Origin of the sequence: Anabaena sp. PCC 7938 (genome assembly GCF_049315035.1) — a bacterium.
Lineage (GTDB): Bacteria > Cyanobacteriota > Cyanobacteriia > Cyanobacteriales > Nostocaceae > Anabaena > Anabaena cylindrica.
Genome location: NZ_CP186034.1, coordinates 292,501 through 350,171, shown reverse-complemented (window position 1 = coordinate 350,171; position 57,671 = coordinate 292,501). Strand labels below are relative to the sequence as shown.

The window sequence follows — 57,671 nt, the reverse complement described above, 5'->3', positions numbered from 1 at the left end:
AAAAGTTGGATGCGAGTAACAGGTTGATTTGTACGACTGAGGTATTTAGCAATTCCTACTAAAGTGAACCAGATATCTTTGGGTTCAGAGTTTTGAGGTTTTGACCAAGCTAAGGCTAGTTGTTGCTGATTATAAAGTGACTTTCTAAACCATGCGCGTAAATCATCCCAACTTGTTGGAATATGTGGAATCTTCAGGACTGAGTTTTTCTCGGAATAGTCCTGATTTCGCCAGTCTAGAATCATCGCTAAGTTTTGAGTTTTTACTTCTGCTTCAACACTGGGACGGACAGCAACTAATCTAATTTCATAGCGTTTTTTATAGCTGTTGTAATCTATTTCGGCAATACAATCACATCTACCTAGAGGTAATTCATCTTTATAGTGTCCCCACCAAATACCAGGAAAAGGGTTGTGAGTAGAATCATCCCGAATATCAAACTCTGTTTTAATATACTGTATTTTTTTACCCTGTAAATCTTGCTGATTGCGATGCCAAGAATTTTCAAACCAACAATTTTTAATTAATAGTTTGGGAATTGGATTTCCCATTCCGCATGGTTCTAAAACTTTGAGTTCTAAAAATAATTCTTTTCCTAAATCTGCAACTTTTACTTCTAAATCTGCTGTTACTGTGGGTGCGAGATTCATTCCTCCTAAAGATTGCCGTAATTTTTGGTTAATTGCATCTGTAAATAAAGGAATATTTTCAACTAATAAACTTAAACCTGCTGCAAAGGGATGTCCACCAAAACGATGTAATAAATGTGCTTGTTCTTTAACTAGTTGATATAAATCTACGGCATTAATTGAACGAGCCGAACCCCGTGCAAAAATTGGCTGGGATTCTCCACTTTCTGTACTTAATAAAATCGTGGGACGACCAGTTTCTTGGGCAACTTGACCTGCAACTAAACCTAAAACACCACTAGGCCATTGAGGGTCTTCTAAAACAATTACACTAGTAGTTGATAAATCTAATTGTGAGAGTTTTTTAAATACTTGATTCTGTACATCTTTCTGTAATGACTTGCGTCGGCTGTTAGCTAATTCTGTTTCTTCTGCCAGTTGCTGGCAACGTTGAATATCCCGACTTGTTAGTAATTCTACGCAGAATGTAGCATCACCATGAATGCGACTAACGGCGTTAATACGGGGGCCAAGACCGAAAGAAATATCTGTGGGGCGATCGCCATTTTTCTGGCATAATTCCAATAATCGCCCTACTCCTGGTCTTCTTCGTTCTGTAACTGGTTTTTTATAATCTGCTTGGAGTTGTTGAATCCCTAACTGGGCTAAATAACGACAATCACCACTTAACTGCACTAAATCGGCAATTAATCCGACTGCAACTAAATCTAATAAATCAGTTAATGGATGCTGCGGTATATCAGGTAAAGTTTCATACAGTGCTTCTACCAATTTATAAGCCACCGCAACCCCAGAAAGATGAAATAAAGGATGTTCTTTTGGTAAATAACGTGGGTTGATAATTGCACTGACTGGAGGACGTTCGAGGGGTAAGGTATGATGGTCTGTAACGATGACATCTATACCTAATTGTTGAGCATAAATAATTTCATCAATATTTGTGCTGCCAGTATCACAAGTTACGATTAATTTGCAACCTTGTTCAGCTAAATTATCAATTCCTGCTTGATTCAGTCCGTGAGATTCTTTTAAGCGATTAGGAATGTAATAAGTTAATTGCTTATTTTGAATAAAAAATTGTCCTAAACCATCCCACAATACAGAAGTCGAAGTAATACCGTCTGCGTCAAAGTCTCCCCAAATAGCAACTTTTTCACCTTTTTCTCCTGCATCTTTAAGGCGTTTTACTGCCAAATGCATTTCTGTTCCAAATTCAAAGGGACTAGCTGGTTGATATTTTTGAAAATTAGCAAATGCGGCTAATTGTAATTCATTTTTTATCCCTCTTTGCCAAAGCAATTGGGCGGCAAAAACTCCACTTGACAGAGGTGTGTATTGTTTCACTGCTTGAATGAAGCACGAAGGGGGTTGTTCAGTTGCTGTTAAAATCCACTGCATTTAATTAAAAAAATTAAAAGGTAATATAGCAATCTTATTTGAGTTGTGTTCACGTAGTGTGCCGGAGGCATCACGGTATTTGTTAACAAACCGCAGAGACGCAGAGAACGCAGAGGAAGACAAAAAAGGGGTGTTCACATCTTAATTTATGATCATTCTAGGTAATTGGTAATAGGTAATTAGTGATTCTCCACATTTGCTTTCTCACTCCTAACCAAAAATCATTCATCATTAATGATTAAATCTGTTGGTAATTCATTCACCAAGGGATTGATAGCTACTTCACCAGGTATTCCTTCTGATTTACGAGAACGAACAGTAGGACGTGTGCGCCTATAACCGGCTCTTTCTGCTTTTTGATGTTCATAATCTATCAGTCTGCCATAATATGGATGCTTACTCAAATTCATTGATAAGAATATATGTTGGCGGATGTTACCAAAGCCTTTACGGTTGAAAAATTTCACTGCTGGTATATTCGTAGGATCTGTATCTACTAACATAAACCGCGCTCCATCTTCAATCATTCGTGCTACAACTTTATCAACTAATTTATCTGCTACTCCCTGACGTTGAAATTTGGGATTTACTCCTAACCACAAAATGTAGCCATAAGTCCAAGATGATTTACTAATAATTGTTCCTAAAATAAATCCTGCTAGTTCGCTATCTGTTTCTGCAATGATGCAATATTCTGGATCTGTGTTATAAAGTCCAATCACTTCCCATTCATCCCAGGTGCGGTATAAATAAGGATATAAATCACTGGTAAATAGCTCTTCACCTAAGTGATAAACTGGAGCTATATCATCAATTCCTATTTCACGGACATAAATTGTGTCAGTTTCATCAAAGGCTTTCATATTTATTGCTGATGTTGTAATTAATAATAATTTAAATGAAAATCTAAAGTTAGATGCAATATACAGAATACAGAATGTTTGATATATCAGGGAACAGAAGAGAAAAATATTCTTCTTATTTCTTCCTCCTTATTTCTTCTTTCTCCTGACTCCTGACTCCTGACTCCTGACACCTAAATTCTTACATTGATACTTCTTGGATCTGATCAATATTTGGTAAATTGTTAGAATTTATTGCTAATGGATTATTTGTTTGATTGTAACAAAGGAAAGCATATTGACAAGTTTCACAAGATTTTTTAGACGCTGGTTTGTGGGGAAATGGCTGATTTTGGTGATATTGTTCTAACCAATTGGTTAAATTATTCAATAGTTGATTTAATTCTTGTTGTGTTTGTTGGTGTTGTTGAGTGTCGTAGTTAAACTGAATACTTTTAGGTTTGCCCTGAGTTTGAACAAACCAATAAGTCATGGATATATTTTCGGGTAAATATTCACTAGTTTCTGCTAGAACATACATATAAAGACGTGTTTGCCAATTTTTAGCTAAGGAACTTTTATTTGGTGGTTGGGGATAGGTTTTCCAATCGAAAATTTGTGCTTTTTGATTATCTGCAATTAATAAATCATAGATAACTGTAAATAGGTAATCTTGAATTTGCAAAATCCGATAGTGTTCACTGTCGTGGAAAGTTTGGTTATCAATATCAGGTGTTAATATTTCTGGCGCAACTTTGGCAAAAGATGTCATCCATTTTTGCAGTTGAGTGTCTGTTTGGAGAAAGTTATTAATTGGTAAACCCATTTCTTGCTGCTGCATGAGTAAGTGAAAACGACTACCCAAAGTTTGATATTCTTCTTGTTGGGGGTCAGTGGGTGCGGTAATCTGTTCTAAATAGGTATGCTGGAATTTACGAGGACAAGCTGCGAGTAGGTTGAGATGTCCTTGAGAGAGTCTGAGTAGATGGGTAGAAGTCTGTTGCATTCTTCTATTGGGGAAATCGGGAAGCGATCGCAAAATTTTCAATCTATTTACAGCATAATTCAGGAATCAGCAGTAGTGAGAGCGTATTGCAATATACGTCTACCTTGTGTCTGGCGTTGAATTTAGATTATGTACGTCATTTATCCGCTATCTGCTGTGAATGAATTAATACAAAGGCAAAAAATAAAAGGTAAAAGGGTGAAGTGTAAATTTTTCTTTCATCCTCTTACCTTTTTTATGTACCTGATGCTTATTTAATGTTAGCTGTTCTACAGCAATTGCACAAAACTAAACAAGGTATAACATTGCTAGGATTTCTTTCTGCTTCATGCTGCTAGTGTGGATAACCACCAGTTTATCGTAATTGTACTGTTGAAATTGTGAGCAACTTGACTGCTCTATTCCATTATTTTCACCACACATGAAGGTGTTTTAAGTTCTCAACAGCCTGGAAATAGGTGGGCTACTCTGAAAAGTTTTGTACTGAATCTCAAGCTTTGATTTTGATTTGCTTGGTTTTTGCTTTAGGGAACACCAGAAAATAAATTATTCAATCTTGTGGGATGGGCATCCTGCCCGTCTTTGATAATTTGCGGGCTTTTCGGCCCGCACCACAAGAAATTTTTGTGCATTTTTTTATTTGGAAGTCCCTTATCAAAAGTATAACAACTTTGTGTTTGCCTAACTATTTAGTTGGAGTTGTTAGCCCGCGCATCCCTGACTGCGGCAATAAAAAATAATACGGTGAGAGGAATGCTCAAAGCTAAGATAATGGCTGTGGTTGGGACACCTAAATCTGGTTGTCCAGAACTGAGTTCAAATACAGAACCGACTGCTGCGATCGCAGTAAAACAAGAACCACCTAAAAATAAACCGCTTTTTGGAGTTAAATACACGCTCTAGATCACCCTATACGACTGGTTTTACCGTTTGATACGAGAAGCCATTTTTAGATAACTCCTGTGCCAAAGTCAAGGAATTTTCTACACGATCTACAAATACCACACCGTTGAGGTGATCCATTTCGTGTAAAATACATCTTCCGAGTAAGTCACCAGCTTTTAATGTTTTGGGACGACCATATTCGTCTTTATAGGCGATTTCTACTACTTGGGGGCGTTTCACATCTAAATAAACTTTAGGGATGCTTAAACACCCTTCTTGAGCTATGCAGAGTTCACTGCTAACCTGCTTAATAACGGGATTGATTAATACTAGTGGAGGTGTATTTGGTTTGTCTGGTTCACAATCAATGACAATGAGTTGTTTATTAATTCCCACTTGAGGGGCTGCCAAACCGATGCCATCTTCGCTGTACATAGTTTGCAGCATTTCCCGCACCAGTTGGCGAAGTTCATCATCTATTTTTGTCACACGCTTTGCGGGTTGACGCAAAACGCGATCGCCTAAATAATGAAGCTTCAAAGGTGGATTTTTTAACTTTTTCTTCTCTACAGCTATATCAGAGGGCATGATTCTCGTGGCTTAATAGTGAATGTCTTACTATTCAATTCTATCGTTAGGTGACAGGAAATAGGTGACAGGTGACAGTTAAGAGGAAATAGGTGACAGGTGACAGGTGACAGGTGACAGTTAAGAGGGAATAGGGAACAGGGAATAGGAAATAATGATTTAATTGTCAATTACCAATTACCAATCATCAATCATCAATCGCCAATCATCAACTACCAACTACCAATTACCAATTTTCGATGTTTAAATTTTTCACCAAACTAGACTATCTGCTGAAAGAAACTTTCCTGGGGTTGCTGCGCGGGGGATGGATGAATTGGGCAGCAGTGAGTACTGTGACAGTGTTACTATTTCTATTCGGCTTAAGTCTACAAACCTCTTGGCAAGTGGAAAGACTTCTCAATCAGTTCGGTAGTCAGTTGGAATTATCGGTTTATCTAGAATCTGGTATTCAAGCGGTTAATATTGAACCATTAATAGCGCAAATGCCGGAAGTAGCGACGGTGCAAGTAATTACCAAAGAACAAGCTTGGACGAAGCTAGTTAAGGATTTGGGAATTGCTGATATTGATGGTGCTACCCAGCAATTAGGAGATAATCCGCTAGTTGATGAAATGAAAGTAAAAGCTTTGAATCCGCAAGTTGTGCCGAGTTTAGCGACACAGTTAGCTAAGTTTCAGGGAGTTGATGTGGTGCAGTATGTAGACGAAGCCGTAAAACGCATTGCTCAGTTGCACCGGGGGCTAAATTGGATTACTTTAACAATTACTATAATTTTGACTTCAACTGCGATCGCTGTGACAACAACCACAATAGGCTTGATCGTCATGGCACGACGACGAGAAATTGAAATTATGCAACTAGTGGGTGCAACTTCGGCTTGGATTTACCTACCATTTATTTTACAGGGAATTTCCTTTGGTTTAGTTGGTGGTGCGATCGCTTGGAGTTTTATTTCCCTCACCCAACAATTTATTAATCGCTTACTAGCCAATCAACCTGAATTTATTCAATTTATTAGCAACGGTTTACAACTAACTGTTTCTCAAACCTTATTATTGCCTTTGATTCTCTTAGGATTTGGTGCAGCTGTCGGCTTAATAGGTAGCTTATTCGCTGTCCGCAGGTTTGCTAAGAGTTGAAATAATTCGTAATTCGTAATTCGTAATTCGTGATTCGTAATTCGTAATATTGCCTCTGGTCTGGTTAAATTATAGGACTTACTTTATGACATCACAATGGGAATGCTTGCTGCAAAATCTCGGTGAATGGCAAGGTTCATTTGCTCGTTATTCACCTCAAGGGGAACTATTAGCAAATATCCCTAGTGTAGTTTCCTTGGCAGGGTTAAACAATAATCAGACTATTCACCAGGTTGTCAGCCGTCAAGGACAAGAAGATTTAATTTTAGAATACAGTTCCCTGGCGCAGAGTACGTTGTTTTTTGAAAATGGCGCTTTTTCCCAAGGTTCGATTCAACTAGCGCCATTTACAGAATTTGGGGCTGAACTCGGTTTAATTTATGAAAATCGCCGTTTACGCCTGGTGCAATTATTTAATAAAAATGGCCAGTTAGATAAAATAACCTTGATTCGTGAATATCTAGGGGGAACTCAACCACCAGTAGAAAAACCCACCTTACAAATAGATGACTTGTTGGGAGAATGGCAAGGTGAAGCAGTAACTATTTATCCAGATTTGCAAAAGCCCAATACCTACTCTACAACCCTGCAACTACAATTGGATGCCGCAGGAAAATTAATTCAAAATACCAGTTTTAATGGTCGCACAATCACCTCCACCGCTACTATAAAAGATTCAATAATCATCTTTGATCAAAATCCCCAAAAGCAGGTACAAGTTTTACTCTTACCTGATGGCGCTTCTGCAACTTCCCCCTTACAAGTGCAGTTACGTCAACCGTTATTTTTAGAGGTAGGGTGGCTGATTAAACCAAATTTACGCCAACGCTTAATTCGTAGCTATGACGATAAAGGTGCATGGGTTAGCCTTACCCTAGTCACAGAAAATCGCTCAAACTTCTGAGTTGAGAATTAACACAATTCTCCCACCTCTTCATACTCACTTTAGGGAACAAGGAAGTTGTAAAGCTTGCTGAAGCAAAATATCATATTCTTTATTATTGATAGGATAAGCGCCAAATCTGGCTAAATGGGGATTCATCATTTGCGCGTCAAACAGCATAAATTTCCTTTGGCGCAACCTTTCTACCAATTTCACCATTGCTACTTTAGAACCTTCAGGAATGCGGTAGAACATTGATTCACCAATGAAAACACCACCAATCACAATTCCTAAAATTCCCCCCGCCAGTTGATCACCTTGCCAAGTTTCAAAACTATAAGCATAACCTGTCTGGTAAAGTAACCAGTAAATCTTTTGTAATTCTGGAGAAATCCAAGTTGTTTCACGGTTAGCACAACCAGCAACCACGCCAAGAAAGTCGCGGTTAATAGCTACTGTAAACCTGTTTTGGTTGAGAACACGCTGTAAGGACTTGGGGTAGCGAAATTTTTCATCCAAAGGAATTAAAGTTCTTTCCTTACTTCCATACCATCCCAGTCCATTGCTCTCGTCAGCCATGAGAAAATAACCTTGAGCATAACCTCGAATAATAGCGGCGACATCATATTGCATAGTTCAGCAAATCATCAAAAAAAGCCTCAGACGAAAGCACCTTGCTATTATCAGCAAGATTCTAAGTTCTTCTGAGATTACCTTGGTAAACAAAATCTATTTAAGATATACAAAGATGACTGAGCCAATTTCGTCCATTACTTTACCACCGTCTGAGAATCCCCAGATGGAAGGTGAATGGTTGCAAAAGCGACTGCTGCGGTGGCTAGATGCTGAATTTCTTCCTGAATTAATTAATCAAAAAATCGCTCAACGCGCAGCACAGATTTTTGTGCGACAACGTATGGAAGGAGAAAACGACTTGGGATCTCTGGTAATTGCTATTGTTACAGAGATGCAGGCATTCGATTTTTCCAAAAGCTTTTATGGAGAATTTGCGATCGCCAACGCCGTTAGCGATCTACTCTTAGAAAGCCTGGGAATTGATCGTTGTTGTGGTCAATGATTATCTTGGTCATTGGTCATTGGTCATTGGTTTAGAGTAAATGACTAATGACTACTGACCATTGATTACCAGCTAGACTTAACAACACCAGGTAAAAGCCCTTGGTGCGCCCATTCCCGCAGTACGTTCCGAGACAGCCCAAAATCACGATATACGGCTCTAGGACGACCTGTAACCCAGCAACGATTACGGCGACGGCTAGGCGCACTGTTACGAGGTAGTTGTTGAATTTTGCGGTGGATTTCCAGCTTATCTAGGGGAGATTCCGCACTTTTGAACTCGTCTAATAGTGCTTCCCGTTTGTCAGCATACTTTTCCACCATCTTGGCGCGTTTTTTCTCGCGCTCAATCATGCTCTTTTTTGCCATGAATTCCCTAATCTAGTTAAAGACACCATTCCCCATCATACAATGTCCATGACAATTATAGGGAAATTGCTCAGAAGGAGTCAGGAGTTCGGAGTTCGGAGACGCTACGCAGACCGGCGGTTTTGTATCCTGAATCCTTATGTGTATAAAATTATAACTTCCTAGCACATAAATCAGCCAATTCACAAACATTACAACCAGGAGAACGAGCCTTACACACAGCCCGTCCATGATAAATTAAACGAATTGACCAATTTTCCCAATCTGGTTGGGGTAATAACTTCATTAAATCTTTTTCAATACCAACAGGTTCAGTATTTGTAGTCAATCCTAAACGCTGGCTTAATCGCTTTACGTGTGTATCTACTGTCACCCCAGCATTGATGCCATAGGCATGAGCTAAGACTACATTTGCAGTTTTCCGTGCTACTCCTGGAAGTTTTAAAAGTTGTTCCATTTGATTAGGAACAATAGAGTTAAAATCATTCACAATCATCCGACAAGCGCCTTGAATATTCTTGGCTTTATTGTGATAAAATCCAGTCGAACGAACTAATTCTTCTAACTCTAATAAATCTGCTTTAGCTAAATTTTCCGCATCAGGAAATCTCCCAAATAATGCTGGCGTAACTTTATTTACGCGTTCATCTGTACATTGAGCGGAGAGAATAGTGGCGACTAATAATTGTACAGGAGTTGAATAGTCTAAAGAGCAAGTGGCATCTGGATAAAGATGCTGGAGACGAGAAAGAATTTCTAAAGCGCGTTGCTTTTTTGATAATGATTTACGAGTCAAGTAATTTTAGATTTTAAATTTACGATTTTGGATTTATTTTGTAGTTTTTCTCGTTCTCTTATTCTATAATCTGCCTGGTAGGATATAGCGGTATGCACTTGAATGAAATACATCATAGCCCCTCATCGCTTGCGGGGAGGGGGTTGGGGGTGGGGTTCTTGTATCTCACTCAACCGAGAACCGCTATAGTGGAGGCAGAGCCTCAATAATAGCATTCCCAGCCGGAGACTGGGAACGAGATAAACGAGAGGTTGAGAATTTCTGGAATCACAGTTACTGGAACAATTTTAGGATAGTTGAGGCAGAGCCTCAGTCATGGCATTCCCAGCCGGAGACTGGGAAACGAGATCTAATCACAGTTACTGGAACAATTTTTGTACCCAATCTAACTGGGATGTTAACTGAGTTGTTTCTTTAACAATTAGGAAAATACCTAATCCTAAGAGTAACACTAAACCAGTTTGCATCACACCTTCTTGAATTTTCATAGGTAAAGGCTTACCGCGTAAACCTTCAATGAGCAGAAAAGCCAGTTGTCCACCGTCTAAGGCTGGTAGAGGTAAAATATTGATAACTGCTAAGTTAATGCTGATAATTGCCGCAAAAGAAAACAAATTAGCAAGATTGTCAGCAGCTAATTTTGCGCCTATTTTGACAATATTCACTGGGCCGGAAACTTGCCCAACGGTTTGTTGAAAGTTGGTAGCTAATTGTCCAAAGCCTTTGAGTGTACCCACCAATAATTGTTGAAACCGATTAGCGGCAACGGTGAATATCTCCCCAGGATTTTGAGGACGACGATAAACTGCTTTGCCATTGGGGCCTAGTTCAATACCTACTAAGCCTTTACCGTCAGCACCTTCTTGAGGAGTTAATTTCAGGGGGATTTGTTGGTTTTTTTGCTGAACTTTCAGATCAATTTGCTGATTTGGATGGGTTTGAATTTCTTTGGTGAGCAACAGAGTTGAACTGCTATCAGCTGTGAGTTCCTGACCATTAACTGCCAGTATAATGTCTCCTTCTCTCAGACCGGCTTGGTAAGCGATAGATTGTTCATTGACTGGTTTGACAATTACACCTGGTTGATACTTAAATTCTTGTGGTATGCCAACGATACCCAATTGCAGAGCCAGCATTAAATAGGCAAATATGAGATTTGCTATTACTCCAGCACTAATGACGATTGCTCGGTCTAAAACTGGACGGTTCCGCAGCAGATTTGGGTCGTTGGGTGGAATTTGGCTATCAGGATCGTCATCAGGGAAGCCGACAAAGCCACCTAGAGGGAAAGCGCGGATAGTATATTCCGTTTGTGATCCTTGGTACTTTAAAAGAATCGGGCCAAAACCCAAGGAAAAGCGGTTGACGTAAATGCCTTGAGAACGGGCAGCTATAAAGTGTCCAAACTCATGTACCAAAATCAAAATAGCCAAAACTGCGATCGCTGCTAAAACTGACATAGAGCAAATTAATCAAAATACTGACATATATCTTCTTATTGTAGTTTGGGAATGGGCGTAGAGGGATGAACTATCCGACAATATCAGCGCTGTCTGGGGTGGTTTGGAGTCTACGACAACATCTGAACGCGAAATATATAATTTCTAGACTAGGCTTTTAGTGTACTTGCATGGGATGATCTCTATTTTGAGATTATTCAAACCAGACTATGACTGACAATACAGATTTTCGCATTGAACGGGACTCGATGGGCGATCGCTCTATCCCTCATCATGTTTATTACGGTATCCAAACCCAACGCGCTATCGAAAATTTCTCAATTAGCGGTTTAAAGCCTTTACCTACTTACGTTGATGCTTGTTTATATATTAAAAAAGCTACCGCAATTGTCAATGGTGAACTGGGTTGTATTCCCGCAGATATAAGTGAAGTTATTATCAAAGCTGTTGATGAAATTCTTGCAGGTAAGTTACGAGATCAGTTTGTAGTTGATATCTACCAAGCTGGTGCAGGAACTTCTCACCACATGAATGTTAATGAAGTTCTCGCAAATCGGGCTTTGGAAATTCTTGGGGATGAAAAAGGCAATTACAAACGGGTTAGTCCTAATGATCATGTGAACTATGGCCAGTCTACCAATGATGTTATCCCTACAGCTATTCGCATTGGTGGTTTATTGGCACTTACCCAAACTCTACACCCAGCTTTAGAAGAGGCAATTTCGGTTTTAGAAGCAAAAGCGGCCGAATTTCAAGATATCATCAAATCTGGGAGAACACACCTGCAAGACGCTGTACCTGTGCGTTTGGGTGAAAATTTCCGCGCTTGGGCTTATATTCTCGCAGAACACCAAAACCGTCTTTATGTTGCTTCTGGGGATTTGATGGTTTTGGGTTTAGGTGGTAGTGCTGCGGGAACGGGTATGAATACTCATCCTGAATATCGGCAACGGGTGGTAGAAGTTCTCTCACAATTATTAGAATTTCCCCTAGAACCTGCACCTCATTTAATGGCTGCTATGCAAAGTATGGGTGCGTTTGTGAATGTTTCCGGGGCGTTGCGGAATTTAGCCCAGGACTTGGTGAAAATCTCCCATGACCTACGTTTAATGGATTCTGGCCCCAAAACAGGGTTAAAGGAAATTCAATTGCCTCCAGTCCAACCTGGTTCTTCAATTATGCCGGGGAAATATAACCCGGTGATGGCAGAGATGACTTCAATGGTCTGTTTTCAGGTGATGGGGTATGATAGTGCGATCGCTCTTGCTGCCCAAGCTGGACAATTAGAATTAAATGTAATGATGCCCCTCATTGCCTATAATCTAATTCACAGCATTGAAATTTTAGGTAATACCATTTCTTCTCTCACTTCCAGCTGTATTCAAGGTATTACGGCTAATCAAGAACGTTGTTTAGCTTACGCCGAAGGTAGTTTAGCATTAGTCACCGCCTTAAATCCTCACATCGGTTATTTAAATGCTGCTGCTGTGGCTAAAGAGTCTTTGGAAACAGGTAAATCTCTGCGTCAGATAGTTATAGAAAAAGGCTTAATGACAGCAGTAGAATTAGCCACTGTCTTAGATTTAGACCAAATGAGTGCGATCCTTCCTTTATAAAGATGTAGGGGTTTAGCAATGCTAAACCCTCAAAAAATGTTTAATTCTTATAATTTATGGCAATCATCCCCACAAAAATTAATTCATATTACTATATAAATAGAATACTCTCAATAGGTCAGAGTTATGAAAACCATTACCGATTTAAAACAACTCTACGAAATTGATGATTCTCAATGGCTAGAAGAAACGATCAAATTGCTTAAAAATCACCAATTTCAAGAATTAGATTTAGATAATTTAATTGAGGAGTTAGAAGATTTGGGAAAAAGGGATAAAAATGCTGTAGCCAGTCTTCTAGAACAAATTATCCGTCATTTATTACTACTTCAATATTGGATCAGTGAGTACGAGCATAATTCAGTTCACTGGCAAGGAGAAATTTATACTTTTAGAACTCAATTAAAACGCAAAATTACTAATAATCTTCGTAATTATTTAGAAGCAGAATTAAATTCTATTTATAAGGATGCGTTAGGTTTTGTGAAAATTAAAACTCAAAATTCCGTTAAATTTCCACCAGAATGCCCTTACTCCCTTGATCAATTACTTGATATCAACAATACCTGTGCCAATTTTTAGAATACCCACTGAATGAGGGTCTTTGACTAGTTATTTAAACTGATCGTCATTTATCCTTCAATCCAATCACTCAAAAACTCAACTTGGTTTTCCATATCCTCGGCTGATTTAGCTGCAATCAGCCTTAAAATACCCCGTGCGATTTCTCCAATTGAGTAACGTTGCTGCTGCACTAATATCATGCCCGGATGAGATTGTTCTTGGTTTAAAAAAGCTGTATGTAAGCGATAGAAATCCCGAATATTAGAACTGTATAAAACACGATTTTGGGACTTTGCCCATACAAGTTGTTCTTCATCCGAATATTTGAGCCGATTTACTTCCAAAGTCGTGATTATATCTACACCCCGATTTCGCAAAGACAGCATTAGAGAACGTCCAGTGGAATCTTCATCCATATACAAGCAAATCTGGCTCATTGCAACTTTCTAGCCTTATGTAATGCTTCTATACGGTTAGCTTCTGCCTCTTCTGCTGCAATATCAGCATCAATTTCTTCTCGGTTTGTATGATAATAAGTTAAGGCTGCATAAACCTGTGATAGAGTTAAATGACTTATTTGGTCAGAAATTTCTTCCGCGCTGTAACCTTGTTTGTACCAAATAGCAATTCTTCTCACTGTTACGCCAGTACCAGCAATAATAGGGCAACCCCCGTGAATTTTGGGATTGCTATCAATTAGAGCGCCAATATCAGTAATTGTAGTTGACATAGTTCTATATATTATTTATCTCTTACCCTACTTACTTAATAAATCTTGTTTATATTGTTATAGTATAACGCAATTATTACCCATGCAAACACAAAAACCATCTGTCAGCCTGATTCGGGCTAAATCTTACGAACAAGACGCTTTAAAAGAATCCTTGGAAACCCTGCTAGAACCCTATGGGGGAATGGCTGCTTTTGTGAAAAAGGGCGATCGCGTTTTGCTCAAACCCAATCTACTCACCGGTTCTCGTCCTACTAAAGAGTGTACCACGCGCCCAGAATTAGTTCGCGCCGTTGCCGAAATGGTAATTGCCGTTGGTGGTAAGCCATTTTTAGGAGATAGTCCTGCTTTTGGTAGTGCTAAAGGTGTCGCTATCGCTAATGGTTTATTACCAATTTTAGAAGCATTAAATTTACCAATTGTGGAGTTTCACGGTAAACGTTATCAAACAGTCAACGACAATTTTAATCACCTGCTACTATCTAAAGAAGCAATGGAAGCAGATGTGATTATTAATTTACCTAAAGTTAAATCTCATATGCAATTGACATTAACTTTAGGAGTCAAAAATCTCTTTGGTTGTGTTCCTGGGAAAATGAAAGCCTGGTGGCACATGGAAGCAGGAAAAGATGCTGAAAGATTTGGCGAAATGTTGGTAGAAACTGCTAGGGCTATTAATCCCACTTTAACTATTTTAGATGGTATTATCGGTCATGAAGGCAATGGGCCAAGTGGCGGAGAACCTCGTAATTTAGAAGTTTTAGCAGCATCAGAGAATGTGTTTGCTTTAGATAGAGCAATGTTAGAAATTCTCAAAGTTTCACCTGCACAAGTTCCCACCGTTGCAGCTTCTCAAAGATTAGGAATTTGCCCAGAATTAAGCGATATTGAGTTTCCTAATTTATCACCAGATTTACTCCAAATCGCAGATTGGCAATTACCAGAAAAATTAATGCCCATTGATTTTGCCATGCCTCGTGTGATTAAGTCCACATTTAGACATCTTTATATCCGATTTATCAAAGAACCAATGAGTGCTTATGGCAAAGGTTAAGCTATTTAGGGGTAATTTATTTTTTGGTGTTTCCTTAACCTTTCAAAGCATTAACTAAAACTAACCTCCTTAGCCTCCTTCTTTGGGAATAAAGGGGGCTAACTTATTTATAGCCTTTCCCACTCTAGTTAGATACAAAATTACCCCTCCCCAACCCTCCCCTTGGTAAGGGGAGGGTGCGCGACAGCGCGGGTGGGGTGTATTTCATGAGCTTGGGAATTGCTATAATCTACTGATATATAGATTGATAAAAAATTAGTCATAAGTACTACGATATAAAATTTTCAGTTGTTCATATTTTTAGTGAAAATTACTGAAAATTAGTAGCAAATTTTTATCACAGTAACTTTATTCTCAGCGTAGAAATGTTTTGTAAAAAAAATCATGGCAGTGATTTCCGGAATGCTGGTAGCTTTGATTGTATCTACATCTGAGCGATCAAAAATACCAAATATGCTGTAAGTGGGTTTAGCTAAATTTTTGGTGTATCAAACTCCAAAAAATCGGCTCGATTAACCTAAATACAAGCATTTTCAGGTTTTAGACTGATAGAATATTCGAGTAATCTCCCTAGATTCTCAAATATCAATTCAAATACACAGGGTAATTAATAATGCTGTGATCATGATCACCAAGTCAAGTAATCCTGACATGAAGGAAGGAAGTTTATAAAAGAATTAGTCACCAAATAAAGCATCAAATCTTTGATCTTTGATTTGTAACAAAATAGCTATGTATAAAAACAGAGTGTGCCACTTTTGAAACTGGATGAAATTCTTTAAAGCTACAGATTTTACCGAAGAAAAATAGCTAAAATAGTATTGAGACTCTCTTTTTGGAGAGCAAAACTACAGTGATATGAAGAACCACAATTTTGTATGAATTCAAATAGCCCGTCTGCCAATTCTCACGACACATATTCCCAACGTTTGGCAGACATTGTGGGAACTGCGATCGCTCTCATTACCCTTATCCTACCTGTGTTTATAATTTCACACTATTCTTCCCCTGATGTCCAAAATAATCAGCAACAGCTAACCTATCATCTCGCCAGAGATAAAGAATAAACATAAACCCCAGAAAATATCACCAGCGAGAAATTAGCTGGTATTGACCAAAATTACCCCCAAAGGTAAATAAGTCCTAGCGAAATCTCAAATAATGACTGAAAAAGCGTTGCTAGAAATTGGCAGCGTTTTTTTATGGCAGGTTTTACGCAAAACATTACGAAAATAGGGTTAATACTGCAACGGGCAAGCTACATGAATTACCCCTACTTAATAATCAGGTTGTCAGCCACATCTTGCGTAAGTCCTCTCCCTATTTAAATAGTATTAAAGTACTATAAACTGGGGTTTATGATGAATAGCTTGGGAAGAGATCCACTATTGCCCTAAAATCTGATACGGGGAGCCGAACTGCGTGCTACCTTGATTCACTGTTAGCGAAGGAGTTTTGTTGTGGATTTATCTCTTATTCCTGCCCAACCGAAACCGGGTGTGATCAATGTTCTGATTGAAATTGCTGGCGGGAGTAAAAATAAATACGAATTTGATAAGGATTTGCAAGCTTTTGCCCTAGACCGGGTACTTTCTTCTTCCGTACAATATCCTTACGACTATGGTTTTATACCCAATACCTTAGCTGATGATGGCGATCCGCTAGATGGGATGGTCATCATGGATGAACCAACTTTTCCTGGTTGCGTCATTCCGGCAAGACCGATTGGTTATTTAGAAATGATTGATGGTGGCGATCGCGACGAAAAAATTCTTTGTGTTCCCGACAAAGATCCACGCTACGCCCATGTAAAATCTTTGAAAGATATAGCGCCCCACCGTCTGGACGAAATTGCCGAATTTTTCCGTAGTTATAAAAATTTGGAAAAAAAGGTGACAGAAATTCTTGGTTGGCAAGATGTAGACAGGGTTGCACCCTTAGTAGAGAAGTTCATCAAAGCTGCTAAAAAATAGATGGTGGGTAATGGGTAATGGGTGACAGTAAAAAGGAAACGAGGAATAAATACTATTCTGTGTTACCTATAACCTGCTGTTTACTTGTTACCAATTACCCTCCAGATTCGTCAGTCGCACCCAGGTGGAGAAACTAGCTATATGAGTAAACCCGCAAGATCCTTAAGGGTTTGGCAGTAGCTGTAAGCGGATTAACCAACTCAACCGCGCTGACTCACAAATTACTGATGTTACAATTTCAACAACCACCTATAAATCAACTAAAGAGACTTAAACTACTCGCGGTTGTTACGGAAAAACCCAAAACGAAATGCAGCGCACTCTCCTTTTGGCTAAGATTCATAACTGTACCCTCACGGGGGCAAATCTTCACTATGTGGGTAGTATCAGCATAGATGAAATTCTTTTAGATCAAGCTGGTATTTTACCTTACGAACAAGTACAAGTAGTAAATAATGCTAATGGTAAGCGTTTTATTACTTATGCTATTCCTGCCCCCGCTAACTCAGGAACAATTGAGTTAAATGGAGCGGCCTCACGTCTAGGCATTATTGGTGATCGTTTGATTATAATGACTTACGGGCAGTTTACTTTAGAAGAGTTAAAAAACTACTCTCCTACGGTCGTCATTGTGGATGAAATAAACAGGATGCTAGAAGTAAGAAACTACGATGATCTGCTCAGTAAGCTCTAATTTCAAAAAAAATGCCAAATTTTGAGCTATCTGATTCTCAAACCTATGTCGATCAAGAAGTAACTCCCATGCTAAATAACCTTGCTGGGGAGTTTTGGGTTAAATTCTGGGGGGTACGCGGTTTAATTCCTACCCCAAATAGCCATACCTGCGGCTATGGTAGTAATACTGCTTGTGTAGAAATATATGTAGCCGGACAACACTTGGTTTTTGATGGAGGTACTGGCTTACGCGTACTCGGTAAAACCTGGCAACAACAGCACAAACTACTAGAAGCGCATTTATTTTTTACTAACTGCCAGTCAAATCGTATCCAAGGATTTCCTTTTTTCTCTCCTGCATTTATTGCCGACAACAGCTTTCATATTTACGGTACTGCTGCCTCAAATGGTGCATCCATTAAACAATGTTTATGTGATCAGATGCTCCAACCTCACTTTCCTTATCCTTTGCAGGTGATGCAGTCGGAGTTGATTTTTTATAATTTGACTCCTGGTAATCCGGTAGAGTTGGGTGAGGTAACAATTACAACGGCATTAATCAATAAAAATCAGAGGTCTATTGGTTATCGTATAAGCTGGGGGGACTATAGTGTTGCTTACGCGACAGATTTACATCAAAGTCTGGATGTAGAAGAACAAAAACAAATTCTAGAAATTATCGACGGTGTTGATTTGCTGGTTACTAATGCCACTTACACTCCACCAACGGATAAAAACCATGAATATGCTGAATTACTCTGGAAAACGCCGGTGGATTTAGCACAAAGTGCTGGTGTTAAATGCTTGGTGATTTCACACCATCACCCAGATGATGATGATGTTTTTCTTGACCAAATTCAAAACCAGCTTAAATCTGTTTTTCCCAATGTGTTATTAGCTTGTGAAGGTATGGTATTGCCTGTAAATCAGTAATTTTAAATTACCTAAAACGGTAGGGTCAGCTTAAATAGTTATATTTAAGTAATTTTATCTATGTATTTCTAAATGGAGTTGGATGAAATTTAGAAATAAATTCAGGAGTTAACTTGACGTTAGATTCTGTGGCTTGCTTTGGCACTGCGACAGATTATAACTCCTGAATCGTTTTTTGATAGCTTTTAGGAATGAAGGTTCAAGTCATAATGTTGAGATAGGCTGATGAGTTTGGCTTTGATAAGCGATCGCACATTTTCCGGTGAGACTACAATACAATCAGCGGAATACTGCATGATTTCTCGGATAAACCAAAATGTATTTGATACTTTTCTAATTACTCGCTTCACTTTTGGTTTATCTGGTATCCATTCCACTCTGTTATCCTCTGGTTTAGTTTGATATGCAAATGCTAAGTTGTTCAATATGTGCATTTCCACTTCTATTTGATCTAAGTTATTAAGCCATTTACCAGTAATTTCCGTAACTGCCGCTTCATTAATTCTGTCTAAACGGAAACACCAGTTATGTTTTAATTCTGGTATGTCAAAATTTCCTTCTGTTTCTTCGCACCAACAATCAAGATATTGACGCTTTTCGTGAGGGGTAATTTTTGCATACCGGACGGTAAAATTAAATACTCGTTCTGCTGCATCTTGATAGGCAAGTTGAAAGGGTTGTTGACGCAAGATATAGTGATCAACTTGTAACCGCCATGATGGAAGGGAATTAATCAGGAAAGCCTCAATTTCTCTCCGCATGGGTACGGATAATTCGCTACGTTCGAGTAATAAATTGGCGATGATTTCCGCTTGTTCAATTTGTCCGATGTCGGTTAATGAAGCTATACAACGATGTAAGGCGCGGATACGGGAATCCTGCCAGTCATGATTTTTACCAACTATTAATTCACGTTGTGCGATCGCTTTGATGAGTTTGGAGATATTCGGATTATCTTCTCCCCACTTCATACCGAATTCGAGTGCGATCGCTTCTAGTTCAGATTTGTCTCTTTCTGATACCGACAGCGTTATAGACTGACCTTTACGACTCATTAAAGTGTCCGTGTACTTTATACTTGTATTCTCTTGCCAACTTTTATTTTCAGTGCCATTATAGGTTTTAGCAACGAGTTACGGACAGTTTTTAAGTAAAAATGAAAAACTGCAACCATTGGTTGCAGAAATTGAAATAAGTTATTAAGGGTATGTCAGAAAATTACAGTATTCAACTCAAACCTGTTTATTCGCAAACAGTTCCCACACCTGATGGGGTAAAATTGCCTAAAGATTGGTGTTTATCTTGGCATCAATTAGAGACTTTAAAAGCATTACGCGATCCAAATATTGACGTAGTTTTCAACACTGCAATGACAGGCGATGGTAAAAGTTTAGCTGCTTATTTAGAAGTTCTCCAAGGTGAATTTTCCGCTATTGGACTTTATCCAACCAATGAATTAGCCCGTGATCAAGAAGCCCAAATTCAGGGATATATTGATATATTTAAACCAGAAAATCAACCCCGTGTAGTTAGATTAAGTGGGGCTGATTTAGAAATATATGCAGAAAATGAAGGTTTAAAAAAAGGTGCAGCAATTTTAACTCTCTCTAGTCAAAGAGAAGTATTATTAACTAATCCTGATATTTTCCATTATTTACATCGCAGTAATTATTTAATTACTGGTGATAGTCCTGATAAATTATGGAATAAAATTGATAAAGACTTCGATTTATTTATTTTTGATGAATTTCATGTTTTTTCTGCTCCCCAAATCGCCAGCGTAATTAACACCATGCTGTTGATTCACTGTACAAACCGCAGGAAAAAGTTTCTCTTTCTTTCAGCTACACCAGATAAAGATTTAATCAGCAGATTAGAAACGGCAGGATTTCGATGTCAAGAAATAAATCCTCTGGAAAAAAATAAATATCAATTTCCTGAGCATACAGAACAAGAAGCGATACTTAAAAACAAAAATTGGCGACAAGTAGCACGAGGAATTGCACTCAATTTTATACCTTTAGAACCGAGTTTTAAAGCTTCGGAAACTTGGTTAAAAACTAATAGCGATTTAATTGTATCTCAGTTTCAAGAATATCCAGGAAGTAAAGGGGCAATTATTCTCAATTCAATTGCAGCAGTTAAGCGACTAACTCCATTTTTTCAGGAACTTTTAAAACCTTATAATTTAACAGTGGGAGAAAATACAGGTTTATCAAGTAAAGGAGAGAAAGAGTTAAGTTTATCGGCTGATTTAGTTTTAGGTACAAGTACAATTGATGTGGGAGTTGATTTTAAAATTAATTTTCTAATTTTTGAATCATCGGATTCTGGTAACTTTATTCAACGGTTAGGAAGATTAGGAAGACATGAGGGATATGAAAAAAATGGTCAGAAAATTAAATTTAACAATTTCACAGCTTATGCTTTAGTTCCTAACTTTTTAGTTGAGCGTTTATTTCAAACAGATTCACCACCATTACAAGTTGATAATATTTATGATCGTCCATTGTTACAACAAACCATAAAAGAGCAATATCGCAAAATTAATGATTTTCATGGTTATTACCGCCGATGGGGTGCTGTGCAGTCATTTTGGTTATGTTGTAAATTGAGCGATCGCACTATTAAACAACAATATGCCCAAAGTCGAGAAAAGTTTCAAAAAGCCTGTGAACAAGTATTTAATACAGGTTTAAAATCACAAGCTGGACGTATTACAGGATGGGCTAAAGACTGGAAAGAAATGTCAGGTAAATCAGGAAATCCCATTGCTGACGATGCAGCTAGTTTTCGCGGTTCTAGCCCTTTGCAATGTGGTTTATATGATTTAACTGAAAACAACGAAAATGAGAGATTTAAAACCTACGATTTACCAGGAATTTTAAGCAACTTAGAAATCGAAATGTGGACAGAAGCGGGATTTATACGGACATTAAAAGAAACCGCGCAAAGTACTGGACAACCCATAGCAAAAGGTAGATTTGCCCATTGTCTCGCATTTATCAAATTACGTTCCTATCGTGAGGAAAGGTTGAACTGGAAATTTACCTATTCTGGAGACTTACAACCCATCGCTGATGCTTGGAAAGTGCAAGTTTTAACAGGGATAGGAGTATGGCAACCGGATAACGTTTGGATAGGTCAAATTGATAAAAAACTGAAAAAAGAGGGTTTAGTTTGTTATGTAATTCGTCGGCCAGTTGCGGAAGTGCGGATGCGGTTAAGGCTACCCATGCACTTTCAACTTTATCCCATCAGTGACCAGTACAGTATTCACGAAGCAACTCAGCCCTATTCTATAGCCTTTGGTCAATCTGCGTTGCTGCTAGATACGCTTGCTTATACGTTTAAAAGCAAGGGAGATGAGATATGGATTGCTTGAGGCTGCGATCCCTAATAGGGATTAAGGAGTTGTATTAATGCCTTGATTACTTCTTTACTACAATTTCAATCCCTGATAGGGATTAGGGTTTATTCTCAAGGCTTCCTTAGTATATATCTTAAAAAGTCTCATGGAAAAATTCTTTTTATTGCCAGATTTTTTTGATATCTTTACTAGCAATCTTTGATACCCTTCAAGACTAAGCTAAATTTAGTATAAATGAAACAAAGCAAAACTAATCATGTTTTAATACGCTGTTAAATTTCTCAATCTCTAATCCTGTAAATAGACTTTTCGTTTTTACTTCTTTACTACAGACCTTTTTTATATGTTACATTATGGAGAACCGGAAAAAAGTTATCCCAGTTCACCTATATAGAGTCGCACCTTATAGGTTAGCACTAGCATGGCTGATTCGGCGCAAACCACTTGAGGTAATTTTTTATGAAAGAAAACCTTCCAAATCGTATGCTGAGGCTTTATATAGAAACCCATCAACAGATGGAACTTTTTGACTTGCAATCTTACACCTCAGAAAAGCCTATTGTAACTGAGGATGTATTGGAATTGGTAGAGGAAATTCAGCAACCAAGTCCTTATAAGCAACTTGAACTAAATTTATTTCCGCAGAAAATCTACTTCACTCATCTAGAGATGATTAAATTAGCTGCGTAATGTGTTAAGGAGTTTGGAAATATAAATTTCTTGGTTTACCAAACTCCTTAATTTCAATCAGTAAAGTGAGTTACGTTAATTTACCAAAATAAAAAACTAGATGCCTAAACTATGACAGAACAAAAATTATTAGAAAAAATTACATTTGACACCCAAATTTTTGACGGTAAACCAATAGTCTGTGGTCGTCGTCTAGCTATTGAGCATATTTTAGGAATGTTAGCAGCAGGAGATACTATAGAAACTTTGTTAGAAGCATATCCCTGGTTAGAAAGGGAAGATGTGCAAGCCTGTTTAGTTTACAAAAATAATTAAAATATCTTCATCATGAATAACCCCATTGCTGATGATTACAGACATCTACTCATGGAAGTAAAACAACGGATTCGTTCAGCCCAGTACGAAGCACTAAAAGCAGTTAATCGAGAGATGATTAACTTGTATTGGGATATTGGCCAGATGATAGTTATCAAACAACAAGATTCTATTTGGGGTAAATCCGTAGTTGAAAAATTAGCAAAGGACTTACAGGCAGAATTTCCTGGTATTAGTGGTTTTTCTGCTGCTAACTTGTGGCGAATGAGGCTTTTCTATGAATCTTATGCCAAAAATGAAAAACTCGCGCCAATGGTGCGAGAAATTGGATGGACTCACAATATAGTGATTTTAGAAAAGTCTAAAGATGACTTAGAACGAGAATTTTATATTAGAATGACTCGTAAATTTGGCTGGACTAAAAATGTATTAATTCACCAAATTGAAAATAAAACTTATGAAAAAACTCTTCTAAATCAAACTAATTTTGATCAAAATATTTCATCGGAAATCCGTAATCAATTAAAACTAGCAGTTAAAGATGAATATACCTTCGATTTTCTAGAATTAGCAGATGAACACAGCGAACGACAACTAGAACAAGCAATTTTAGGAAAAGTTAAACCATTTTTGCAAGAAATGGGAGGTATATTTGCTTTTATTGATAGTCAATACCGTTTAGAAGTTGATGATGAGGAATATTTTATAGATATTCTATTATATCATCGCCGTTTAAAGTGTTTGGTAGCAATAGAATTAAAAATTGGAAAATTTTTACCTGAATATGTTGGCAAAATGCAATTTTATCTATCTGTTTTAGATGACACAGTAAAGCTACCAGATGAAAATCCTTCTATTGGCATTATTCTTTGTAAATCTAAACAGAGAACTATTGTTGAGTACGCGCTTAAAGATTCTAATAAACCCATTGGTGTTGCCACTTACCAAATAGTTTCTAAATTACCTCAAGAACTAAAAAATCAACTTCCCGATCCTGAACAAGTTGCTAAATTGCTAGAAGGATTTGAATAAAAATTTTACTGACGAAAAATCAACTCTTATTTAATTTCAGTGAAAGAAGACAATGGCTAAAAAAAGTAAAGATACAAATAAACATCAGCAATTATCACTCTTAGAAATAGAGAAGAATTCAAATTCTGCAACCTCAGATGATGATTGGTTATCCGGTGATTTTGGTTTTGATGGAGATAATGACAGGACTATTGAAACTAAAGGACAATTACTCACACTCAAATTATTAAGAGAAGCAATACAAGCTGAAAATCCTCATGATCAAGTCATGGCAGATTTTAGCGAATATGTGTTACCAAATTTGCTTAAAATTGCTATTGGTGTAACTGCTAAAGGTGGTAAATTCTTTGATGAAATAGACGAAAAACGAGAAGCAGAAGGTAAAACAAAAGTTAGACGTGATAATGCTGCTGATCAATCTTTAAATACACATTTACTTAATGGCTTATTTCCAGCAAATTTAATTGAGCAAAGATTAGAAAAACTGGATACTACGGTTAAACGATTAGTAAAAGATAAAGAACGACGTTTAGTAATTGCTGGCTTTATTTTACATGACTTTGAAAAATTTCCAGATGCACCTGAAGACTGTCGCAAGTTACCTTTAGATGAACATCGCAAAATTATTGATGAAAAAATCAAACAATTAGGACTTGATAAATTGATCAATCCTCATAATCCCGAAGATTATCAATCATATATTGATGATTTATTGTGTATGGCTTATAATGCCCAAAGACGCTGGGATACTAACTGGAATTTTTCAGAATTTGGTTTAAATCCTGTTCTTAAAGACCGCACTATTCGCAGTTTATCAGATTTAACTTGTTTAGCTGATTCTCTCGCTTCAATTATTAAACATCCTCAAGATGCAGAAAATACGAGACTTAATGAAATTCTCCACAGTCTCAGTGATGGTAAATTAAAATTTACTTATCATCATATCGCTGAAAATAGAGGTGTTTTAACCAATGTTGTTAATAATGCTGTAATTGAAGCTCATACTAATTTAAATGCTGCTGAAAACACATATTATCAACCTTTGTTATATCTACCAACAGGGGTAATTTATCTAGCGTTACGTGATGCTCCTCGTATTTCACCTGAAATTTTACCAGATTTGGTAGTTAATAAAATTAAATCCCTTTGTGCAGGTCAATTAAAACTGAGACAAACGGGATTTGGTAGAGATGGAAAAGGAATGAAATATGCTGAATATTACAATCTATTTTTTGAATCTCCAGGTTTAATGCAGGTTGCTTTAGATGCTACTTTACGGATTTTAAATACAGGTAAAACATCTGTTGGTAAAAGTCGTAGTGAAAATTTAGTTAAGTTTCAAAAACAAAATGTTTTATCTGCTGACTATGATTTTAAATTTGATGATGATATCCGCATTGATCAAATTGCCGAATTTGGTGATTTAATTACTCGCAAAATTTGGGAAGAAACGGTTGATAGAATTGAAACCGCACGAAAGAAAGATAAAAAACTGCCAGAAGTTCCAAATTTTGATTTAACTCACAAAGTTGCCGAATTTTGGAACTTAACAGAATATTTACCGCAAGTTCGAGAAATTCAACGCATTAATGAAAGTTTAAAAGAACAAAAATTAAAGGGTAATACGGGAGGTGTACCTTATGAATGGTATTATCTAGCGGCTAAATATCTAGAAAAACATCCAGGTATTGAAGATGTCCGCGAAAATTGTCAACAGGTAATTTATTACTTAACAGATTTAATTTCCCCAATTCTTGCACAATATCAATTACCTGATGGTTGGGATGATTTAAGATTGTGGGTATCAAGAGTTGTCATGTTACCTAATACCAATAAACAAACATCTCTCACAACTGAAGTTGATAATTTTATCAATGAGTTGAGTAATTATAATGCTGCAAAAAAGCCAGGAAGAGGTAAACAATTAATCTGCTCAATTTCTCATTCTGCATACACTGTAACTGAGCAAATGGAATCAGCAGTTTTATTTACTCCTCAAGTTTATACAAACAAACAAATGTTAGGAGGTTCTAACGCTAAACGCAACATTTCTAGTATTGCTGGTGTAGAAATGATGCTGAGACAAATTCTCATGAATCAAACTCAAGCGGTAGGTAAAAGATTTGAAGATGGTAAATATCGCTATCTCTACTTTTATCCAACTTATTACTTCACACCAGAAACTAATAAGTTTTTACAAAAAGCTTACATGAACATTGCTCAAACTCGTTTTGATACGAGCATCCGTAATCATTTCATCAGCAAAGATTTACAGGTTGATTTAGGTAAAGAAAATTATCAAAGTGTGGATAGTTTCTTAATTGATGAAAATTTAGATGGTGAAAAAGACCGCACATTTAAACTTTCCTATCCTGAAGATCAACCTTTAACATTTTACTTCATGGCCTTACCACCAGGAAGAGATAGCAGCGATACAGAATCGTGGGTAATGCCGAGTTGGTTAGCGTTTGCCTTTCCGATGATTTTAGATGTAAAAACTGTGGTTTCAGAGTCTCCAATTCCCCCATTTAATGATGGTGCAGAATTTGAAGAAACGGTATTTCTTGATAGTGCGCCTCATGCTTTCCGTACTTTGGTAAAAAGAGATAGATTTCGTCTTGATTACATTCTTGAAGGTTGGGAAGAGTACGGTATTCAATATCCTGCACCTTTAAATGTTTTAACTGCTGCTTACGCTATCCATTTAGATGTGAATGCTAGACAAGGTAAGACTGGTTATGATGCTAATTGGGGGAAATTTACGGAATTAGCAAAAGATTTTGAAACGAGTCCTCTTCATGTCTTTGCTTATCTGAATAAATGGGTGCGTAACCAAGGAATTGAAACAGCCAGGATTGAGAAAATCAAACTTTACACCTATCATTTTTACCCTTGTTTTGACCCTTATACAAAATTTGATTCTACTAAGGAGAAATTAATTGTGGGAGAAGTATCAACCTTGAATCATCCTAAAAAATTAACGGAATTATATCGCCGTTTCTATCGGGCAAATAAGCGGTTTAATCCTAAAGCCAATGCTGTTTTAAAACCCATTGATATTGCTGCGGAAACTATTCTCAAAGCCGATTCTAGTGTATTTGATGGGGAAACGTTAATTTCAGCCGTAGCAGCAGAGGTTTTTAAACTGATGGATCGGGTACATTCTTCTACTGCGGAAGGACGCTGGATTATGAGTAAAAGGGAGGAAGAAAGACAAGCAGTTTTAGAGTTTGCTAACTATTTTGTAGTCGAGGTATTTGAGGGGTGTTTTAAGAGCGATCGCGCACGTTTAGCGGGTCGTCAATTAAACCTCATTCGAGACACCTGTGAATTTCTTTATCGCTTAGAAGATGATAAAGAAAATGCAGAAAAATCTAAATCTGAAATTGATGAAAATGAATAATCAAACCACACCTGCTCTCGTTCCCAGTCTCTGACTGGGAATGCCTAACAGAGTCTCTGACTCTACTTATTTCACAGAAGGCAGAGCCTTCAAGAACTCATTCCCATACAGAGTATGGGAACGAGAAAATAAATCTACTTTATTACGTCAATTAATTTCATTCTGGAGAAACATTATGGCACTTTTAAAAACTGTTGACGCTAAATTATTTCAATCAGAAATTCCCTACAAACCAATGGGTAAATATGCCCACTTTCTCACCATCCGCGTGACCGAATCTTATCCTTTATTTCAAACAGATAGCGAACTCAATAAAGCACGGGTGAGGGCTGGAGTTAAAGATAAAAACACCATTAGCCGTCTTTCCATGTTCAAGCGTAAACAATCAACACCAGAAAGATTAGTTGGTAGAGAATTATTACGCAAATATGAATACATGACAGCAGAAGAATGTGAATATAACGTATCTTTTGCAATGGATAATCCTGATTGTATTATTTACGGTTTCGCTATTGGTGATTCTGGTTCTGAGAAATCCAAAGTTGTGGTAGATACTGCATTTTCTATTACCTCATTTGATGAATCTCATGAAACATTTACTCTCAATGCTCCTTTTGAAAATGGCACAATGGCTTCTAAGGGAGAAGGTGGTTCTAAAGCTGGTGAAGTAACTAGCAGAATTAACCAACAAGACCATATTAGACCACAGGTTTTCTTTCCTAGTATTGTGACGCTAAAAGACCCAACAGAAGCTAATTTTCTTTACGTTTTTAATAATATCCTGAGAACTCGTCATTATGGCGCACAAACAACCCGCACAGGTCGCGTGAGAAACGAGTTAATTGGCGTTGTTTTTGCTGATGGAGAAATTACCAGTAACCTCCGTTGGACTCAAGCAATATATGACCAAATGAAGGCTAATAATACTCTCAAATCGCCTGATCCTTTAGATGAGGATGATGTAATGGCTGCTGCAAAAACCGCAATTGAGAATTTAATGGCTGATGAGTTTATTGTGCATAATGACTTTATCGGAGATGCTTTTGTACCTCTGATTAGTGAGGTTAAAAATCTCACAAATAATGAAGCAGGAATTAAATCAATTTTGCAAAAAGCTGACACTGAAGCGAAAGAATATGCCAATAAACATATTAGCAAAAAGAAAACTGCTGCTAAGACTAAGTAATAGCCATGACAATTATCTACTGTTGTCAATTAGAACTACACGACAGCCTCTATTTTGCCACCCGTGAAATTGGCAGATTATACGAAACAGAGCCAATAATTCATAATTACGCTCTATGTTACGCACTCGGTTTAGTTGATAGTCCTTTCTATTCAACAACTGTTGCTGAGGAAGATTCTTATCGCTATTTCTGCCCCGAACAAGTGCCAAAATATGAGCAGCATTTAACTCCTTTAAATGAACAAGGAATCTATATAACTCCTGCTCGTTCCTTGAATCATACGGCGATTCTGAATACATGGAAATATGCAAATAATAATTACCATGTAGAAATGGAGAAAACCCAAAAGAATATTCCCAGTTTTGGACGTGCAAAGGAAATTGCACCAGAAAGTAAATTTGAGTTTTTTCTAATTGCTCAAAAAGAAATCAAACTACCTAAATGGATTCGCTTGGGTAAATGGATGAGTAAAGCAGAAGTCAGAGTTGAGAAATTACCACAACCAAAAACTAAAACTGATGTATTTACCTGTACTCATCCTTTAAACCCTTTAGATGTCATGTTTACTAATCAAGTCATTAGTTATGATGTAGTAAATATGCCTCCAGTAAGCCTAATTCAAAATGTGCAAATGCGAGGAGAATATTACTATTTTGATGATGTCAAAAATGTAAAACTTCCCAAACAAATGCAATACCGTTTTCGGAGCTAATTACTTACCAAAACCTTTACTGCTCTTCTTTGGTTTAGAAGGGCGTGAAGGCATTAATTCAGTTATCAAACTACTACGATTTTGCAACATTAACTGGCGATTTCGCTCGCGTTGATAAGTTACTATTTCTTCTGCATGGGGATGATCGGGATCTATTTTGAGATGGGTAATAGACACTACATATTGTGCTTTATCTTCATCTTCGGGATTATCATTTTTGCTGACTAGTCGGCACATAATCCCACCTTCGTCCCCAGAATACGCTACCCAATCAATTTCAAATTCTTTATCTGGATTTATTATGTCTCCTCTTGTCTTCAGCATTTTCAATAATTCTTTTGCCGCCTTGGCTTTAATTGGTAAGCTGGCTTCTAACTTTTTAGTGAGTGCAGTTGCTTCACGATAATTATCAACGTTCATTTGTCTTACTCTTTATGCAACCTTTATTACTTTATATAATTTATACTCTCAATTTCTCTTAACTTGCATTATCTATTTACAAATTGTGTTATTCTGCAAAAAATATGCCTCATAGTTTAATTCTCAATCTTACCCCCCAGTCTCCCATTTACCCCAACTTTCTCACTGGCAGACATTATCATGCTTTATTCCTTAACCTGGTGAGTTCTGTTGATAGGAAATTAGGTGACTATCTACACGAATCAAATGCTGATAAAGCTTTTACTCTGTCACCATTGCAGGTACAAAGCAGACATAAAATTCAATCTCATACTTTGCAATATGCTCATCAAAATCCTATTTCCGCAGGTACTTCTTGTTGGTGGCGTGTTTCTTTATTAGATGACAATTTATTTAGTCAACTCACTCCTTTATGGTTGAATCTTAACCCGGAACAACCTTGGCATTTGGGTTCAGCTAATTTATATATTACTAGCATTCAAGGAACACCTCAATCTACTCAACCTTGGGCTAATGTTTGTAGTTACAAGCAAATTTATGAACAAGCCAGTGAGCAGGAACGTACATTTAATTTCATTTTTTCTACACCTGTAGCTTTTCGTCAAGGTGGATTTGATAATCTTTTACCAACAAGGGAATCTGTTTTTAATAGTCTTCTCAATCGGTGGAATAAATATAGTGGAATTGAGTTAAATAATATTCCTCTAGAAGCCATTTATCCTAGTGGTTTTAATATCAACACTGAAGTTATTAGCAATTATGAAAATAAGTTTATTGGTTGTTTAGGTGAAATTAGTTATCGCATTCTTGGCAATGTGGAAACAATAGGAATTAAGCAAGTTAACGCTTTAGCTAATTTTGCTTTGTATGCGGGAATAGGACGTAAAACAACTATGGGTATGGGAATGGTAAGAAGAAGGTAAAATTGTAGGTTGGGTTGACGCGAGGAAACCCAACATCATCACATTATCAAAATTTTGGTTGGGTTGAGGAACGAAACCCAACCTACAGATGAATCATTTTTTATTGTTTTGAAAATCTAATTGTGAATTTTCTATGCTGGTTCAAAATATCAATTCTGATGATTATGTGAATATTGCATCTTTAAATCAATATTCCTATTGTCCTCATCGTTGTTGGCGAATTCATTGTGCTGGTGAGTTTATTGATAATCAATACACTATTGAAGGCACAAGTTTACATGAAAGAGTTCACACTGTAGGGGAAGTAAATCGTGATGAGACTTGGCAAATACGAGCAATTTATTTGAAGTCTGACCAATATCAAATTGTTGGTAAATCTGATTTAATTGAGTTTGAAAATGGTGAGTTTTACCCAATTGAATATAAACGCGGACAGAAGGGAGAATGGGATAATGATGAGTTACAAGTTTGCGCTCAGGCTTTGTGTTTGGAGGAAATGACTGGTAAAAATATCAATTCTGGTTATATCTATTATGCTCAATCTCATCAACGTCAATTAGTGGAAATTACGCCGGAATTACGAGCTAGTACGATCGCAACTATTGAAGCTGTACAAATGTTGTTGTTTACGGGTGCTATGCCAAAACCTGTGAAAACAAAACGCTGTGATAGTTGTAGTCTTTATTCTCGATGTTTGCCTCAAGCTGTTGAGAAGGTGGGGCGATATAAAGAGGTAAATTGATTAGTTTTTAAGCGAGGCGGAGCCTCTTGAGTGCATTCCCAGCCGGAGTCTGGGAACGAGAAATAAATACAAGTTGAGGATTAATTATGGGGACTCTTTACGTTACGCAAAATGATTCTTTTGTTGGTAAAGTTGATGAAAGAATTCATGTGAAGTTTGAGAAGAAGGTTCTTCAAGATATTCCGTTTATTCATTTAAAAGATGTGGTTGTGTTGGGACGTGCGACTGTTTCGCCGGCTGTTGTTTTTGAGTTAATGAGTCGTCATATTCCGCTTTCTTTTATTGATGAAAGGGGTCATTATTTGGGACGTTTAGAACCGGAGATGACTGGTAATATTTTCGTTCGTAAGGCTCAATGGCAAGCTGCGGGTGAGTCTCTGCAAGCTGTTCATGTTGTGCAAGGTTTTATTAGGGGTAAGTTGAAAAATTACCGTCAAGTTTTAATGCGTTGTCAACGGGAATCTGATGTTGATTTGTCTAAATATATTACTCGCATTGAACAAACTATTTCTCCGATTGATTCAACTCATAATATTAAGTCTTTGCGTGGGTTGGAAGGTGCGGGGAGTGCTGCTTATTTTGGTTGTTTTAATCAGTTGATTCGTAACCCGGATTTTACTTTTACTAAGCGTGTACGTCGTCCAGCAACAGATCCTGTAAACTCTTTGTTGAGTTTTGGTTATTCTTTGTTGCGTCATGATGTGCAAGGTGCTGTGAATATTGTGGGTTTTGATCCATATTTAGGATACTTGCATTGCGATCGCTATAATAGACCTTCTTTACCTCTAGATTTAATGGAGGAGTTTCGGCCTTTGGTGGTAGACGCGGTGGTTTTATCTATTTTGAATAAGCAATTATTAACACCAGCCGATTTTATTTCTGAACCTTTAAGCGGTGCTGTTTCTCTAACTCCTAAAGGGCGAAAAATCTTTTTAACAAAGTACGAGAAGAAAAAGCAATCGGAATTTAAGCATCCGGTAATGGGGCGTAAATGTACTTATAGAGAAGCTTTTGAATGGCAAGCTAGATTACTTGCTAAATACTTAATGGGTGAAACTGATAAGTATCCTCCTTTGGTTTTGAAGTAAGGAAGAAGGTGACAGTGAATCAAGAAGAGAAGAAGAGAAGAAGAGAAGAAGGGAAGAAGGGAATAGGAAATTAGGTGATGAATGTTGTTGTTTCTTACGATATTTCTGAGGATAAACGGCGGACTAAAATCCATAATATTCTCAAGTCTTATGGACAATGGGTGCAGTATAGTATTTTTGAATGTCAGTTGACTGACACTCAGTATGCTAAACTGCGATCGCGCCTCAATAAGCTGATTAAGCCGAATACTGATAGCATTCGCTTTTATTTTCTTTGTGCTTGCTGCTTTGGTAAGGTGGAACGAATCGGTGGTGAACAACCCCTCGATACGACGATTTTCTTCGCTTAATGCGCGAGGGGGTGGGTGTAAAAAATCTGGGTTCTCAAAAAATGCCTAAATTCACATCTATACAAGGCTTTGATGGATTTTTTTGATTCGCCCGCCCGCGCACCTTACACAGCAAGGGTTTCAGCCATTTTGACTCTTGACACATTTTCTGAAATGGACTATGATGAGAGCGATCGCGCAACCGCACCTTGAAAACTATATATATAAAGGCTTTCAGCCTCCCGCTATTGCAATTTCTATTACTCCCTATTAGGGATTGAAACGGATGTCTTAATGCTCGTTGTTCTGTGGGATTCTAGGTCAAATTGCAATTTCTATTACTCCCTATTAGGGATTGAAACGAATAAAGAAAGTTGCTGATGTTTTTTAAGCATCCCATATTGCAATTTCTATTACTCCCTATTAGGGATTGAAACTTTTATTAATTATTTATGCTGCTACTGCTGCCAAAGGAAATTGCAATTTCTATTACTCCCTATTAGGGATTGAAACCTCTCCACAATGATGAGAGAAACTCACAATCCTAATATTGCAATTTCTATTACTCCCTATTAGGGATTGAAACATCTGGACTAGGATTTTACGAAAAATGCTTCGCTAATTGCAATTTCTATTACTCCCTATTAGGGATTGAAACGGCTTTGGTCTTACCGGATATGCAGAAGGTGAAACCATTAAATTGCAATTTCTATTACTCCCTATTAGGGATTGAAACACTTACTTGTTTAAGAGTGCTAGAAAATTAGTAAATTGCAATTTCTATTACTCCCTATTAGGGATTGAAACCAAAGTTTGCTCTGTCACAAGCCATATCCATACGCTACGCAAATTGCAATTTCTATTACTCCCTATTAGGGATTGAAACTACAGATGGTTTCAAAGACATACGTATTATCGTAATTGCAATTTCTATTACTCCCTATTAGGGATTGAAACCTCTGATTTGCAAAGTAACGGTGTTGGCGCAATAATTGCAATTTCTATTACTCCCTATTAGGGATTGAAACATTCGACTAAACTAGTTACAGGTTTTATTTTATATTGCAATTTCTATTACTCCCTATTAGGGATTGAAACTTATCTCCCTCTGGTTCAACTCAAAGAGGTTGTATTATTGCAATTTCTATTACTCCCTATTAGGGATTGAAACACGGCAATAGTCCAGAAGAAACTTACCAAATTCTTCAAATTGCAATTTCTATTACTCCCTATTAGGGATTGAAACAGAACCAACACCATAAATAGTGGAAGAAATACCAAGCGCAGATTGCAATTTCTATTACTCCCTATTAGGGATTGAAACATCTCTTGCTCAAAGGATTATCCAGGATTATTAATTGCAATTTCTATTACTCCCTATTAGGGATTGAAACGCGATGAAATAATGAGTGAAATAAACGCTCTAAGGGGAGAATTGCAATTTCTATTACTCCCTATTAGGGATTGAAACCACGTAATTTATCAGCATATTTATCTGGAAGCTCAAATTGCAATTTCTATTACTCCCTATTAGGGATTGAAACGGAGGAAGCCCCCCCGACTTGTTCGGGGGGGGTATTGCAATTTCTATTACTCCCTATTAGGGATTGAAACTCTTCTAGAAATATGAGGATATCTACTGATTTGAGCCATTGCAATTTCTATTACTCCCTATTAGGGATTGAAACATTGAAACTAAACTCATCAGCAAATGTGGAAGAAAGAATTGCAATTTCTATTACTCCCTATTAGGGATTGAAACTCCAAGCAAGGCGACCACCCTCCTCACCAAATCTATTGCAATTTCTATTACTCCCTATTAGGGATTGAAACGTCTTTGGAATTTCAACTGGAATGCTAGTGATAAGCAATTGCAATTTCTATTACTCCCTATTAGGGATTGAAACGTGATAGGTTTGTCTCTTGTTCCTGGGTACGGAAAATTGCAATTTCTATTACTCCCTATTAGGGATTGAATGGCACTAAGAAAAGAGATCAAAAATCTCGAATCACGCTCTAGCAATAGATTTGAAAGAATCAAATAGAGAAGTGCTATTCAGTATATTGAAGAGATAGGTAAAAAGAGATACTAAAAAAATACTGTAGAAAACGTCTCTTAGAGTCTGAGAAACTAAACCAGACCATAAGAGACAACAAAAAAGATTAGCTACAGTATGCCAAATCGAGTGAAAATTCTCAAGGAAAAATTTAGTCAAAGTGTGGGATTACCCTTTGCAGAATTACTACCGGAATCGGTAATTAATGAGAGTATTCAAGAATTAAATCTAAAATATCACCAAAGAATATTTTCACCAGTAGTAAGGATATGGGCATTTTTATCGCAAGTGCTGGATGTAGATAAAAGTTGCCAAAATATAGTGAGTAGAGTAATAGCATGGTTGAGTACGACAGGAGCAGAATTGCCATCAACAAATACAAGTGCATATTGTCAAGCCAGAGAAAGATTACCAGAGAAATTATTGTCAAAATTATTTTCTAAAATAGGAATGGGGTTAGAGGAAAAAGTATCGCAGCAACAGTTGTGGTGTGGTAGGTCAGTGAAAATAATTGATGGTTCCACTGTGTCAATGCCAGATACAAAAAGTTTGCAGGAAGAGTATCCACAGCAGAAAAGCCAGAAACAGGGGTGCGGTTTTCCGGTAGCGAAAATATGCGTGTTATTTTCACTGGCTACAGGTGCAGCATGGGAAGTAGTAATAGATAAATTAAATGTACACGATATCAAACTAGGAAGAAATTTATATAAATTTTTGAATCCAGGAGATGTGCTGTTAGGAGATAGAGCCTTTTGCGCTTATGGGGATATCTTTTGTTTAAAAAATCAAGGATGCGATGTAGTTTGTCGGAAGAATCAAAAGCGTAAAAGTCACCCGGTGGAAGGAGAGATTACCAATGCATCAGACAGACAAGTAATTTGGTACAAACCGAAAACTAGACCTGCGGGAATGAGTCTAGAAGACTACAGGAGTTTACCAAAAAGTTTAGTTGTCAGAGAAGTGACATATTCGATAAATATCCCTGGTTTTCGCACAGAAAATGTGACGCTAATTACGACTTTATTAGATACAAATACATATTCTCTAGAAAAACTGGCGGAACTCTATGGTTTACGCTGGCAAGTTGAGTTGGATTTAAGGCATCTTAAAACCACTCTAAATATGGATATTTTGAGATGTAAATCTCCAGCAATGATTCGCAAAGAAATCTATGTATTTTTGTTAGCATACAACCTATTGCGAAGTTTGATGTGGAATGCTGGAAATCTTTATGGAGTTAATCCTCTATCTCTTTCTCTACAACGCTCTCGGCAGATGTTTATTAACTTTATTCCTACATTTTTATCGGTACAATCCAAATACCTTCGTCACTATTATTTGACTTTACTAAAACTGCTGGTTCATCAGTCCTTACCCTTTCGACCTAATCGCATTGAACCCAGAGTTCAAAAACGCCGTCCTAAAGCTTATCCCTTTATGCAAAAACCTCGGAAATTACTCCGAAGGACACTAATTAAAGACAATTTATCTGTCTTTTCTTAGTGCCATTCGGATTGAAAACGTGTAGGTAAATGCAGGGTTTATCATTACAGAAGATGGCAATCTTGCTGATTTATCAAAATTTCTGATAAAGTTGTTTCATGTTTGACAATCTTTGTAAATTTCTTGTAGAAACATTTTCTAGCGATTTCGCTACTTGGTTGTTAGGTGAACCCATAATCCTAACTGAATTAAGTCCAAAAGAACTATCCTTAGAACCAATTCGCGCTGATGCTCTTATTCTTAGACAATCAGAAGAAATGGTCGTGCATATTGAGTTTCAGACTCAACCAGACAAGAACATTCCTTATAATTCGTAATTGATAATTCGTAATTCGTAATTGCAATCAGTGGAGGCTTGAACCTACCACTAATTGTAGACCACTAAATCCAAGATTTAGTGGGGGCTTGTACCCTCTTTAATTACGAATTACGAATTACGAATTAGTAATTATTTGGTCAAGTAGTGGTTTACTTGCAAAAGACTGATTCAGAACTCGTTCAGCAAACTACATTTACCTTAGAAGAAACGTGCCATCGTTTCCAAGTAATTCGCTTATGGGAACAACCGACAGAAACATTCTTGCAAACTCCCGGTTTATTGCCTTTTGCAGTTTTAAGCAATACTGGTAATAAAGTCAACACTTTGCAGGAAGTGGCAACCGCCATAGATAACATCCCTGACAAACAGATGCAAAGTAGCCTGGCTGCATCTGCATTTATTTTAGCTGGGTTAGTATTAGAAAAAGAAGTGATTCAGCGTTTGCTGCGGAGAGATATTATGCGTGAGTCAGTAACTTATCAATTATTGGTAGAAGAAGGTCGGGAAGAAGGTCGGAAAGAAGGTCGGAAAGAAGGTCGAGAAGAAGGTCGAGAAGAAGCTGTTCAGCTTGTTGCTGTCAATATGCTCAAGGAGGGTATGTCTATTGAATTTGTGGCAAAAGTAACTGGTTTAACGTTTGAACAGGTGCAACAATTACAAGCGACAAACTCAGGGGATTGAGTGCCAAGGGTATCCAAAACCCATTAGAAGCCTTTGTCAAAATTCTGCCAAATAGCATTGAATATGTGATTTCTAATAGCTTTTAGACCATTATTAAACTTTTTGATTAGACAATGGCAGTAGGAGAAGTTGATTAGCTACAGCACCACTAATAAATAACTCCTCTGCCTTAGCAATACCAGAAGTCATATCTGGACAAATACCACTCAAGCAAAGATAAAAACCGCCATTCCATAAAGCAGTTTGCATTAGTTCACCTGGTTTACCAGCCAAAACAGCTTTAAAATCGGTGATTAATTCTTCCGTAGTAGCAAGAGGGACATTTTTGGTAGTAAAACCATAATCACGGGGTGCGAGTTGTAAGCGTTCTAACTCTTGTGAATTAGTTGAAGATAAACCGATAATAGCAGTGCGATCGCGCGGTAAATCACAACTACCTTCCAAACCCTTGACAAAAGTATATTTTCTTGTCCCTCGTAACCCCAAAGCCACCTGAAACATAGCCTCTGTAGGGGGATGAACAAACCCAGCAATAATATGAGCATCCCCAGCGTAAGGACACCAAATTAACTCCATAGTCGCTAATGGAGGACGCTTACCAAGTTGATCACGATATTCCCAAAGCTTTTGAGTGAGGGGAAAATGCTGTGGTGTGTAAACAAAACCAATTCCTGTTTGCTCAAAAACCTGCTGAGTTTGAGCCAGTGATAAAGTAGTCCAATCGACTCCTAAACCTTGCCATATCTCTATTAAAGGTAAACCATATTTTGTCGGCAAGCGATCGCCCCCATGCATTACCACTGGTTGTCCAGCCGCAGCTAATAACAAAGCCGTAATAATATTAATTGGTGCAGTCCGAGTCCTGCCATCATAGGGTATACCTAAAACCATTACCGGACGTGCAGCATCAATTGGTTGCAACTTTGGCCCCAACTGATCAAAAGCATCCAACATCCCTGCTAACTCTTCCCCAGTGGGACGTTTAATGCGATGAGCAATCAAAAATGCGCCTATTTGCGCCGGTTTTGCTTCACCCAACAACATCATTTGCATAGCAGCAGCAGCTTCCGCACGAGTTAAACTCTCAGACGTATGACTTCCGCTACCTACTTTTTTTAATAACTCTCTAAATATATTGCTCATTAGTCATTAAGAAAATTACCTCTTCCTTCTTCCTTCGCGGTTCATTTAATCCATATTCTTATGAAGCCGAAAATTTTTGGTCAAATTGCGGAGGAATATTATCCTTAACTAATTGCCAAAAATGCTGAATAGGAGGAATCTGGAGACGGTCGTGAGTTGTTACCATCACAACCCGACGGGTTAAGCTGGAATTATCAGCTAAATTAGTATTGCAGGCTAGAGGACGAACAGCCAAACTAGGATCAAATTTTGCTTCCATTAATGCAGACTGGGGTAATAAAGCAATGAGTTCTCCTTGACGAACTACACCACGAAAAGCATCTAAAGTGTTTACCTCCAAAGCCGCGATGAGTGTAGCCTCCATTCGCTCAAATCTATCTTGGATTAGACGTTGCATCCCATATCCATCTTTAAATACCACTTGTGGATAACGAATTAAATCTGACCAAGGGATAGATTCATACTTGGCTAGGGGATGATTAGCTGCGGTTAAAACTTCAATCGGCTCTTCATATAGTACTTCTACCGCCATTTCTCTACCAGCGATGAGAAAGCGATTATGCATAACAATTGCCAAATCTACCAAACCGTCTTTGAGAACTTTGAGAGAGCGATCGCTTCCTAATGATGTTACACGCAACTGTACATCTGGATAACTATGACAAAATTTTTGCAGAACTGGTGGTAAATAAGATGCACATACCGAATGAATAGCTGCAATACATAATTCTGGCTGTTTTCCCGCGACTAAATCCGCTAATTCTGCTGTTGCAGTTTCCCACTCTTGGCAAATTTTGCGGACGCGAGGTAACAATCGTTCACCTCCTAGTGTCAGTTTAGCGTGAGTTGTTCTATGAAATAGTTCTACACCTAAATCTGCTTCTAGTGCTTGAATTTGTCTGCTGATAGTCGATTGAGTAACACCACACTTTTTTGCTGCTTGTTGAAAACTGCCCGTTTGTGCGATCGCCAAAAAAGCTTGCAACTGCTCTAGACGCATTTTAAGTAGTAGCCTGAATTAAATTTAAGGCTGTCATTCCCTAAATGAATTTATCTCCTCAGTTTAGTAGATTTTGATACAAATTTGAGAAATCCAGGCCAGAGGGGTGTAGGGGAGTAAATCAATAATTACAAATTACGAATTAAGCTATTTTAACAAATACAGAATCGCTTTCAATCTTAGCGATGTAGGTTTTTAATGGTTTTTCGGCTGGGCCTTCTTGCACTTTGCCATCACGAGCAAATTCTGCATCGTGACAAGGACAGACAAACTGATTTTTATTTGTTTTCCATACAACTGTACAACCTTTATGAGTGCAGGTAGGGTTAACAGCACTCAAATCTTTGGCTGCTTTGGATGTACCCACTACTAAAACTGCACCCACTGGGGAATCTGCTAATAATAATTGTCCCGTCTTGTCTAATTCGGCCACAGTACCCACTTTTTGCCATTTTTGAGTAGCTGCACCAGATTTAGAAGATGCTGATGTGGTGGTTTCGGTAGAACAAGCTGCGATCGCTACAGGTAAGGAACTAGCTAATAAACCTAAACCTACCCAATTCAAAAATTCACGACGTTTCATAGATGCTGTAATGTATGTGTGATTTTTCACCATCACTCATTATTACTGATAATTTGGATAATGTCATTTATCTCAAACTCTTTCGTACACTGAATCAAAACTCGACCATCTGCACTCATTAAACAAGGAGAAACTTCAGTGGATTGATATAGAATTTTATCACTGATTAATTCCCACACACAAACCTGAGATTCTCGCGTCCCCACAAGCGAAGATATTTCCATCAGCAGAAATTGCCAATGTATTGATAATGCTTACAGGCAGATCATCTAAAGTTTGCAGTAATTCCCTAGTTAGGTTTCATAATTCCAAACTTCAAACTCTCCTTTATAACCAACAGAGTTACCAACTACAACTAAACTTTGTGTATAACAAACGGCAGGACAGCGAGAATTTGGCAAAATGACAGACATGATATTATTAGCATGATTACGAATATGTTCTTGTGTTTCTATATCTAATGACCACACGAAATCTTGAAAATTGACAACATAAACTTTGCCATTTTTCCCTAAACCGAATTCATGGGCTTGAGCTAATTCAAAATCTCTCTTATGTTCACCCATCTCTAAGTCCCAAATACTTAATTGGGAGGCTTTATAAGATAAATCCCAGTAGCAAAAAAGGGTATTGTTGTAGTCAGCAATCGCAAAATAGTATGGATGATGAACCTGAGTATCACTGCAATTGAGTTTAAATTCTTTTATCGTATGTAGACAATTAACCATGACTTTGGCTTATGAAGTTTTAAAAAGTGCGGAAAAACAAAAAGAAGTGAAAGCCAGTCAAATTGAGTTATTTGATATTTAATTAGTTGGGTTGAGTAACAGAACTCGACATTTACTATATTTGTGTAATTTGCAAATTTTATAAATTTTTATTTAGAGGTTGTTTAATGTACAATAAAAGCAATCTAATTATAGCAATTGATGGTTATTAAAAGCTTTAATTCTCTAACCAATTCTCAAGCATTAAACCCTCAATCCGTAACAAATCACTATCATTAGAAACGACAATAAACCCTTTAACAATAGCAGTTGCAGCAATTAAAATATCTTCTGTTTGAATCGGTAAACCTCTTAATCTGAGATCAGCGTGAATTTCTGCTGCTTTTTCCACAATTGCTAAATCATCCAAAAAAATAATTTGATAATCTTGACAAAAAATATCAAATATTTCTAACTTTTTAGTTGCTTTCGCTGCGAATAAACCTCTTTTAACTTCAAAGTAAGTAATGCAACTCATGGATACTAATTCTTTTTGAGATCGTGATTTTTCTAATCTTTCCTTAATTATTATATTATTTTTAATAGCAAAAGAAACTTTGTATCTAATAGATAGCTCATTTCTTTATTTCCTTTTCACAGCTTCATCAAAAATAGCGATTTGTTCAGGAGTTAAATCATCTAACAAACCGGACAGCATTTGTACAGACAAAATACCACTACATCTGTTCTTCAAGTCTTCTTGTTCCATACTTTTAAACTCCTCAAATGATACATTTTTATGAAATGTGTTACATAAATGCTGAACCATTTCCTCTGCATTAAGTTCATCTTTAAATAAATGACGTTCTTCCATCAAAATATTCACGATTTTCTCAATTCTTGTTTTCATAGATTCTTGTTGATTTTCGATTAATAACATAATATTTCCTCCATTGAAATAATCATTTATTCCTATTCTATCAAATTTTTAAATGTTACTTTCTATCCTCGCTTGCACCCATAAAAATCCATTAGTTATGCAAAAAGCGCAACCATCATATCCGCTTTCTGCATATTTAATAAAATTTCGTAACAAGCTATACGAATTGTTATAAAAATTCACCTTAACGTATCAATATCGAAATTGTTACAACTACCAACCAGGAAACTACCATCAGTTGTATTCCTAAAGGTGGAAAGTACAGCACCGATAAGAACACGGATACACGGTTAATCAAGTCCTGTTCCCAAAAAAAAGCCCATGACAGAAACAGCAACTACCACCGAAAAACTCAATAAATTTGAGAAATTAAAAGCCAAAAAAGACGGACTTGCAGTTAAAGGAGAAATCGACGAATTTGCCAAAATCGGTTGGGAAGCAATGGACGAAGAAGACCTCAACCATCGCCTAAAATGGTTAGGTGTATTTTTTCGCCCAGTGACTCCCGGTAAATTTATGATGCGGATGCGGATACCTAACGGTATTCTCAACAGCAGTCAATTGTCAGTTTTAGCAGAAGTGATTCAGCGTTACGGTGACGACGGCAGCGCAGATATAACTACTAGACAAAATATACAACTGAGGGGGATCAAAATTGAAGATATTCCCGAAATATTTAATAAATTTCACACAGTTGGACTGACTACTATCCAATCCGGTATGGATAATATTCGTAATATCACAGGTGATTCTGTAGCCGGATTAGATGCCAATGAGTTTTACGATACCAGAGAATTAGTACAGCAAATTCAAGATATGCTCACTAATAACGGTGAAGGAAACCCAGAATTTAGCAATCTTCCCCGTAAATTCAACATTGCTATTACTGGGGGAAGAGATAATTCAGTTCACGCAGAAATTAATGATTTAGCTTTTGTACCAGCATTTAAAGATGGTTTTGGGTTTAACGTTCTCGTTGGTGGTTTCTTCTCCGGTAAGCGTTGTGAAGCCGCAATTCCCCTGAATGTGTGGGTAAAACCTGATGAAGTAGTAAGCTTATGTAGAGCCATTGTAGAGATTTTCCGAGATCACGGTTTACGTGCTAACCGTCAAAAAGCCCGGTTAATGTGGTTAATTGATGAATGGGGATTAGAAAAATTACGCACAGAAGTAGAAAAACGCTGGGGAAAAACATTTAAAACCGCAGCACCAAAAGATGAAATTGATTGGGAAAAACGTGATCATATTGGCATTTATCCCCAAAAACAACCAGGATTAAATTATGTAGGTTTAAACATTCCTGTAGGTAGATTGTATGCGGATGATATGTTTGAACTGGCGCGGTTGGCAGAAGTTTATGGTAGTGGAGAAATTCGGTTTACAGTCGAACAAAACGCTATTATTCCTAACATTACTGATTCAGCTTTAACTGCATTTCTAACAGAACCCTTGTTAAATAAATTTGGTGTTAATCCTGGGTTATTAATGCGAAGCCTAGTATCATGCACCGGCGCACAATTTTGCAACTTTGCTTTAATCGAAACCAAAAACCGCGCTTTAGCAATGATCAAGGTTCTGGAATCTGAATTAATTCTATCTCGACCTGTGCGAATTCATTGGACAGGTTGCCCTAACTCCTGTGGACAGCCACAAGTTGCAGATATTGGCTTAATGGGAACAAAAGTCCGTAAAAATGGCAAAACCCTAGAAGGTGTTGACATTTACATGGGGGGTACAGTTGGAAAAGATGCACATTTAGGAACTTGTGTGCAGAAAAGTATTCCCTGTGAAGATTTAGAACCTGTATTAAAAGAAATACTCATTCAAAACTTCGGTGCAAAACTTCGGGAAGCAGCCTTAATTTCCCATTAAATCAATCGCAAACCACAATTAAAACTGACTAAGAGTTTCCAATGAGCAATATTTCTCGCAGAAAATTTATTATTACCTCAAGTGTAGCCGCAGCAACTTCTATCTTGGTACACGGTTGTTCATCCAGTAACTCTAAGTCAGCCACAACGGATAGTGCTGCTTTTTCCACTGCTAAACTGGCTAACAATTCCACAGTTACTAATGCCCCAAAAGTAGAAACAACCACAGCCAAATTAGAATTTATTGCTTTAAAAGATAATTTGTAATTATTTGAATTACCTATTCCCATTGATATGGTGGGGCTACGTCGAGCAGTTAATAAGCGTCCTACTGAGTTATCTGGGGGGATGAAACAGCGAGTTGCGATCGCACGTGCTTTAGACTTCCTATATCGTCGCTGCGCTCATGTTGATGAGTAATTGAAAAAAAGCAACAGAAAACAGGTAATTCTTCCCCATTTCCTACGTCCATAAGTCAGCATGGCTAAACTACGCAAGCTATTATAAATCAACAGGAACTTTAAATGTTAAAAGGATTATTTTCATTAAAAGGTCGTTATCGCATTTTACATCAGACTTGGTTTGCTTTCTTTCTCACCTTTGTCTGTTGGTTTAACTTTGCACCCTTCGCTACCACAATTGGTAAAGAATTAAATTTATTACCTGAACAAATTAAAACTTTAGGTATCTGTAATTTAGCTTTAACAATTCCAGCCCGCATCATTATTGGAATGTTGCTGGATAAATTTGGCCCCAGAATTACCTATTCCATATTATTAATGTTTGCTGTTATTCCCTGTTTAGCAACAGCATTAGCCCAAGACTTTAACCAATTGGTTATTAGTCGCTTATTAATGGGAATAGTCGGTTCTGGATTTGTGGTTGGTATCCGCATGGTAGCGGAATGGTTTCCTCCCAAAGAAATGGGAATTGCTCAAGGTATTTATGGCGGTTGGGGTAACTTTGGAGCATTTGGAGCAGAATTTGCTTTACCAACAATTGCAATTGCAACTAGCTTTTTAGGTGGTAGTGGTTCTAACTGGAGATTAACAATTGCATTAACAGGAATTATAGCTGGAATTTATGGCGTAATCTACTACAATAGCGTTCAAGATACACCCATTGGGAAAGTTTATAAAAAGCCCAAGAAAAATGGCTCTTTAGAAGTAACATCAATCAAAAGCTTTTGGGCGATGATTGTGTCTAACTTCGGGTTAATTTTCGCGTTAGGCTTATTAGCTTGGCGCTTAGAACAAAAAAATATTCACTTCCTTACACTCAGCCAAATGTATATAGTTTGGTTAGCCTTAGCAGGATTATTCGCTTACCAAAGTTACCAAGCATATCAAGTTAATCAAGAATTAATAACTGGACAAAAAACCTACCCTGCAAATCAACGTTATCAATTTGGTCAAGTAGCATTATTAGAATTTACCTATATCACTAACTTTGGTTCAGAACTTGCAGTTGTTTCCATGCTACCTTCCTTCTTTGAAAAAACCTTTGGTTTAGAACACGTAGTAGCTGGAATGATCGCCGCCACATATCCGTTCTTAAACCTAGTTTCCCGTCCTAGTGGAGGCTTAATTTCTGATAAATTAGGTTCTCGTAAATGGACAATTACAATTGTTTCTGCTGGGATTGCCGTTGGTTATTTAATGGCACATTTTATTAACAAAGATTGGCCTATCCTCTTAGCAATTGCTGTAACAATGTTTGCTGCTTACTTTGCTCAAGCTGGTTGTGGTGCAACTTACGGAATAGTCCCATTAATCAAAAAAGAAGCAACTGGACAAATAGCAGGAAACGTTGGCGCTTACGGCAACTTTGGTGGCGTAGTTTATCTCACAATATACAGCTTAACTGATCCATCAACCCTATTTGCCACAATGGGTATAGCGGCAATGATTTGCTCATTTATGTGTGCATTCTTCCTCAAAGAACCAAAAAATTCATTTGCATCTGATAATAATGAAAGCGAAGAAGAAACAATTAATCATCAACCAGCATTAATAACTGAAGAATGATTTTCTCACGCAGAGGCACAAAGGTAAGAACACAAAGAAATTTTGAAAATCACACATTCCCCCTCATCCTCTCTGCGCCTCTGCGTCTCTGCGTGAAATAAAAAAATTATAATTACCATGAATGAATTCACAAAAACACTTTGCCCTTATTGCGGTGTTGGTTGCGGTTTAGAAGTTTCCCCACCAGCACAACATGGAAAAGCCACAAATAGAGATAGTCAAGGAACTCCAACTTGGCGAGTTAGAGGTGATAAATCTCATCCTTCTAGTCAAGGAATGGTATGTGTTAAAGGTGCAACTATTGCTGAATCTTTAGATAAAAATAGACTTCATTATCCAATGATGCGTGATTCTTTAGATCAAGAATTTCGGCGTGTTAGTTGGGACGAAGCTTTCAATATTATTAGCCAACGTATTCAAACATTACGGTTACAGAATGAAACAGATTCCATTTGTATGTATGGTTCTGGACAATTTCAAACTGAAGATTATTATATTGCTCAAAAATTACTCAAAGGTTGTTTAGGTACTAATAATTTTGATGCTAATTCCCGTCTTTGTATGTCTAGTGCGGTATCTGGGTACATTCAAAGTTTTGGTGCTGATGGGCCTCCTTGTTGTTACGATGATTTGGAATTAACTGATTGTGCTTTTTTAATTGGTACGAATACAGCCGAATGTCACCCGATTGTTTTTAATAGATTAGCGAAATATCATAAGAAAAATCGTCATGTGAAAATGGTAGTTGTTGATCCACGTCGTACTCCTACCGCAGAAGCCGCAGATTTACATTTAGCTATTCGTCCTGGTACAGATATTGATTTATTAAATGGTATTGCTCATTTATTAATGAAGTGGAATTATATTGATACATTATTCATGGATGAGTGTACTAGCAATTTTCCAGCTTATGCGGAAGTAATTCGTCACTATTCTCCTGATGTGGTGTCACGTCAATGTGGTATTAGTATTGAAGATTTAGAAACTGCTGCTAAATATTGGGGCAAATCAAAATCAGTACTTTCTTTATGGTCGATGGGTGTTAATCAATCTACAGAAGGTACTGCTAAAGTTAGAACTATTATTAATTTACATTTGATGACGGGACAAATCGGTAAACCTGGTGCTGGTCCCTTTTCTTTAACAGGTCAACCTAATGCGATGGGAGGAAGAGAAGCGGGAGGTTTAGCACATTTGTTGCCAGGCTATCGGTTGGTAAAAAATGATAAACATCGGGCAGAAGTTGAGGATTTTTGGGGTTTAGAAAGGGGAAGAATTTCACCTGTTTCTGGTTTAACTGCTTGGGATATGATTACTAGTTTGGAATCTGGAAATGTAGGTTTATTGTGGATAGCTGCAACTAATCCGGCTGTGAGTATGCCAGATTTAGAACGCACTAAAAAAGCGTTGTTAAAATCTCCTTTGACTATTTATCAAGATGCTTATTACCCTACGGAAACATCAGCTTATGCTCATGTTTTATTACCTGCGGCACAGTGGGGTGAAAAAACTGGGATAATGACTAATTCTGAAAGAAGAGTAACGTTGTGTTCAGCTTTTCGTGAACCACCAAGGGAAGCAAAAGCAGATTGGGAAATTTTTGCAGAAGTAGGACGACGTTTGGGTTTTGAGGATAAGTTTGCTTTTAATAACTCTGCGGAAGTTTATGCGGAGTTTGTACAATTAACTCGTTACCGTCCTTGTGATATGTCGGGTTTGAGTCATGAGATGTTAGCAATACAAGGTGCAACTCAGTGGCCATATCCAAAAGAAAACAGGAAGAAGTTAGATGGAAAACGTCTTTACACAGATTTACGCTTTCATACCTCTGATGGACGCGCTAGATTTGGGGCATATTATTCCAAAGGACTCGCAGAACCACCTGATCCTAATTATCCTTTTATATTAACTACTGGGCGACTTTACGGACATTGGCACACGCTAACGCGCACAGGGAGAATTGAGAAAATTCGCCAAATGCACCCAGAACCGTTTATTGAGATTCATCCCCGTGATGCTGCGGCGTTGGGAATTATTGATCATCAGTGGTTGGAAGTGCGATCGCGTCGTGGTAAAACTAAGTTTCCCGCTAAAGTCACCAAAGCTATTTCTCCTGGTACTGTCTTTATCCCCATGCACTGGGGTAAGCTATGGGCTGATGATGCTGAAGCAAACAATCTCACCCATTCAGAATCTTGTCCCGATTCCCTCCAACCAGAATTAAAAGCTTGTGCTGTGCAGCTAGTTCCAATTCTTGTAGAAAATACCGTTCAAAATTATCAACTTCAGTCTTCACAATGGTAAGCTTCTAAGTGAATTCCTCATTAATAAGTTGGTAATAGAGTCAATAATCTATAGTTACGATTATTTTTTTTGATTCTTGATTTGGAGAAATAAACACCTGAGTGCTTGTTTTTTCTTGACTTTAGGCAGTTAAATCGGCTTAAGTCCTATTACCAAACAGGCAATTGCCTTCATGAGGATTTTTAAATTTTTATTGAAGCATGGAACACTACCTAATGAAGAAATTATTTAAGCAAATTAAAACTTTGACCTGCGATGATAACTTCATGTACCTCATTGAAAACATCGTGGTCGTGGTTTCTAAGATTCTCTCTATTTTGATGATGGTGGTAATTTTTGCTGCTATTGGAGATCTGAGTTTCTTTCTGTTTAAAGAGTTGTTCAATGTAACTTATGGTAACTTTAATACCATTTTATTTAAGGTATTTGGTTTATTTTTAAATGTTTTAATTGCTTTGGAAATTTTAGAAAATATCACAGCTTATATACAAAAACACGTCTTGCACGTAGAATTAGTAATTGTGACTTCTTTGATTGCTGTCGCCCGAAAAATTATTATCTTAGACCTGGAAAAAGTCACAGGCATTGATATTATTGGTTTAGGAACTGCTGTACTTGCCCTTTCAATTAGTTATTTCATAATTCGTGCTAGTAGGCCAAATAGTAGAAATTAGTTTATTCCTATAGGACTCCTATTTGATTTTTGAACAAACTCAGTACACCATATATTCCTTGTTTTCTGTTCCCTATTCCCTATTCCCTGTTCCCTACCTCTACGAGTAAATTTAGGAATCAAACCGGATTCCTATAGATAATATCTGAAATTTTAAAGTTTATATGATAGGCGATTTTTTTGAATTTGAGGCAGATTTTGTTAATGCTCTCCGTTGTATACCGATGCTGGTACGTTACAAATTAGATACTTGTGGAATAAAACTCAAATTGTCTGATTGGAATCAAATGACTTTATCAGAACGTGCTATTTTAGTTGAGTTGCCTTGTTCCACAGCAGCCGAAATTAAATTTTACCAAGAGTATCTACAAAAATTTATTTTAGACCATACAGGTATACCAGCTACCCGATTACCAATTGACCCTATTCCCCCTTGGATGGATGTTACAACTGTACCACCTACCATTTTGGAGAAGGCACAAGCAATAGGCCTTACCATCACGTTACACCAGTGGTTGGGGTTAACACCCTTACAACGTTTTGCTCTGATTAAACTTAGCCTTTCAGGACATGAAAACAAAAACTTTCCCAGAGCATTAACAGAGTTTAATTTGATTTAGTTCAGTGGTCAGTAGTCTGTTTTCCGTCATAAAATAACCAAGAATCGACATTGGTTAGTTTCTGGATTTTAAATTTGGTATTTTGTATTTTTAATTGGAGCAAAGCAACGGTTGGTGCAGCTATAGTGGATTTAGCAATGGTGCTGCTGTTAATATGACCAAGGTTAAATCTACTACCAACACATTTGATAGTATGGCGTAAGCCATAGAATTTGTTTAGACACACTCACTAACTCGATGACAGGCAAAAACGCAAGACATAATGCATTTCTGCGGCTAGTGTCTAGTAAGGTCGTAGCTTCTGGTTCAGAATCTCGCTACTCACTACTTCCCAGTCAAGAGATGGTCATTGGACGCGACCCCAGCTGCCAAGTTGTCTTGGATGCCATGATGTACCGGATGGTATCTCGTCGTCATGCAGTGGTTCGTCCCCTCTCTTTATCTCCAGATAGCAAGTTCAGTTGGGTAATTTGCGATTTAAATAGCGCTAATGGCACTTTTTTAAATGGACAACGGTTGCAAGGTTCTCAGGAATTGCACCAAGGCGATCGCATTTCCTTGGGTGCTGATGGGCCGCAATTCATTTTCGAGTATGAATTCATCCCCCAACCAACAGTGATGACCGCTAACCAAGGGACAGTAATTGCATCGGGGAATCATCGTCAACGGCAATCACAGCATGATTCGGTGAGCTTTACACAACTGTTTCCTATTATTTCCACTGGTAAAGATCTAACTCGTAAAGCTTATCTTGTACCGGGAATATTAACAGTTATCTTTGTCGTGTTAATGTTTGGGACAGTCGGGAATCCCCAAGCAAATCAAGTTATTGTCGGGTCGTATATCGCCTCTGCTGCTTACTACTTTGTTTATCAACTATGTGGTAAACCTAAGCCTTGGTGGGTACTCATCGCTATGGCATTGAGTACAGCACTGATTTTGCTCAGTCCTTTATTAGATTTTTTTATCTTTGTCTTTCGCGTGATTCTGCCTGGTAGTTTACCTTCGTCTCAAGACTCGATTACCTTCACAGAATTACTGGTGCGAATGTTTTTTGGCGCTGGTTTGATGGAAGAATTTCTCAAGGCATTACCAGTATTGGGTGCATATTTTATCGGTAATTCCTTGCCATCACCTTGGCGAGAACGGATAGGGGTCTGGGAACCTCTAGATGGTATTTTGCTGGGAACTGCTTCGGCTGTGGGTTTCACTTTGCTAGAAACTCTTGGTCAATATGTACCTGTAATTACGCAAAATGTCACTCAACAAGCAGGGGTAGGAGCTGGTCAGCTGGTAGGTTTACAGTTACTGATTCCGCGCATTTTAGGCTCTGTAGCTGGACACATGGCTTACAGCGGTTATTTGGGGTATTTTATCGGGTTAGCTGTCCTCAAGCCGATGATGGGTTGGCAGATTCTTTCGGTTGGTTATTTGAGTGCCTCTGCACTTCATGCTTTGTGGAATGCTACGGGTTCTATTAATGCCTTGCTGTTGGTGATTGTGGGTGTTTTATCTTACGCTTTTTTGATGGCTGCAATTCTTAAAGCACGGGTTTTATCACCAACGCGATCGCAAAATTTCGCTACTCGCTTTCTCGAACCCAAATAAAATACTTATCAGGGACTAGGGGCTGGGCAATGGGGAGTAACATCTTTCTTCTGCTTCCTGCCTCCTATCACCTATCACCTAGTTCCCTAGATTTTTTATGTCTAAGGATATATGGTTTAATTTTCCTAATCAGTCTATATGTGGTTTATGCTGAGGCAGTTATGGCTAAAAAACTAAAATTCACCAGGTGAATTTGAGACACAGAAGCACAGAGCCACAAAAAATAAAAAGTAATTACCACCCTAATTCAATAGCAGCTCGTGAATGAGGGCATAAAATTAAGATTAGGTTTGTCAGCTAGAAAGTTGTTTGAGAGCATAGTCTGCGATCGCTAAACTAACTTTGGCCTGTTCTATTTCTGATAAACTAGACCACTCCCGATTTTCAATATTGCTGATTACAGATGTCAAATGTTGTTGCTCGCTACTTCGCATAGAGTATGCAAAAGGACGGGCTAAAACTAACAGGTCATCTGTGTCCCAAGTTGGTAATAAAGCTTGAATGCATTCTACTAGTTTCTCACTAGCTGATTGCTCTAAACTAATAATTGCCGCTGCTTTTTGAGCGATCGCATTTAGCCAATTGGCAGGAACACAAGCAGCAAAAGCACTATGCAAGGATGCTTGTAGACTTTTAGCTGGCTGTTCATCATGATCAGTTTTAGAATGATAAACTTGAGTCCAAATTGCATCGAGATTGTGATAAAAATCTTGCGTTTGTGTAGCCAGGTGTTCTTCTACTAAATCCTGCCACCCAAGCTGCTGCTCTAGTTTGTTAAAATACGCTTCTGATTCCTGGTCGTCAGGATTCCAGGGATAAGCAGCATCTTCAGGTTGTAGTAGTATTTCTAATAACTCTAGATCTACTGAAGATTTTAAATCTTGACAAGTATGTAAACCGTTGATTTTATTAATCATGTTTCACCTCATAATTAATTAGCCTTGTTGACAGCTACAACTGGAAGAATCAGATTTCCGCAAAAAATAATTGGACTTACCTGAGTTCGACATAAGATAATTTGTGGAAAACTCGCCCCCAGTAGGAGTCTCAAACCCTTATTCTCTCGCTCTTAAAAATCATAACTCCGTTCGCGTAGCGTCTCCAAACTCCAAACTCCAAACTCCAAACTCCAAACTCCGACCTCCAAACTCCAAACTCCGACCTCCAAACTCCAAACTCCAAACTCCAAACTCCAAACTCCAAACTCCAAACTCCAAACTCCAAACTCCAAACTCCAAACTCCAAACTCAGGTAGACTTGTTTTGTGTTCAGAGTAAATTGTTAAAGTCCAAAAATTCGCCGTTGCTTATTTCTTTCTTAGGGTTCTTCGATCAGAAACTCCCAAGTTTCAGCTTTAGCGCTACCAAACTTTAAATGCATTCCCGATGTTAGAGGCACTTCCTCGCGGAGAATTTGTTGCCATCCATTTGAACTTAGACACCAAGTTGTACCATAGGTAGAAAAATCTTGCAGATAGTAAGTTTGAACTGATTTAGTCCCAGTGAAAATACTTCGGCATAATATTTCGGCATGGCGTTTAGAAACATACAATTCGGGGATGATAATATCATTGTCCTTTGTGCGACCAATACGAGTGACACCAGAACGCAGTAACCAAGTTTTACCTTCTGGGGAGAGCGATCGCAAAGAAGCTGTGGGTATTGGAGAACCTAGTCCAGAAATAGCCGTATCGGGTAATTCTGTAACTCCTTCATCAATACCTTTAATCAGATCACCATGAAAATCTGGATGTAGGTAGAGAACTGGTAATGTCCAAGCAGGTTGATTGAACTTATAGATTGTTAACAGTTCTTGCCTAGCTGCTGCTACTGCCTCATCAATTGGTTTGCGCGATCGCAGTGCTTCTGCAAAAGCTTGAATAAAACTGTGACTTTCTTGGTCTGCAATTTCATCTCGCATTGCCAATACCGCAGGTACACCATGACGAATGAGTACTTCTGCTAAACTACTAGCTGGTATTGCCTGTTGATTAATTGTCGCTGGTTGCGCTCCCCAGCAAGCATTAAACACCCCAAGCTTTACACCTGTGCGAGTTAGTACTTGGGCTAATTCTATACCATTTAGGGTCATATCTGTCCCCAAAAATAATAAACCCCCATCTGGAGCAGGTAGACCGTGGCCAGCGAAGAAAAATACATTATAAGCTTTGGTTTCCAACTCTTGAATTAACTGTTGTGGAGTGGGTTGCAAGAGTGTCTTCACCATACAGGCTGATACAGAATTTTTACCAGATGGACTACATTCTGACAAGATTTTCTCCAGAATAGCAGCTTCTTTTTCCAATTCTAGATTGTCATCATGTCCTAAAACCAATAAGACATTTAAAGCTGGATCAGCTCGCAAATTTGGTAAAGGTTCAACTTCACTGGTAGTGCGACTAAATAAAATATCTTGAGAAAGAGATATTGCCGACTGTCCGGGTTCGCGCTGCATAATTTCCCAAGGTAGAGCAATCAGATCAGGGTCACGAATTTCTAAGCGAAAGCGCAAACGTTTATTTTGACCCATAGCCATCCCGCGACTACGTTCTAAACTACCTAGAATTGCTCCATCAAATACCCAACTCCATAAACTTATCCCCAAATATTGCATCAACCGACTACTGTAAGGACTTGTCGTTTGACCAACCAGGGGTGAACTCAAATCAATTGGTAATGTATTTAATCCTGGAGATGTCGATAATGAACCAATATCTATGGGGCTATGACCAGCAAACATTTGTTGCCATTCTTGCCAAATTTGACTAAGTTCAGTAGCAAAAACACAGTCACGCAAAACATAACCACTGGGATAGGGAGCCTTAACCACCCAAATAGCGAAGTTATCAGTGCCAGTATTTACCAGACGGGCGATCGCCAGATTCAGGCAGGACATGGATTTGTGGAAACTAAACTCTAAGAACAAATAATTGACAATAAACTCTTTTGTCCAGCAGGAATAAATTTGTACCTAGTGAATTTTTGATTTTGTTTATTACCTGCATTATCATATCCTATGACGGTGATGATAATCACTGATGTAGTGTGACGGAAATAACTATCCAGTTAAAAAGCCTTCTATAATCTGATCAAAAAGCTTTCTTGCTACCTCCAAGTACTAAGGTGGGGGCGGTTGACCAACTGGTGCGGGCGAAAAATCTTCCTGTTTATCCAAGGTTTCTGGTGAAGGTGTTTCGGTTATTGTTGGTTGTGGACTAACAAATGGAATTAGGGGATCTGTAATTCTAGAAGGTATCTGCCGTTGGATTTTGAGCCAATATCCCAATGAACCTGCTGCTAAAAGTACTCCTAAAAGAATTAGTAATTGGAGTGGTAGTTGAGAAGCACGCACCGGCTTAGTTTCGGGAATTACCTGAGTTTGCTGATGAGAATTGCCTAAAGTTGTGCTGTTTGTTGTTCTTGGTGTTAAATCTACCGTTTTGCTGGCTGAAATAGTAGTAATAATGTCTGCTTTGAGTGCCACTTCTGGTTCGGAGTATTTGACTTGAGAATGCACTAAAGCGATCGTGACATTATCATGTCCATTTTTTGTATTAGCTATTTCTATCAGTCGCTGGGCAGCATTTTCTATATTTGTATCACCAGAAATAATTGGTAAAATTTCTGTTTCCCAATACTCTTCCACTCGGTCAAAATCACTTAAACCATCGGATGTAAGGAGAAAAACTGCATCTTCGTCTATGATAAATCGTTGGGATGTGGGATGCAATGAGACACTTTTACCCATCCCTAAAGCTTGGACTAAAGAACCAGAACCACTATGTTGTAATGCTTCACGATAAACAGCATAGCCTAAACGCACCTCACGGGAAGCCACATCATCATCTAGAGTAACTTGATAACAACCGTGGCGTGTAATCCAGTAGGCACGACTATCACCAATATGGGTAATATACATTTCATGGGCAATGGGTAAGGCCATGACCAAGGTTGTTCCCATCCGTTGTCGTCCTTGGCGATGTTCCGTGTCATTGCGTTGACTAATTTTATCATTTACAAGTGCTACGGCCTGTTCCAAATCATTTAACAGCAGCAAGGGGTCTATATTTTCATAAGGAACAGAAGTTAGTTCTTTTACCTGCTGCTGAATGGTTTCAATGGCTAAACTTGATGCTATATTGCCTCCTTCATGCCCACCAATACCATCACAGACGATAGCTAAGGCAGTTTGTTGGGGAGGCTTACTCACAACTACACCACTAGAAGGGTAACAAGCATCTTCGTTCCGTTGACGACTAGGTCCTGTGTCTGTTTGCGTGACAATTTTAATGGTGGTTTGGGTAGGTGAATTCCGACCCGATGAGGTTTGTCCTAATCTTGCCAATCCTTGATCTAAAACTTTAATTAATAGCTCAGATGTGTTAATTTCGCCGTGAATGAGAGAATTGCTAATTTGCTTAACAAATTCAGCTATGGCTGGTTTTGCTTCTTTGAGCAGTTGTTGCCAAAATTCTCCTAATTGCGATAATGTTGGTGCTGTTTGTGAATCAAAATGTAATTCTAGTAACCTTACTAAAGACCCTTCAACTCGTAATAAATTGGAGTCTAATAAGCTAGAGGCGACTCCTTCGGTCCAAAGGGGTTGCCACAAATGAGCTAACTGCCATAGCCAATTCATTTGCCGCATTGATGAGGCATCACCCCAAGCCGTTGTTAGCTTGCTGCACAGATGGATTTGAGAGTCTGCACTATCAGCTACTAGGGGTGGTTGTTCTAAGAGTAATAGAGATTGACCCTCGTTAATAGAGAGCATTCCATATATTTGCGGGATGTGTAAGCGGTAAGGAATTAGCTTAAGATAAGCTTTAATTTGCTGTAAATTATCTAATTCAGGTATTTGGGGTAATAAACCAGGCTTGAGGTCAAAGATTATTGATTGATTAATGACTAGATAGCGATCGGCTAAAATTTCTCCAGGAATACCCAAGTTCAAACTATCTCCCACTGCCCGGAGGTAACGCTTGGGTAAAGGTGTGGAACATCTCTGGCAAAACTTGTAGGTCAGGGGGTTAGCAGCTTGACAATATTCATTTGGGCAGTAGAGCGTTGCCGCGTCATTTTCCATATTTGTCGAACCGATCAGCGATTGGCAATTTATTTAACATTATTTTTTGGTGAGTTACAAAATTTATAACTCACCAGTAACTCATAACCTTATTGATTTGCGTTGGCTGCAACTCGGGGTAGTCCCATGCTGTAGTTAGTCACACGGCTAGAGAGATTGTAGCTAATTTCGCCTTTTTGTAGGAGCGATCGCAGATAATGCTCCAGGTCTGACCCAATTCGGCGTAAGTTATAATCTGTGAGATCTACACCACTAGAGGCCTCTACCAGTTCATCAAACTTGCGATAAACTTTTTGCAGAGTGTCTTCATTCCAGTTAAATTCGTTGTCTGGGTCAATATCTAACGTCAATACATGATTACTAGGAACTAGTTCATCCTTGTCCATTTCCGCCGCAAAAATGCGAATATGACGGGTTGTGGACTTGAGCAGCATCGGGTTATCCATAAAAATGTGTAAGATATTGGTTAATTACACTGCAATCATTTTAACTGCTGTGCCTGAGCTTCATTCTCTCAACTTACAAGCTTTTAGCGCAGCTTTAGCTTCCTGTGGAAGATATTTTGTGAACTTTAACTAGCATACTGTCTCGGTTGGTTACTACCACTACTAAAATTTTAGAGTTTGAAGCGGATTCGGCGGCTAAAGCCAAGCGAGCAGATGCGGTTTAATTTTGTCACACGACACACATTAAAATAATTATACTCTAACATTTTCCTAATCTTGCAGGAAATTTGTCAGCAGAACGGTGAAGAGTAGACAAAAAAGGTGCAACTTCAAAAAGCAGGATATTTTTGTATTAACTTTAGCTTTTTGGTACTGAGAATTGTTAATTTTTACTTGGATTAATTCTGATTTTACACATCAGTTATTTCTTAGTCATCAAGCGTTAAAATCAGTTTCTTAATCTTAATATCCATCCTTCAAAATACCCCAAGTAGCGGTATTATATTTGAGCAAGACTTGAAAAATTAATCACTTATCGAGTCACTGAAGCGGAAAAAGAATTGCTCAAGCAATATTATGAGCAAGAGTCAAAAATCAAATTGATGTTTTGTGGGAGTTAATGAGATGATGGAAACGGATGCTCAAATCTGAAATTTCAATGATTTTTTCAGTATGGCTAGTGATATTTAAAACTCGCTGTACTTTTTTGTAAAATTCTGGGCTAAAATATTCTAGTTTATTCTGTGTGATACTTCCAGAACGAAATTTTTACAGTTCATAATTTTACTGATTAACTCCTTCTAACCTCACTGATAAAAAAGCGCACATTTAGTAATTTAACTTAAATTGTTCATTATGCTACCTAGCTTTAATCAAAGACAAAATCCAGCATTTTTGCTTAAGTAAAACTACTTAATAGCCCGTAAAAATAAAACTGGTGATTGACGTTTAGATAAAGTTGATGTAAAAACTTTTAACAAGGTTTGGAAAGTTCTTACAGAAACTTTATTGTATGGAATCTTAAAAACTGAATAATAGTTTATGACTCACATAAGCCATAACTAGCACAGGATCATTAAAAACTAGACAGTAAAAATCTACATGGCACACAATAGGAGAATGAAAAATGGAATGTAAATTTGATGGATGAGGAAAAAATCTTAATTCAAACACCTCTTTGTATTCACAAAAAATATAAAGAATTTTTTTCTGAATCTTTAGCTCCTCAACTGCATGAACACCAAGTAAAGGA

General features: G+C 37.8%; 55 protein-coding genes, 2 pseudogenes and 1 CRISPR repeat array (1 of these 58 running past the window's edge). Of the genes and pseudogenes, 32 read left to right on the top strand and 25 right to left on the bottom strand.

Features of this window, described 5'->3' with window-relative positions; genetic code table 11:
- From recJ to def, 5 genes are all read right to left on the bottom strand, one after another.
- Positions 1-2,048 carry the 5' portion of a single-stranded-DNA-specific exonuclease RecJ gene (gene recJ, locus ACOWPH_RS01705; RefSeq protein WP_015213694.1) on the bottom strand. The gene continues 256 nt to the left of window position 1, outside the view, so only the first 2,048 of its 2,304 coding nucleotides appear in the window; it begins with the start codon at positions 2,046-2,048; the stop codon falls past the left edge of the window.
- 221 nt (positions 2,049-2,269) lie between these two features.
- Complete coding sequence (locus tag ACOWPH_RS01700) at positions 2,270-2,911, bottom strand: GNAT family N-acetyltransferase (RefSeq protein WP_015213693.1); 642 nt, start codon at positions 2,909-2,911, stop codon at positions 2,270-2,272.
- 181 nt (positions 2,912-3,092) lie between these two features.
- Positions 3,093-3,896: a PD-(D/E)XK nuclease family protein gene (locus ACOWPH_RS01695; RefSeq protein ID WP_015213692.1), complete on the bottom strand. Its 804-nt coding sequence runs from the start codon at positions 3,894-3,896 to the stop codon at positions 3,093-3,095.
- Positions 3,897-4,585: 689 nt separating this feature from the next.
- Entirely contained in the window at positions 4,586-4,792 is a 207-nt protein-coding gene (locus ACOWPH_RS01690; protein ID WP_015213691.1) for a hypothetical protein, read from the bottom strand.
- Positions 4,793-4,805: 13 nt separating this feature from the next.
- On the bottom strand, positions 4,806-5,369 hold the full coding sequence (gene def / locus ACOWPH_RS01685) for a peptide deformylase (RefSeq protein WP_015213690.1): 564 nt from the start codon (positions 5,367-5,369) through the stop codon (positions 4,806-4,808).
- Between the two features lie 239 nt (positions 5,370-5,608).
- On the opposite strand from def, the gene ACOWPH_RS01680 reads away from it, so the two are divergent.
- Together ACOWPH_RS01680 and ACOWPH_RS01675 are read left to right on the top strand one after the other, a co-directional pair.
- Positions 5,609-6,511 (top strand): cell division protein FtsX, encoded by a 903-nt coding sequence (locus ACOWPH_RS01680; RefSeq protein WP_015213689.1) that lies wholly within the window; start codon positions 5,609-5,611, stop codon positions 6,509-6,511.
- Positions 6,512-6,596: 85 nt separating this feature from the next.
- A complete protein-coding gene (locus ACOWPH_RS01675; protein ID WP_015213688.1) occupies positions 6,597-7,415 on the top strand; it encodes a DUF3598 family protein in 819 nt (272 codons plus the stop codon).
- Between the two features lie 36 nt (positions 7,416-7,451).
- Here ACOWPH_RS01675 and aat read toward each other — a convergent pair whose 3' ends face one another.
- Positions 7,452-8,027: a leucyl/phenylalanyl-tRNA--protein transferase gene (aat, locus tag ACOWPH_RS01670; protein WP_015213687.1), complete on the bottom strand. Its 576-nt coding sequence runs from the start codon at positions 8,025-8,027 to the stop codon at positions 7,452-7,454.
- A 115-nt stretch (positions 8,028-8,142) separates the two neighbouring features.
- Between aat and ACOWPH_RS01665 the strand changes: the two genes are divergently transcribed.
- Complete coding sequence (locus tag ACOWPH_RS01665; RefSeq protein ID WP_015213686.1) at positions 8,143-8,472, top strand: hypothetical protein; 330 nt, start codon at positions 8,143-8,145, stop codon at positions 8,470-8,472.
- 65 nt (positions 8,473-8,537) lie between these two features.
- On the opposite strand, the gene rpsN is transcribed toward ACOWPH_RS01665, so the two are convergent.
- From rpsN to rseP, 3 genes are all read right to left on the bottom strand, one after another.
- A complete protein-coding gene (gene rpsN, locus ACOWPH_RS01660) occupies positions 8,538-8,840 on the bottom strand; it encodes a 30S ribosomal protein S14 (protein WP_015213685.1) in 303 nt (100 codons plus the stop codon).
- Positions 8,841-8,991: 151 nt separating this feature from the next.
- A complete protein-coding gene (nth, locus tag ACOWPH_RS01655) occupies positions 8,992-9,636 on the bottom strand; it encodes an endonuclease III (protein ID WP_015213684.1) in 645 nt (214 codons plus the stop codon).
- A 359-nt stretch (positions 9,637-9,995) separates the two neighbouring features.
- A complete protein-coding gene (gene rseP / locus ACOWPH_RS01650) occupies positions 9,996-11,096 on the bottom strand; it encodes an RIP metalloprotease RseP (RefSeq protein WP_015213682.1) in 1,101 nt (366 codons plus the stop codon).
- A gap of 209 nt (positions 11,097-11,305) precedes the next feature.
- Here rseP and ACOWPH_RS01645 point away from each other — a divergent pair, with 209 nt between their 5' ends.
- Both ACOWPH_RS01645 and ACOWPH_RS01640 read left to right on the top strand, forming a co-directional pair.
- On the top strand, positions 11,306-12,712 hold the full coding sequence (locus ACOWPH_RS01645; RefSeq protein ID WP_015213681.1) for an aspartate ammonia-lyase: 1,407 nt from the start codon (positions 11,306-11,308) through the stop codon (positions 12,710-12,712).
- Between the two features lie 126 nt (positions 12,713-12,838).
- A complete protein-coding gene (locus ACOWPH_RS01640; RefSeq protein WP_015213680.1) occupies positions 12,839-13,294 on the top strand; it encodes a DUF29 domain-containing protein in 456 nt (151 codons plus the stop codon).
- 50 nt (positions 13,295-13,344) lie between these two features.
- Here ACOWPH_RS01640 and ACOWPH_RS01635 read toward each other — a convergent pair whose 3' ends face one another.
- Positions 13,345-13,713 (bottom strand): DUF5615 family PIN-like protein, encoded by a 369-nt coding sequence (locus tag ACOWPH_RS01635; protein ID WP_015213679.1) that lies wholly within the window; start codon positions 13,711-13,713, stop codon positions 13,345-13,347.
- A complete protein-coding gene (locus tag ACOWPH_RS01630) occupies positions 13,710-14,006 on the bottom strand; it encodes a DUF433 domain-containing protein (protein WP_015213678.1) in 297 nt (98 codons plus the stop codon). Before ACOWPH_RS01630 ends, ACOWPH_RS01635 begins: the two co-directional genes overlap by 4 nt.
- 82 nt (positions 14,007-14,088) lie before the next feature.
- Here ACOWPH_RS01630 and ACOWPH_RS01625 point away from each other — a divergent pair, with 82 nt between their 5' ends.
- The 5 genes from ACOWPH_RS01625 to ACOWPH_RS01605 all read left to right on the top strand — a co-directional run bounded on the left by ACOWPH_RS01625 (position 14,089) and on the right by ACOWPH_RS01605 (position 18,641).
- A complete protein-coding gene (locus tag ACOWPH_RS01625) occupies positions 14,089-15,060 on the top strand; it encodes a DUF362 domain-containing protein (protein WP_015213677.1) in 972 nt (323 codons plus the stop codon).
- 878 nt (positions 15,061-15,938) lie between these two features.
- On the top strand, positions 15,939-16,127 hold the full coding sequence (locus tag ACOWPH_RS01620) for a hypothetical protein (RefSeq protein WP_015213676.1): 189 nt from the start codon (positions 15,939-15,941) through the stop codon (positions 16,125-16,127).
- A 393-nt stretch (positions 16,128-16,520) separates the two neighbouring features.
- Positions 16,521-17,033, top strand: coding sequence for an inorganic diphosphatase (locus ACOWPH_RS01615; RefSeq protein WP_015213675.1), 513 nt, complete (start codon positions 16,521-16,523; stop codon positions 17,031-17,033).
- A gap of 310 nt (positions 17,034-17,343) precedes the next feature.
- Positions 17,344-17,727, top strand: a complete 384-nt coding sequence (gene panD / locus ACOWPH_RS01610) for an aspartate 1-decarboxylase (protein WP_015213674.1) — start codon at positions 17,344-17,346, stop codon at positions 17,725-17,727.
- A gap of 11 nt (positions 17,728-17,738) precedes the next feature.
- Positions 17,739-18,641: an MBL fold metallo-hydrolase gene (locus ACOWPH_RS01605; RefSeq protein ID WP_015213673.1), complete on the top strand. Its 903-nt coding sequence runs from the start codon at positions 17,739-17,741 to the stop codon at positions 18,639-18,641.
- Between the two features lie 185 nt (positions 18,642-18,826).
- Here the strand turns inward: ACOWPH_RS01605 and ACOWPH_RS01600 are convergent, their stop codons facing one another.
- Positions 18,827-19,696, bottom strand: coding sequence for a helix-turn-helix transcriptional regulator (locus ACOWPH_RS01600; RefSeq protein WP_015213672.1), 870 nt, complete (start codon positions 19,694-19,696; stop codon positions 18,827-18,829).
- Positions 19,697-19,848: 152 nt separating this feature from the next.
- On the opposite strand from ACOWPH_RS01600, the gene cas3 reads away from it, so the two are divergent.
- The 7 genes from cas3 to cas5d all read left to right on the top strand — a co-directional run bounded on the left by cas3 (position 19,849) and on the right by cas5d (position 29,350).
- Entirely contained in the window at positions 19,849-22,026 is a 2,178-nt protein-coding gene (gene cas3 / locus ACOWPH_RS01595; protein ID WP_015213671.1) for a type I-D CRISPR-associated helicase Cas3', read from the top strand.
- Positions 22,027-22,470: 444 nt separating this feature from the next.
- Positions 22,471-22,701, top strand: coding sequence for a hypothetical protein (locus ACOWPH_RS01590; protein ID WP_015213670.1), 231 nt, complete (start codon positions 22,471-22,473; stop codon positions 22,699-22,701).
- Between the two features lie 111 nt (positions 22,702-22,812).
- Complete coding sequence (locus tag ACOWPH_RS01585) at positions 22,813-23,016, top strand: DUF433 domain-containing protein (RefSeq protein ID WP_015213669.1); 204 nt, start codon at positions 22,813-22,815, stop codon at positions 23,014-23,016.
- Between the two features lie 12 nt (positions 23,017-23,028).
- Entirely contained in the window at positions 23,029-24,048 is a 1,020-nt protein-coding gene (locus ACOWPH_RS01580; protein WP_015213668.1) for a PDDEXK nuclease domain-containing protein, read from the top strand.
- A 52-nt stretch (positions 24,049-24,100) separates the two neighbouring features.
- Positions 24,101-27,451, top strand: coding sequence for a type I-D CRISPR-associated protein Cas10d/Csc3 (gene cas10d, locus ACOWPH_RS01575; RefSeq protein ID WP_015213667.1), 3,351 nt, complete (start codon positions 24,101-24,103; stop codon positions 27,449-27,451).
- Between the two features lie 175 nt (positions 27,452-27,626).
- Positions 27,627-28,637, top strand: a complete 1,011-nt coding sequence (cas7d, locus tag ACOWPH_RS01570) for a type I-D CRISPR-associated protein Cas7/Csc2 (RefSeq protein ID WP_015213666.1) — start codon at positions 27,627-27,629, stop codon at positions 28,635-28,637.
- A gap of 5 nt (positions 28,638-28,642) precedes the next feature.
- Entirely contained in the window at positions 28,643-29,350 is a 708-nt protein-coding gene (cas5d, locus tag ACOWPH_RS01565; protein WP_015213665.1) for a type I-D CRISPR-associated protein Cas5/Csc1, read from the top strand.
- Here the strand turns inward: cas5d and ACOWPH_RS01560 are convergent, their stop codons facing one another.
- Positions 29,351-29,770, bottom strand: coding sequence for a hypothetical protein (locus ACOWPH_RS01560; protein WP_015213664.1), 420 nt, complete (start codon positions 29,768-29,770; stop codon positions 29,351-29,353).
- Positions 29,771-29,874: 104 nt separating this feature from the next.
- On the opposite strand from ACOWPH_RS01560, the gene cas6 reads away from it, so the two are divergent.
- The 7 genes from cas6 (at position 29,875) to ACOWPH_RS01525 (ending at position 37,412) form a co-directional block, all read left to right on the top strand.
- Positions 29,875-30,693, top strand: coding sequence for a CRISPR-associated endoribonuclease Cas6 (gene cas6 / locus ACOWPH_RS01555; RefSeq protein WP_015213663.1), 819 nt, complete (start codon positions 29,875-29,877; stop codon positions 30,691-30,693).
- A 133-nt stretch (positions 30,694-30,826) separates the two neighbouring features.
- Positions 30,827-31,435, top strand: coding sequence for a CRISPR-associated protein Cas4 (gene cas4, locus ACOWPH_RS01550; RefSeq protein WP_015213662.1), 609 nt, complete (start codon positions 30,827-30,829; stop codon positions 31,433-31,435).
- Positions 31,436-31,521: 86 nt separating this feature from the next.
- Positions 31,522-32,523: a type I-D CRISPR-associated endonuclease Cas1d gene (cas1d, locus tag ACOWPH_RS01545; protein ID WP_015213661.1), complete on the top strand. Its 1,002-nt coding sequence runs from the start codon at positions 31,522-31,524 to the stop codon at positions 32,521-32,523.
- Between the two features lie 77 nt (positions 32,524-32,600).
- Positions 32,601-32,873: a CRISPR-associated endonuclease Cas2 gene (gene cas2, locus ACOWPH_RS01540; protein ID WP_015213660.1), complete on the top strand. Its 273-nt coding sequence runs from the start codon at positions 32,601-32,603 to the stop codon at positions 32,871-32,873.
- 226 nt (positions 32,874-33,099) lie between these two features.
- A CRISPR array of direct repeats spans positions 33,100-34,831; the repeat unit is 37 nt; unit sequence ATTGCAATTTCTATTACTCCCTATTAGGGATTGAAAC.
- 195 nt (positions 34,832-35,026) lie between these two features.
- Positions 35,027-36,412 (top strand): IS4 family transposase, encoded by a 1,386-nt coding sequence (locus tag ACOWPH_RS01535; protein ID WP_015213424.1) that lies wholly within the window; start codon positions 35,027-35,029, stop codon positions 36,410-36,412.
- A gap of 98 nt (positions 36,413-36,510) precedes the next feature.
- Entirely contained in the window at positions 36,511-36,729 is a 219-nt protein-coding gene (locus ACOWPH_RS01530) for a hypothetical protein (RefSeq protein WP_042464741.1), read from the top strand.
- Positions 36,730-36,875: 146 nt separating this feature from the next.
- Complete coding sequence (locus ACOWPH_RS01525) at positions 36,876-37,412, top strand: Rpn family recombination-promoting nuclease/putative transposase (protein ID WP_052334514.1); 537 nt, start codon at positions 36,876-36,878, stop codon at positions 37,410-37,412.
- A 93-nt stretch (positions 37,413-37,505) separates the two neighbouring features.
- Here ACOWPH_RS01525 and ACOWPH_RS01520 read toward each other — a convergent pair whose 3' ends face one another.
- The 7 genes from ACOWPH_RS01520 to ACOWPH_RS01490 form a co-directional block, all read right to left on the bottom strand.
- Positions 37,506-38,555 (bottom strand): anthranilate phosphoribosyltransferase family protein, encoded by a 1,050-nt coding sequence (locus ACOWPH_RS01520; RefSeq protein WP_015213658.1) that lies wholly within the window; start codon positions 38,553-38,555, stop codon positions 37,506-37,508.
- A 58-nt stretch (positions 38,556-38,613) separates the two neighbouring features.
- Positions 38,614-39,555, bottom strand: a complete 942-nt coding sequence (locus ACOWPH_RS01515; RefSeq protein WP_015213657.1) for a LysR family transcriptional regulator — start codon at positions 39,553-39,555, stop codon at positions 38,614-38,616.
- Between the two features lie 142 nt (positions 39,556-39,697).
- Positions 39,698-40,138 (bottom strand): ubiquinol-cytochrome c reductase iron-sulfur subunit, encoded by a 441-nt coding sequence (locus ACOWPH_RS01510; RefSeq protein ID WP_042465842.1) that lies wholly within the window; start codon positions 40,136-40,138, stop codon positions 39,698-39,700.
- Between the two features lie 32 nt (positions 40,139-40,170).
- A complete protein-coding gene (locus ACOWPH_RS01505; RefSeq protein ID WP_015213655.1) occupies positions 40,171-40,362 on the bottom strand; it encodes a hypothetical protein in 192 nt (63 codons plus the stop codon).
- Positions 40,363-40,431: 69 nt separating this feature from the next.
- Entirely contained in the window at positions 40,432-40,866 is a 435-nt protein-coding gene (locus ACOWPH_RS01500) for a hypothetical protein (RefSeq protein ID WP_015213654.1), read from the bottom strand.
- 217 nt (positions 40,867-41,083) lie between these two features.
- Positions 41,084-41,383, bottom strand: coding sequence for a PIN domain-containing protein (locus tag ACOWPH_RS01495; RefSeq protein WP_311381511.1), 300 nt, complete (start codon positions 41,381-41,383; stop codon positions 41,084-41,086).
- 105 nt (positions 41,384-41,488) lie between these two features.
- Complete coding sequence (locus ACOWPH_RS01490; RefSeq protein WP_015213652.1) at positions 41,489-41,785, bottom strand: hypothetical protein; 297 nt, start codon at positions 41,783-41,785, stop codon at positions 41,489-41,491.
- A gap of 321 nt (positions 41,786-42,106) precedes the next feature.
- On the opposite strand from ACOWPH_RS01490, the gene ACOWPH_RS01485 reads away from it, so the two are divergent.
- The 7 genes and pseudogenes from ACOWPH_RS01485 (at position 42,107) to ACOWPH_RS01455 (ending at position 49,280) form a co-directional block, all read left to right on the top strand.
- The gene (locus tag ACOWPH_RS01485) at positions 42,107-43,657 is read left to right on the top strand and encodes a ferredoxin--nitrite reductase (protein ID WP_015213651.1); all 1,551 of its coding nucleotides are present in this window, start codon (positions 42,107-42,109) and stop codon (positions 43,655-43,657) included.
- A 41-nt stretch (positions 43,658-43,698) separates the two neighbouring features.
- Positions 43,699-43,914: pseudogene (locus tag ACOWPH_RS01480) on the top strand (bicarbonate-binding protein); the annotation flags it as partial.
- 30 nt (positions 43,915-43,944) lie between these two features.
- A pseudogene (locus ACOWPH_RS01475) lies at positions 43,945-44,037 on the top strand (ATP-binding cassette domain-containing protein); the annotation flags it as partial.
- Between the two features lie 143 nt (positions 44,038-44,180).
- Positions 44,181-45,683 (top strand): NarK family nitrate/nitrite MFS transporter, encoded by a 1,503-nt coding sequence (locus ACOWPH_RS01470; RefSeq protein ID WP_096713172.1) that lies wholly within the window; start codon positions 44,181-44,183, stop codon positions 45,681-45,683.
- Positions 45,684-45,800: 117 nt separating this feature from the next.
- On the top strand, positions 45,801-47,987 hold the full coding sequence (locus ACOWPH_RS01465; RefSeq protein ID WP_096713173.1) for a molybdopterin oxidoreductase family protein: 2,187 nt from the start codon (positions 45,801-45,803) through the stop codon (positions 47,985-47,987).
- 215 nt (positions 47,988-48,202) lie between these two features.
- Positions 48,203-48,661: a phosphate-starvation-inducible PsiE family protein gene (locus tag ACOWPH_RS01460; RefSeq protein WP_015213647.1), complete on the top strand. Its 459-nt coding sequence runs from the start codon at positions 48,203-48,205 to the stop codon at positions 48,659-48,661.
- A 166-nt stretch (positions 48,662-48,827) separates the two neighbouring features.
- A complete protein-coding gene (locus ACOWPH_RS01455) occupies positions 48,828-49,280 on the top strand; it encodes a nitrate reductase associated protein (RefSeq protein WP_042465839.1) in 453 nt (150 codons plus the stop codon).
- A gap of 1 nt (position 49,281) precedes the next feature.
- Here the strand turns inward: ACOWPH_RS01455 and ACOWPH_RS01450 are convergent, their stop codons facing one another.
- Positions 49,282-49,506, bottom strand: a complete 225-nt coding sequence (locus tag ACOWPH_RS01450; protein ID WP_042464735.1) for a hypothetical protein — start codon at positions 49,504-49,506, stop codon at positions 49,282-49,284.
- A gap of 11 nt (positions 49,507-49,517) precedes the next feature.
- On the opposite strand from ACOWPH_RS01450, the gene ACOWPH_RS01445 reads away from it, so the two are divergent.
- Complete coding sequence (locus ACOWPH_RS01445; RefSeq protein WP_015213645.1) at positions 49,518-50,888, top strand: PrsW family glutamic-type intramembrane protease; 1,371 nt, start codon at positions 49,518-49,520, stop codon at positions 50,886-50,888.
- Positions 50,889-51,181: 293 nt separating this feature from the next.
- On the opposite strand, the gene ACOWPH_RS01440 is transcribed toward ACOWPH_RS01445, so the two are convergent.
- The 4 genes from ACOWPH_RS01440 to ACOWPH_RS01425 form a co-directional block, all read right to left on the bottom strand.
- A complete protein-coding gene (locus ACOWPH_RS01440) occupies positions 51,182-51,805 on the bottom strand; it encodes a hypothetical protein (protein WP_015213644.1) in 624 nt (207 codons plus the stop codon).
- 400 nt (positions 51,806-52,205) lie between these two features.
- Positions 52,206-53,783: a CHAT domain-containing protein gene (locus tag ACOWPH_RS01435; RefSeq protein ID WP_015213643.1), complete on the bottom strand. Its 1,578-nt coding sequence runs from the start codon at positions 53,781-53,783 to the stop codon at positions 52,206-52,208.
- A 222-nt stretch (positions 53,784-54,005) separates the two neighbouring features.
- Positions 54,006-55,973 (bottom strand): protein phosphatase 2C domain-containing protein, encoded by a 1,968-nt coding sequence (locus ACOWPH_RS01430; RefSeq protein ID WP_015213642.1) that lies wholly within the window; start codon positions 55,971-55,973, stop codon positions 54,006-54,008.
- Between the two features lie 89 nt (positions 55,974-56,062).
- A complete protein-coding gene (locus ACOWPH_RS01425; RefSeq protein ID WP_042464729.1) occupies positions 56,063-56,419 on the bottom strand; it encodes an NAD(P)H-quinone oxidoreductase subunit M in 357 nt (118 codons plus the stop codon).
- Positions 56,420-57,671: the final 1,252 nt, after the last annotated feature.

Bases quoted from the DNA above. Each gene is read 5' to 3' on its own strand.
- ACOWPH_RS01700 (WP_015213693.1), bottom strand. From the start codon at position 2,911: ATGAAAGCCTTTGATGAAACTGACACAATTTATGTCCGTGAAATAGGA.
- ACOWPH_RS01695 (WP_015213692.1), bottom strand. From the start codon at position 3,896: ATGCAACAGACTTCTACCCATCTACTCAGACTCTCTCAAGGACATCTC.
- def (WP_015213690.1), bottom strand. From the start codon at position 5,369: ATGCCCTCTGATATAGCTGTAGAGAAGAAAAAGTTAAAAAATCCACCT.
- ACOWPH_RS01680 (WP_015213689.1), top strand. From the start codon at position 5,609: ATGTTTAAATTTTTCACCAAACTAGACTATCTGCTGAAAGAAACTTTC.
- ACOWPH_RS01675 (WP_015213688.1), top strand. From the start codon at position 6,597: ATGACATCACAATGGGAATGCTTGCTGCAAAATCTCGGTGAATGGCAA.
- aat (WP_015213687.1), bottom strand. From the start codon at position 8,027: ATGCAATATGATGTCGCCGCTATTATTCGAGGTTATGCTCAAGGTTAT.
- ACOWPH_RS01665 (WP_015213686.1), top strand. From the start codon at position 8,143: ATGACTGAGCCAATTTCGTCCATTACTTTACCACCGTCTGAGAATCCC.
- rpsN (WP_015213685.1), bottom strand. From the start codon at position 8,840: ATGGCAAAAAAGAGCATGATTGAGCGCGAGAAAAAACGCGCCAAGATG.
- rseP (WP_015213682.1), bottom strand. From the start codon at position 11,096: ATGTCAGTTTTAGCAGCGATCGCAGTTTTGGCTATTTTGATTTTGGTA.
- ACOWPH_RS01645 (WP_015213681.1), top strand. From the start codon at position 11,306: ATGACTGACAATACAGATTTTCGCATTGAACGGGACTCGATGGGCGAT.
- ACOWPH_RS01640 (WP_015213680.1), top strand. From the start codon at position 12,839: ATGAAAACCATTACCGATTTAAAACAACTCTACGAAATTGATGATTCT.
- ACOWPH_RS01635 (WP_015213679.1), bottom strand. From the start codon at position 13,713: ATGAGCCAGATTTGCTTGTATATGGATGAAGATTCCACTGGACGTTCT.
- ACOWPH_RS01630 (WP_015213678.1), bottom strand. From the start codon at position 14,006: ATGTCAACTACAATTACTGATATTGGCGCTCTAATTGATAGCAATCCC.
- ACOWPH_RS01625 (WP_015213677.1), top strand. From the start codon at position 14,089: ATGCAAACACAAAAACCATCTGTCAGCCTGATTCGGGCTAAATCTTAC.
- ACOWPH_RS01620 (WP_015213676.1), top strand. From the start codon at position 15,939: ATGAATTCAAATAGCCCGTCTGCCAATTCTCACGACACATATTCCCAA.
- panD (WP_015213674.1), top strand. From the start codon at position 17,344: ATGCAGCGCACTCTCCTTTTGGCTAAGATTCATAACTGTACCCTCACG.
- ACOWPH_RS01605 (WP_015213673.1), top strand. From the start codon at position 17,739: ATGCCAAATTTTGAGCTATCTGATTCTCAAACCTATGTCGATCAAGAA.
- ACOWPH_RS01600 (WP_015213672.1), bottom strand. From the start codon at position 19,696: ATGAGTCGTAAAGGTCAGTCTATAACGCTGTCGGTATCAGAAAGAGAC.
- cas3 (WP_015213671.1), top strand. From the start codon at position 19,849: ATGTCAGAAAATTACAGTATTCAACTCAAACCTGTTTATTCGCAAACA.
- ACOWPH_RS01590 (WP_015213670.1), top strand. From the start codon at position 22,471: ATGAAAGAAAACCTTCCAAATCGTATGCTGAGGCTTTATATAGAAACC.
- ACOWPH_RS01585 (WP_015213669.1), top strand. From the start codon at position 22,813: ATGACAGAACAAAAATTATTAGAAAAAATTACATTTGACACCCAAATT.
- ACOWPH_RS01580 (WP_015213668.1), top strand. From the start codon at position 23,029: ATGAATAACCCCATTGCTGATGATTACAGACATCTACTCATGGAAGTA.
- cas10d (WP_015213667.1), top strand. From the start codon at position 24,101: ATGGCTAAAAAAAGTAAAGATACAAATAAACATCAGCAATTATCACTC.
- cas7d (WP_015213666.1), top strand. From the start codon at position 27,627: ATGGCACTTTTAAAAACTGTTGACGCTAAATTATTTCAATCAGAAATT.
- cas5d (WP_015213665.1), top strand. From the start codon at position 28,643: ATGACAATTATCTACTGTTGTCAATTAGAACTACACGACAGCCTCTAT.
- ACOWPH_RS01560 (WP_015213664.1), bottom strand. From the start codon at position 29,770: ATGAACGTTGATAATTATCGTGAAGCAACTGCACTCACTAAAAAGTTA.
- cas6 (WP_015213663.1), top strand. From the start codon at position 29,875: ATGCCTCATAGTTTAATTCTCAATCTTACCCCCCAGTCTCCCATTTAC.
- cas4 (WP_015213662.1), top strand. From the start codon at position 30,827: ATGCTGGTTCAAAATATCAATTCTGATGATTATGTGAATATTGCATCT.
- cas1d (WP_015213661.1), top strand. From the start codon at position 31,522: ATGGGGACTCTTTACGTTACGCAAAATGATTCTTTTGTTGGTAAAGTT.
- cas2 (WP_015213660.1), top strand. From the start codon at position 32,601: ATGAATGTTGTTGTTTCTTACGATATTTCTGAGGATAAACGGCGGACT.
- ACOWPH_RS01535 (WP_015213424.1), top strand. From the start codon at position 35,027: ATGCCAAATCGAGTGAAAATTCTCAAGGAAAAATTTAGTCAAAGTGTG.
- ACOWPH_RS01530 (WP_042464741.1), top strand. From the start codon at position 36,511: ATGTTTGACAATCTTTGTAAATTTCTTGTAGAAACATTTTCTAGCGAT.
- ACOWPH_RS01520 (WP_015213658.1), bottom strand. From the start codon at position 38,555: ATGAGCAATATATTTAGAGAGTTATTAAAAAAAGTAGGTAGCGGAAGT.
- ACOWPH_RS01515 (WP_015213657.1), bottom strand. From the start codon at position 39,555: ATGCGTCTAGAGCAGTTGCAAGCTTTTTTGGCGATCGCACAAACGGGC.
- ACOWPH_RS01510 (WP_042465842.1), bottom strand. From the start codon at position 40,138: ATGAAACGTCGTGAATTTTTGAATTGGGTAGGTTTAGGTTTATTAGCT.
- ACOWPH_RS01505 (WP_015213655.1), bottom strand. From the start codon at position 40,362: ATGGAAATATCTTCGCTTGTGGGGACGCGAGAATCTCAGGTTTGTGTG.
- ACOWPH_RS01500 (WP_015213654.1), bottom strand. From the start codon at position 40,866: ATGGTTAATTGTCTACATACGATAAAAGAATTTAAACTCAATTGCAGT.
- ACOWPH_RS01495 (WP_311381511.1), bottom strand. From the start codon at position 41,383: ATGAGTTGCATTACTTACTTTGAAGTTAAAAGAGGTTTATTCGCAGCG.
- ACOWPH_RS01490 (WP_015213652.1), bottom strand. From the start codon at position 41,785: ATGTTATTAATCGAAAATCAACAAGAATCTATGAAAACAAGAATTGAG.
- ACOWPH_RS01485 (WP_015213651.1), top strand. From the start codon at position 42,107: ATGACAGAAACAGCAACTACCACCGAAAAACTCAATAAATTTGAGAAA.
- ACOWPH_RS01470 (WP_096713172.1), top strand. From the start codon at position 44,181: ATGTTAAAAGGATTATTTTCATTAAAAGGTCGTTATCGCATTTTACAT.
- ACOWPH_RS01465 (WP_096713173.1), top strand. From the start codon at position 45,801: ATGAATGAATTCACAAAAACACTTTGCCCTTATTGCGGTGTTGGTTGC.
- ACOWPH_RS01460 (WP_015213647.1), top strand. From the start codon at position 48,203: ATGAAGAAATTATTTAAGCAAATTAAAACTTTGACCTGCGATGATAAC.
- ACOWPH_RS01445 (WP_015213645.1), top strand. From the start codon at position 49,518: ATGACAGGCAAAAACGCAAGACATAATGCATTTCTGCGGCTAGTGTCT.
- ACOWPH_RS01440 (WP_015213644.1), bottom strand. From the start codon at position 51,805: ATGATTAATAAAATCAACGGTTTACATACTTGTCAAGATTTAAAATCT.
- ACOWPH_RS01435 (WP_015213643.1), bottom strand. From the start codon at position 53,783: ATGTCCTGCCTGAATCTGGCGATCGCCCGTCTGGTAAATACTGGCACT.
- ACOWPH_RS01430 (WP_015213642.1), bottom strand. From the start codon at position 55,973: ATGGAAAATGACGCGGCAACGCTCTACTGCCCAAATGAATATTGTCAA.
- ACOWPH_RS01425 (WP_042464729.1), bottom strand. From the start codon at position 56,419: ATGGATAACCCGATGCTGCTCAAGTCCACAACCCGTCATATTCGCATT.